This window comes from Bradyrhizobium sp. UBA2491 (assembly GCF_002341725.1).
Taxonomy (GTDB): Bacteria; Pseudomonadota; Alphaproteobacteria; order Rhizobiales; family Xanthobacteraceae; genus Bradyrhizobium.
Genome location: NZ_DDOP01000078.1, coordinates 157,456 through 214,739 on the forward strand (window position 1 = coordinate 157,456; position 57,284 = coordinate 214,739).

Genomic DNA, 57,284 nt, shown 5'->3' on the forward strand with positions numbered 1-57,284 from the left:
TTCGCTCGAAAACGCTCTAGCATCACCCGGTTGTGAATGTAAGCACCGATTACAACAATTGACTGCACGTCGTCGCAAAATGTAACTGGTGATTACATCAGGCAGCGGGAGGCGAGACATGGCGACGCGGCGCAACTGGTTCGAGGGCTGGCGGCTGTTCGGCCTGCTCACGCTGACCCTGGTGGGGCTCTCGATCTGGATCGCCGCGATGCGGCAGTTCGAGGTCGAGGGCGTGCGGATGGTGATCCGCTTCACGGCACGGACCTCGCTGCTGCTGTTCTGCCTCGCCTTCTCCGCCGCCGCGCTGGTGCGGCTCTGGCCGAACGCCTGGACGCACTGGCAGCGCCGCAACCGCCGCTATCTCGGCGTCACCTTCGCGGCCTCGCACGCCGTCCATGCGGTCGCAATCACCGCGTTCGCGATGCGCGATCCGGCCGGCTTCGCAGCCGCGACCTCGACCGTATCGTATATCTTCGGCGGGATCGGCTATCTCGTCATCGTCGCGCTGACCGCGACCTCGTTCGATCGCACCGCGGCGATGCTCGGTGCAAGCGCCTGGCGCAGACTGCATCTCGTGGGCGGCTACTATCTGCTGTTGCAGTTCATGGTGTCGTTCGGCAAGCGGATCCCCGACATGCCGCTCTATGCGCTGTTCCTGGTGCCGCTCGCCGCGGTGTTCGCGCTCAGGATGATCAGCATGGCCGCGCGGCCCGCGCCGCGTCAGGCGCAGGCGGGTTGAGATCACACGAGGTGAAACTTGCGGCCGAGCTGGCGATGAACCGACAGCACCGCGCGGTCGACGTCGCTGATCAGGCTGTCGCCGAGCACGACGTTCGGGATCTCCCAGTTGCGCCCGATCTGCACCTCGGGCAGCGCGACGACCGCCGGCACGCGCGCGGTTGCGCAGCCGGGCTGGGCGCGTAGCGCATCCTCGGCAAGCTGGGTCAATTCATCCTGGCTCTTTCCGTCGGTCATGACCTCCGTCCTGACGCCGGAAGATGGCTCACTGATGGCCACGATTCTCCAGTTCCCTGGCCCGGGTTTCCGTCACGCTGCGCATGCATTCGCCGGCGTCGAGCCGGGCGATGGTGCCCTCGCCGAGGTCGTAGTACAGGCAGTTGGCGTCGCGATACTGGATCCACAGCCGCTGCGCGGTGCGCAGCTGTTCGCGCTGCTTGTCGCCGGCGGCATCCTTCAGCGCCTGCTGATAGGCCGCGTTCATGCGCTTGTCCCATTGCGCGGTCCTGGCCTTGAGGCACTCGACCATCTGGTAGGTGCTGCCGTCGCAGGACGGTTCGCCATCGGCCTGATCACCGGCGTGGGCCGAGGAAGCGGCGATGATGAAGGCGGCCGCAACCAGAGCCCTCTGCCCGCGCGCGCCTGTCGTGAGAGCCGATGTCATGCCGTCTTCCCTTTCCGACCGGTCCAGCAGACGGACCATATATGAGTGCGCCCACGATGCATCCCGTTCACGTCAGGCCGCCCCCCGGCTGGCCTTCGCGATCCGCGCAGGATATTTCATGGGCGTGGAGGCACCATGCGGCGCAACCTGACGCCTGTGATCATTCTGGCCGTGGTCGGCCTGCTCGTCGGCGGGCTGTTTCGCTATGCCTTCGATCGGCCCGTCGAGGCGTCGATCGCGAACTATTTGCGCAGCGCCATTGAGGGCGCCGCAATCACCCTGATCGTCTGGGTCACGCACCTCTATCTGGCCGCGCGCGGGGGCTGGCTGCGGCAACGGCCGCTCATCGTCGAGTTGCTTGCCCGCTCCATTATCCTCGCCGTCACCGTCGCGGTTGCCGCGATCGTGCTGGAGGTCGTGCTCAACGAACACGGGATCGACGCGAAATTTTTTCGCGAAACCTTCCTGAAGATCATCGGCGTCTCCTTGCTGCTGTCGATCCCGATCACGACGATCTACGAACTGGTCCGGATGATCGGCGGACATACGCTGCTCAGCATCGTGCTCGGGCGCTATCGCCAGCCGGTGCGCGAGGAGCGCGTGCTGCTGTTTCTCGACCTGGTCGGCTCGACGACCCTGGCGGAGCAGATGGGCGAGCTCCGGGTGCAGGAGCTGCTGACGCGCTTCTTCTCTGACATCGACGCGCCGATCGTGTCGCATGGCGGCGAAGTCCACGCCTATGTCGGTGACGAGGTGATCGTGACCTGGCCGGCCAATACCGGCGAGACATCGCGGCGGTATCTCGATTGCGTGTTCGCGATCGAGGACCGCCTCGCCAAGCGGGCCGATCATTATCGCAGGGAGTTCGGCGTGGTGCCGGCGTTTCGCGCCGGGATGCATGCCGGTCCGGTCGTCATCGCCGAATGCGGTGACTCACGGCGCCAGATCGCCTATTTCGGCGACACCGTGAACGTCACGGCGCGGTTGCAGGCGTATTGCAAGGAGGCCGGACGGCCGTTGCTGATCTCGGGCGAATTGCGTCGCCTGCTGCCTCCGAGCCTAGACCTTGCCGTCGAGGCTCTTGGTTCGACGCAATTGCGCGGACGCGCCGCATCGATCGAGATCTTTTCCGTCGCGCGGCGCGCATCGTCCTAAACAATCTCTTAAGATGCATCGGCCATGGCTACCGCGTTCAATGCACGAATTGAATCGTGCCTGGTCGGATCCCGTTAAGGATGCGATGGACCCGTATTTGCACCGGGTTCCACCTTAACGCAGGTGTAAGATCGCCAGCGATATCGTGCAGGCCGTTGTCATCCAAGAAAAACAAGGTTGCCCATCGATGGCGCAACAGGCGTCACAATCGATTATTGCCGAACTCGAAGATGCGGTCCGGGACGGGACGTCCGCCAAGCGCGTGCAGACGCTGCGGCGGGTCACCGATCTGTTCCTGAACGACGGCGACCGCCTCAACGACGAACAGGTCAAGGTGTTCGATGACGTGCTCTGCCTGCTGGTCGCGCGGGTCGAGACGCGTGCACGCGCCGAACTGAGCAAGCGGCTCGCGCCGCTCGACTATGCGCCGTTCGAGGTGATTCAGCATCTCGCCTGGGACGACGATATCGGCGTCGCCGGCGACGTGCTGACCCACTCCAGCCGCCTCTCGACCGACGCATTGCGCGAGATCGCGAGCAGCAAGGGTCAGGACCATCTGTTCGCGATTTCGGCGCGCGAGAACCTGCCCGCCGCCGTCACCGACGTGATCATCGATCGCGGCGAGGACAAGGTGATCCGGCGCCTTGCCAGCAACGCCGGCGCGCAGTTCTCCGACAACGGCTACTCCTCGATCGTCGCCCGTGCCGAGAGCGACGACGAACTGGTCGAGATCCTCGGACTGCGCATCGACATTCCGGCCAAGCTGCTGCGCGACCTGCTGCAGCGTGCCAAGGATACCGTGCGCGCCCGCCTGCTCGCGCTCGCATCGCCCCGGGCACGCGAGGAGATCAGCCAGGTGCTGAACGACATCGCGCAGGACGAGGCCGCGCAGCCGCGCCGCAACTACGGCATCGCCGAGGAGCTGGTCAAGCTGATGAAACAGCTGAACGAGCTCGATGACGCGGCTGTCTACAAATTCGCCGAGAGCGGCAAGTTCGACGAGGTCACGGTCGCCCTCGCCGTGCTCAACGACATGCCGATCGCGATGATCGAGCGCCTGATGCTCGGGCTGCGCTCCGACCTGCTGCTGATCCCGTGCCGTTCGGCGCGGCTCAATTGGCCGACGGTCGAAACCATCCTGCGCAAGCGGCCGCTGCCGCATGCCATCGACCATGCCACGCTGGAGATCGCGCAACGCGACTACCGGCGGCTGTCACTGGAAACCGCCCAGCGCACCGTGCGGTTCTGGCAGTTGCACAAGCGGATCGAGAAGCAGCCGATGGCAGCGGGCTAGCGTTGTTCGCAGACAAAGAAAAAAGGGGTGGGCAATTTGATTGCCCACCCTTTTGATTCGATGCGGAGTGCGTAGGGTGGGTTAGCCGAAGGCGTAACCCACCAAGTTTTTCACCGCGGAGACAATGGTGGGTTACGCTTCGCTAACCCACCCTACAAGGCCGCGCTCAGTTCTTGGTCTTGTCGACCAGCGCGCCCTTCTTGATCCAGGGCATCATGTCGCGCAGCTTGGCGCCGACTTCCTCGATCGGGTGCTCGGCGAGCTTGGCGCGGGTCGCCTTGAACGAGGTCTGGTTGACCTTGTTCTCCAGCATCCAGTCGCGGGCGAACTTGCCGCCCTGGATGTCGGCGAGCACGCGCTTCATCTCCGCCTTGGTCTCGGCCGTGACGATGCGCGGACCGGTGACGTACTCGCCGTATTCGGCGGTGTTGGAGATCGAGTAGTTCATGTTGGCGATGCCGCCTTCATAGATCAGGTCGACGATCAGCTTCACTTCGTGCAGGCACTCGAAATAGGCCATCTCGGGCGCATAGCCGGCCTCGACCAGCGTCTCGTAGCCGCCCTTGATCAGTTCGACCAGGCCGCCGCAGAGCACCACCTGCTCGCCGAACAGGTCGGTCTCGCACTCTTCCTTGAAGGTGGTCTCGATGATGCCGGCGCGGCCGCCGCCGATCGCCGAGGCGTAGCTGAGGCCGAGGTCATGGGCATTGCCCGACGAATCCTTGGCGATCGCGATCAGGCAGGGCACGCCGCCGCCGCGCTGATATTCGGAGCGCACGGTGTGGCCGGGGCCCTTCGGCGCGATCATCAGCACGTCGAGGTCGGCGCGCGGATCGAGCAGGTTGAAGTGCACGTTGAGGCCGTGAGCAAACACCAGCGCCGCGCCCTTCTTCATGTTGTCGTGCAGGTGCTCGCGATAGATGTCGCCCTGCAGTTCGTCCGGGGTCAGCATCATGACGAGGTCGGCCCATTTGGCAGCCTCGGCGACTTCGAGCACCTTGAAGCCGGCGGCTTCGGCCTTCTTGGCCGAGGCCGAACCCTTGCGCAGCGCGATCGCCACGTCCTTGACGCCGGAATCCTTCAGGTTCAGCGCGTGGGCGTGGCCCTGGCTGCCATAGCCGACGATGGCGACCTTCTTGCCCTTGATCAGGTTCAGGTCGGCATCGCGATCGTAGTAAACTCGCATCGTGTTTTCCTCGTTTGAAGGGGGCCAAAATCGGCCGATGAATCAGGCTTTCGGAAGGTCAGAACCGCCGGGCGCCCGCGAATTTCCGGCGTTGTCTAAAGCATTTTTCCCCTCAGGGGAAACCCTCATCTCGCATGGCGCGGTGCGGCATCATGCGTCCATGAAGACCGGGTAGAGCGAGGCCAGCAGCAGGATGGCCATCAGCACGTTGAAGACGCGGATCGCCCGGGGCGAGGTCAGGATCGGCCGCAACGCGGTGCCGAACAGCGCCCAGACGATGCAGGAGACCGTCCCCAGGATCAGGCTCAGGCCGACCTGGATCGCGATGTTCCAGGGAAAGGCGGCGATCGCCGCATAGGCCGTGATGGTGCCGATCACCATCACCCAGCCCTTGGCATTGATCCACTGGAACATGGCCGCGCCCCAGAAGGTCATCGGGCCGCGGCCGGACGTGTCGTCCTTGTCCGCCGACGGCGGCTCGGCCATGGCGATGACGGCGGCGAGATAGACCAGATAGGCCACGCCGCCATATTTCAGGATCGTTTGCAGAACCGGATAGGCGATGAACACGGCGCCGAGCCCGACGCCGACCGCACCGACCATGAAAGCGTAGCCGACCGTGATCCCGGCGATGTGCGGCACCGTACGGCGGAAGCCATAGGTCAGCCCCGACGACAGCAGCATGATGTTGTTGGGACCGGGCGTGAAGAACATCACGACCGCAAACACGACAAAGGCAAACAGCAGCGAATTCGACATGGCGTCCTCACCCGGCCTTCGGCAGTGCTCTCGGCCGCGACAACAGCATCACCGCGATGCCGGCGATGACCGTGACCATGCCGCCCAGCCGCAGCGGCCCGAATCTTTCGCCGAACACGATGCTGGATGCGCCGGAGCCGACGAACGGCACCAGTAGCGCGAACGGCACCACCTGTGCGGCCGGGTAATCCCTGAGCAGCCGTCCCCACAGCCAATAGGCGATGCTGGTCGAGATGCCGCCGAGACAGAGCACGCAGACGAAGCCGGTCAGCGACATGTGGCTCAGTGCCTGCCAGGTCGGCTGCGGCCCGTTGCTGATCAGGGTCAGCACCGCGAGCGGCACCGCGGCAGACAGGCACAGCCAGGCGAACAGGTCGAACATCGGCGCGCCACGCGCCTGTCGCAGCAGCAGGTTGCCGATCGCGAAGCTGATCGGACAGATCATCACGATGCCGAACGCCGCGACGCTGAAATCGTAACCGACCGTGCCGCAGATCATCAGCAGGCCGAGCGTGGCGATCGTGATGCCGATGGTCTGGGTCCGGGTCGGCAGCTCGCCGAAGATCAGCGCGGCGAAGCCGATCGTGAACAAGGCCTGGCTCTGCACGATCACGCTGGAGAGCCCGACCGGAACGCCATGCGCGATCGCAAAGGCTTGCGCCAGGAACTGGCCGAGGAACAGCGTGGAGCTGATCGCGATCAGCAGCGGCCAGGAGACGCCGGGCTTGCGCACGAACAAGCATGGCAGCGCGGCAATGGCGAAGCGCAGCGTCGTCATGAGCTCCGGCGAGAACTCATTGAGCGCGATCCGGCTTGCGACGAACGCAAGCCCCCAGATCACCGCGACCATGACGGCGATGCCAACATCGGCCGGCTTCATTGTTGTTCTTCTTCTGCTTCCGTTTCGCTACGTCGGTCGAGATCTATATTTGCTCGTCCGGGGTCGGTTTGCGCAGCAGATAGGTGCCGTGCAGCGGCGCGTGATAGTCGGCGGCGACCAGGGTGAAGCCGGTTTCGGTCAGCATGCGCTCCATCACCCAGCCGAAGGTCGAGTATTCGTCGCGCATATGGGTCATCACGCTTTCACGCTCGAAATCGTGATTCTTGATCGAGAAATCGGCCCAGCCCTCGACATCGCGATCGACGCCGTCGGGCATGCTGACGAACACCATGTCGCGCAGATAGAAGTTCGCGCCGGGCTTCAGCGCGTTGAAGATCCGCGACAATGCCACCGCCTTCCAGAAGTCGGGCAGATGGTGCAGCGTGAATTCGCTGACGATCAGATCGTAGGAGTTCGGCTGATAGGCAAAGGACAAGAGGCCGGCCGGCTGGGTCCGGATCCGCGCCTTGCGGTCACGCGCATAGATCTCGGCGAGCCCGAGCATCGCCGGCGAGATGTCGATGGCGTCGACCTCGGCGCCCATCAGCGCCGCCTCGGTCGCCAGCACGCCGTTGCCGCAGCCGATATCGGCGATCCGCCAGCCCGGCTTGACGCCGAGCATGGTCAGCGCCTGACGCGCGCGGGCGTCGCTGTCTTCGCTGACGTCATAGATCGAGGCGACCGCGGTATCGAGACCGACCTGCCGCCGTTGCGTGTAGTACCAGTCGCGCGCCAACATGACTCACATCCCTTCCGGCCCACGCGTGATCGCGGCCACCCCGGTTCGTGACACCTCGACCAGGCCCAACGGGCGCATCAGGTCGATGAACTGACTGATCTTGGACGAATTGCCCGTGATCTCGAACACAAAGCTCTCGGTCGTGGCGTCGATCACCCGGGCGCGGAACGCATCCGCCAGCCGCAGCGCCTCGACGCGGTGATCGCCACCGCCGCGCACCTTGACCATCGCAAGCTCGCGCTCGATCGAGCTGCCGGTCAGCGTCATGTCGACGACGCGGTAGACCGGGATCATGCGGTCGAGCTGATGTTTGATCTGCTGGATCACCATCGGCGTGCCCGTGGTGACGATCGTGATCCGCGAGAGATGCTTCTGGTTCTCGGTCTCCGACACGGTGAGACTCTCGATGTTGTAGCCGCGGCCGGAGAACAGGCCGATCACGCGCGCCAACACGCCGGGCTCGTTCTGCACCAGGACGGACAGCGTATGCGTCTCGTTCGGATCGTGACGCTCTTCGAGGAAATAGGCCGATGCGGGCTGGTTCATTGTCGTCCCCTTACATTCTTTTCACGCCACCGCCCGTTGGGCGGCCGGCGCAGCACCCGTCCCGATCCAGGACCGGAACAGATCGAAATCGATATTGCCGCCGCTCAGGATCAGGCCGACCCGCTTGCCGGCGAGCTTGCTCTTTTCCTGGAGCGCGGCCGCGAGCGCCGCGGCACCCGCGCCCTCGGCGAGATTGTGGGTGTCGGTCCAGTACGCGCGGATCGCCTGGCCGACCTCGTCGTCGGTGACCTGCACGATGCGCGAGGCGCCCTTGCGGATCAGGGCGAACGCCTCGGCGTCCGGAATCCGCGTCGCCATGCCGTCGGCCAGCGTGTTGCTGGTCTCGGTGGTCACGATCTTTCCGGCGGCGAACGACAGCGCGTAGGACGGCGCTTCGGTCGACTGCACGCCGACGATCTCGGTCTTCAGGCCGAGCAGGTCCCGCGCCATGATGCAGCCGGAGATGCCTGAGCCCTGCCCGATCGGCACATAGAGGATGTCGAGATCAGGCGCCGAGCGGAACAGTTCGAGCGCATAGGTCGCGACGCCGAGCACCAGGTCGGCATGGAACGACGGCACCATGTGCAGACCGTCGAACTGCGCGCGGCGCTCGGCTTCCTCCCTCGCGGCCTGGAAATCCTCGCCATGCTCGACCAGTTCGGCGCCGAAGGTCCGCATCGCGCGGTTCTTCTCGACTGAGTTGCCGCGCGGCACATAGATCACCGCCCGCACGCCGTGACGGCTCGCGGCAAAGGCCAGGCTCTGGCCGTGATTGCCGCGCGTCGCCGAGATGATGCCGGGCACATCGGGCCGCTCACGCTTCAGCCGATCGAGATAGACCAGGCCGCCGCGGACCTTGAAGGCGCCGATCGGCGTGTGGTTCTCATGCTTGACCACGACCGCGGTGCCGAGCCGCTCGGCCAGCAACGGCCAGGCATGCGCCGGCGTCGCCGGCACCGCGGTGCCGACGATTTTGTGCGCGCGCTCGAGCTCGTTCAAGTCGAACATCTTGGTTCCCTGTCGCCTACTCTCTCTCGTCATCCCCGCGAAAGCGGGGATCCAGTATTCCAGAAACGCCCGAGAGCAATCGAGATGCCTCTGCGTACTGGATCGCCCGGTCAAGCCGGGCGACGACAGCGGAATTTCTGTCGCGCATCATCACACCAGCGCCTTGCCGCCGGAGAAGGCCTTGGCGGTGGCCTCATCGGTCGCCTCTTCCGGCAGCAGCATCTCGTTGTGCGCCTTGCCCGACGGGATCATCGGGAAGCAGTTCTCGAGTGCCGCGACGCGGCAGTCGAACAGCACCGGGCGCTTGACCGAGATCATCTCCTTGATCGCGCCGTCGAGATCGGAAGGCTTGTGCGCCCGGATGCCGACGCCGCCATAGGCCTCCGCGAGCTTGACGAAGTCCGGCAGCGCCTCGGAGTAGGAATGCGACAGCCGGTTGCCGTGCAGCAGCTGCTGCCACTGCCGCACCATGCCCATGTACTGGTTGTTCAGGATGAAGATCTTGATCGGCAGCTCGTACTGGACCGCCGTCGAGATCTCCTGGATCGTCATCTGCACCGAGGCATCGCCCGCGATGTCGATCACCAGGCTGTCCGGATGCGCCACCTGCACGCCGACCGCGGCCGGCAGGCCGTAGCCCATGGTGCCGAGGCCGCCCGAGGTCATCCAGCGATGCGGCTCCTCGAAGCCGAAGAACTGCGCCGCCCACATCTGGTGCTGACCGACTTCGGTCGTGATGTAGGTGTCCTTGCCGCGGGTCAGCTCGAACAGGCGCTGGATCGCGTATTGCGGCAGGATGATATCGCTGTTCTTCTTGTAGGACAGCGAGTTGCGCGCGCGCCACTGCGCGATCTGCTGCCACCACGCCTTGATGTCGGGCTTCTTCGCCTCCGCCTTGAACACCTGCAAGAGATCACCCAGCACGTTGGCACAGTCGCCGATGATCGGCACGTCGACGCGGATGTTCTTGTTGATCGAGGACGGATCGATGTCGATGTGGATCTTCTTCGAGCCCGGCGAGAACGCGTCGGTGCGGCCGGTGATGCGGTCGTCGAAGCGCGCGCCGACGCACAGCATGACGTCGCAATCATGCATCGTCATGTTGGCCTCGTAGGTGCCGTGCATGCCCAGCATGCCGAGCCAGTTCGGACCCGACGCCGGATAGGCGCCGAGACCCATCAGGGTCGAGGTGATCGGAAAGCCGGTCACCTCCACCAACTGGCGCAGCAGCTGCGAGGCCTCGGGACCGGAATTGATCACGCCGCCGCCGGAATAGATCACCGGACGCTTGGCGTTGGCGAGCAGCGCCACTGCCTTGCGGATCTGGGTCGCATCACCCTTGACGCGCGGCGTGTAGGAGATGTGCACGTCCGACTTGCGCGGCGGATGATAGGTGCCGGTCGCGAACTGCACGTCCTTCGGCACGTCGACCACGACCGGGCCGGGCCGGCCGGTGGTGGCGACATAGAAGGCCTCGTGCAGCACCCTGGCGAGGTCGTTGACGTCGCGCACCAGCCAGTTGTGCTTGGTGGCGGGCCGCGTGATGCCGACCGTGTCGCACTCCTGGAAGGCATCGTTGCCGATCAGATGGGTTGGCACCTGGCCGGTGATGCAGACCAGCGGGATCGAATCCATCAGCGCGTCGGTCAGCGGCGTCACCATGTTGGTGGCGCCGGGGCCCGACGTCACCAGCACCACGCCGGGCTTGCCGGTCGAGCGCGCATAGCCTTCGGCGGCATGGCCGGCGCCCTGCTCGTGGCGCACCAGGATGTGTTCGACCTCGCTCTGCTGGAAAATCTCGTCGTAGATCGGAAGCACCGCACCGCCGGGATAGCCGAAGACATGCTGCACGCCGTGATCGATGAGCGCGCGCACGATCATCGCGGCGCCGGTCATCTGATTGGGATCGTGGCTCTTGTCGGTCATGGTTCGCTCCGGATGCGCTTGTTTTTGCGCGGCTTTTGTCAGTTCTCGGTCAGTTCTGCTTCGGGCAATAAAAAGGGGCCCCTGAGGCCCCATGCACACCGCCCGTATTTGGATGGCAGCTAGCCATCCCCGGCGGTGTGCCTGGGTACGACGGCGATAAGGAGTTTGGTAATAATGTTGCGCACGAGACGACCCAGTCTTCCCAAAGGTTGCGCGAACATAGCCGCCAAAGCCCGAATGTCAAGGCAAGGCAAGCATTTTCGCGATATTTGAAGTGTAACGGGGTTCCAACCGTTCGGCGAGTGTTTTTGCGCGGCGCAACGCGCATGGCAGACGGGCGTGTTGCGCCCTGGAGCCGCTCCGTGGCCCGGAGGCGCGCCTCTCCGGAAGGAAATCCACCCGGATTGCGCGGTGCTCCGTCCGGGGCGCCAGGGCTACGGGATATGGCTCTCCAGCCACGCCTTCGCCGCCTCGGGCTCGACCCAGTCGAACTCCGGCAGCTGGTGGCGAAACCAGGTGAACTGGCGCTTGGCGTAGTGACGGGTGTCGGCGCGGCCGATCTCGGCGGCCTCTTCCCGGCTGATCTCCCCCTTCAGGTGAGCCATCAGGGCCGGCACGCCATGGGCCTTCATGGCCGGCAGCAGCGGGTCGAGCGCGCGCGCCGCCAGCGCCGTGACCTCGTCGAGCGCGCCGGCGTCAAGCATCGCGCCGAACCGCGCGTCGATCCGCGCATAGAGCCTCTCCCGGTCAGGCGCGAGAAACACCGCGTGGAATGCGCCCGGCGGCAGCAGCGGCGGCAGACCGTCGCGATGCCAGTCCGGCAGCGGGCGGCCGGTGGCCTCGACCACCTCGAGCGCACGCGCGATGCGGGTGCGGTCGCGCGGCTTCAGCCGTTCGGCCGACACCGGATCGCGCGCCGCAAGCTCGGCATGCAGGGCCTCGACGCCGTGCTGCTCCAGCCTTGCGCGGACGGCGTCGCGCACATCAGCGGCGATCGGCGGCACCGCCGACAGGCCGCGCGTCAGTGCCTTGAAATACAGGCCGGAGCCGCCGATGAAGATCGGCAACCTTCCCTGCGCACGGGCCTCGCCGAGCACTTCTGCCGCGTCCGCAACCCAGGCGCCGGCGGAGAAATTCACGCCGGCGTCGACATGGCCGTAGAGCCGGTGCGGAACCAGCGCCTCCTCGCCGGCGCTCGGCCGCGCGGTGATGATCCTGAGGTCGCGATAGACCTGCATGGAATCGGTGTTGATCACGACCCCGCCGGTGCGCTGCGCGAGTTCGAGCGCCAGCGCCGACTTGCCGCTGGCGGTCGGCCCTGCGATAAGCACTGCCTTGTCCAACAATCCCGAATGCGCCTGCATGTCCCTCGTTGCCACGCTGATCTGCAATCCTGCAAGCCCCGCGCTCGACTCCACCATCGTCGACGGGGCACGCGCCGTGCTGCCCTCACCCGGCGCGGCGCAGTGGCTGTTCAACGAGGTCGCCGTCGACATTCCCTTCGAGCGCGAGAACGCCAGCCGGGACGACATCAAGGCCATCGAGCTCCAGCTCCGCCAGGCCCGCGGCGACCTGCCGATCGACATTGTCGTGCAACCTCGGATCGGCCGGCGCAAGAAGCTTTTTCTGGCCGACATGGATTCCACCATGATCGGGCAGGAATGCATCGACGAACTCGCCGATTTCGCCGGGCTGAAGGCCCATGTCGCAGGCATCACCGAGCGCGCGATGCGCGGCGAAATCGCGTTCGAGCCGGCGCTGCGCGAGCGCGTGGCGCTGCTCAAGGGCCTGCCGGTCAGCGTCGTCGACGAGGTGCTGGGGAAGCGCATCACACTGACGCCGGGCGGCCGCGACCTGGTGATGACGATGCGCGCGCACGGCGCCTATGCCTGCCTGATCTCGGGCGGCTTCACCCTGTTTACCAACGTGGTCGCGGGGAAAGTCGGCTTCCAGGAGAACCGCGCCAACCAGTTGCAGGTCGCGAACGGCAAACTGACCGGCGAAGTGGTCGAGCCGATCCTCGGCGCCGCGACCAAGCTTGCCACCCTGATCGAGCTCACCGAATCCTTCGATCTCGACGATATCGACACACTGGCGGTGGGTGACGGAGCCAACGATCTCGGCATGATCCAGGCCGCCGGACTCGGGGTCGCCTATCACGCCAAGCCGGCGGTTGCGGCCGCCGCCGCGGTCCGGATCGACCACGGCGACCTCACCGCGCTGTTGTACGCGCAGGGCTACCGACGGGATGAGTTCGTCGACAAGTGAGGTTCACGTAACCTGTCGTCCCCCGCGAAAGCGGGGGACCCAGTCTTCCAGAGACGCCGGAGGATGATCGAGGGGCCGCGGCGTACTGCATCCCCCGCTTTCGCGGGGGATGACGGTTGTGGGTGAAACGTCAACGCGCCTCTACTGCACGCCGAGCGCCACAAACCGCAGTTCGCCGTCGCCGTTGGAGACCAGCAGCAGCACCGACTTCTTGCCGTCCTTCTTCAACTGGTCGATCCGCTTCTTGATGTCGCCGGCATTCGACACTGCTTCCTGCGCCACCTCGACGATGACGTCGCCGGCCGACAACCGCTTCTCGGCCGCATCCGAGTTGCTATCGACGCCGGTGACGACGACGCCCTTCACGCTGTCCTTGATCTTGTACTTGGTGCGCAGGTCCTTGCTCAGAGCTGCGAGGTCAAGACCGAGCGCCTTCTGGGTCACCGGCTTCTCGGCAGTGTCGTCCTTCGGCTTGGCGTTGGCCTGGACCTTGTCGTTGTCCTCGAGCCGGCCGAGCGTGACCTTGCGGGTCTCCTCATTGCCCTTGCGGATGATGACGACGTCGACTTCCTTGCCGACCGCGGTGTCGGCAACGATGCGCGACAGATCCTTGGGGTCCTTGACGTCCTTGCCGTCGAACTTGACGACGACGTCGCCGGGCTCGATGCCCGCCGGTTTCGCAGGCCCCTTGTCGTCGACGCCGGCGACCAGCGCACCGCGCGCCGGCTTGATGTTGAGGCTGTCGGCGATCTCGTCGGTGACCGCCTGGATGCGTACGCCGAGCCAGCCGCGACGCAACTCGCCATACTTCTGCAACTGGTCGACGACGCCGGCCACCGTCTTCGACGGCACGGCGAAGCCGAGGCCGATCGAACCGCCTGTCGGCGAGATGATCAGGGTGTTGACGCCGATCACCTCGCCATCGAGGTTGAACAGCGGACCGCCGGAATTGCCGCGATTGATCGCAGCGTCGGTCTGGATGTAGCTGTCATACGGGCCCTGGCTGATGTCGCGGTTCTTGGCCGAGACGATGCCTGCGGTCACCGTGCCGCCGAGGCTGAACGGATTGCCGATCGCGACCACCCAGTCGCCGAGACGGATCTTGTCGCTGTCGCCGAACTTCACCGCGGTGAGCGGCTTCGGCGGCTTGAACTTCAGCACCGCAAGGTCGGTCTTCTTGTCGACGCCGACCAGCTCGGCCTTGATCTTGGTGCCGTCGTTGAGGATGACGTTGATCTCGTCGGCGTCGGCGATGACGTGGTTGTTGGTGACCACGATGCCCGAGGTGTCGACGATGAAGCCCGAGCCGAGCGAGTTGGTCTTGCGCGGCTGGAACTCGCCGTTCTTGTCGCCGCCCTTGCCGCCCGGTCCGCGGCGGTTCTTGAAGAAATCGTCGAAGAATTCCTCGAACGGCGAGCCCGGCGGCAGTTGCGGCATGGCGCCGCCGCCCTTGTTGGCCTCGATCGTCTGCGACGTCGAGATGTTGACGACGGCATCGATCACCTTCTCGGCGATGTCGGCGATCCCCTCGGGACCGCGCGCGAACGCCGGCACGGAGCTCAGCATGCTCGCAGCACCGATCGAGATCGCGGCCCCCATCATGCGGAGGCGGCGGCCCAGGGCTGGTCTGGCAGCGGTCATGTCGGAAATTCTCCAGGCAACGGGTTCAAATGGGCTGGTCGCAAGTGTGCGCCCGTGGTCGCAGGTGTGCGCCCGTGGTCGCAGAGTGCGCCCGAACGGGCATATGGTGCAAGCATCTCAGCCCGGCATTTCGGCGAAAAACCGGCCGCGAATGGCTCACGATTATGTTCATTCCGGCGCGATCTCGCGCGCTTGGAACAAGCAATGCTCAGCGCCGCACCAGCCAGATCATGATCAGCCCGGCGACTGCCGAGCCGATCCCGACGACGCGCAGGATATTGTCGGGCGTCGCCAGCGCGCTCTTCATCGCCCGGCGCATCCAGGCGGGGCTTGCCGCGAACAGGATGCCTTCGAGCACGAACAGGATTCCCAACCCGATGAGGAAGTCGCCGAACGCTATTGACCTCATCGGATCGCAGCCTCCCGCTCGCTATTTGTTGTTATTGGGCGGCGGCGAAGCGATGTCGGCTTCGCCGCCGTATTGTGACGTTACTGTTTCGGCGCCGCGGCCGCTTCCGGCGGCTTGCCGTTGGCACTGCCGAAATACCTGAAGAATTCCGAGTCCGGCCGCAACAGGAAACGCGTGTCGCTGGACTTGAGGCCGTTCTCATAGGCCGTCATCGAGCGATAGAACGCGAAGAAGTCCTTGTCCTTGCCATAGGCCTCGGCGAACAGGCGGTTACGCTCGGCGTCGCCGGCGCCGCGGGTCTGGTCGGCGGCCGAGTTCGCCTCGGCGACGATCACGGTCGCTTCGCGGTCGGCCTTGGAGCGGATCTCCAGCGCCTTCTGGTCGCCCTGCGCGCGGAACTCGGCGGCTTCGCGCTGACGCTCGGTCTTCATCCGGTCGTAGACCGCCTGGCTGTTCTGCTCCGGCAGATCGGCACGGCGGATCCTGACGTCGACGACCTCGATGCCGTAGCCATCGGCTTCCTTGTCGAGCTGCTCGCGGATCCGCGACATCAGCTTCTCGCGTTCGTCGCGTACCACCGTGATGAAGGTGACCTCACCGAGCACGCGGCGCAGCGCCGCGTTCAACAGCGTGGTCAGTTGCAGATTGGCCGCCTGGATCGAGCCGACGCTGGTGTAGTAGCGCAACGCGTTCTTGATGCGATAGCGCGCGAAGGCGTCGACCACGAGCCGCTTCTGGTCGGAGGCGATCACTTCCTGCGACGGGTTCTCCAGATCGAGGATGCGCTTGTCGACATTGATCACGGAATTCCACGGCGCCTTGAAGTGCAATCCGGGATCGGTGACGACATCGACCGGTTCGCCGAACCGCAGGACGATGGTCTGCTCGGTCTGCTGCACGGTGAACATCGAGCTGTAGCCGACTGCAAGCAGGATGAAGAGAAGGATCAGGGACACAATGCCGGTGACAGGGGACCTCATCGGGTGGCTCCCTGCTGCTGGCCGGTCGTGGCCGGTGCCGCGGACGGACGCCGTGGCGACAGTTCACCCAACGGAAGGTAGGGCACGATGTTCTGGCCCGGTCCGCCGTCATAGACCAGCTTCTCGGAGCTTCCGAGCACCTTTTCCATGGTCTCCAGATAGATGCGCTCGCGCGTCACGTCGGGTGCCTTCTTGTACTCTTCATAGACCTTGAGGAAGCGCGCGCTCTGGCCCTTGGCCTCGGCGACCGCCTGTTCCTTGTAGCCTTCGGCGGCCTGCTGGATCTGCGCCGCACGACCACGCGCTTCCGGCACGATCCGGTTGGCGTAGGTCTGCGCCTCGTTCTGCTTGCGCTCGAGGTCGGCGCGCGCCGCCTGCACGTCGCGGAACGCGTCGATCACCTGCGCCGGCGGATCGACCTTCTGCATCTGCACCTGCGTGATCTGGATGCCCGCGTTGTAGGAATCCAGCGTCTTCTGCATCAGTTCCTGCACGCTCTGCTCGGTGACGTTGCGCGCCCCGGTCAGGATCGGCTGGATCTGCGAGCGGCCGATCACCTCGCGCATCGCGCTTTCGGCGACTGCCTTCACGGTGCCTTCGGGATTCTGGATGTTGAACAGGTAAGCGCCGGCGCCGCCCTGCTTGATGCGCCACAACACGGTGAAGTCGACGTCGACGATGTTTTCGTCGCCGGTCAGCATCAGGCTCTCTTCCGGCACGTCGCGCATGGTGCGGCCACGCCGGGCGGGATCGTCGATCAGGGTCATGCCGATCGAGATCGTGTTCACGCGCAGCGCCTTCGGCAGCAGCACGGTCTCGATCGGATACGGCAGGTGATAGCGCAGGCCGGGCTGCGCATCGCGATCATATTTGCCGAAGCGCATCACGACGCCGAGCTCTTCGGACTGGACCCGGAAGATTCCGGTCGCAAGCCAGATCGCCAGCGCGGCGACCACCACCAGCGCGATGCCCATGCCGCTGAAATGCCCGCCGGGCATCCACTGCTGCAGCCGGTCCTGGCCGCGCCGCAGCAGATCCTCAAGATCCGGCGGCCTCGGCCCGGCTGACTGCGGACCCGTGCCCCATGGCCCTTTCGGACCCGAGCCCCACGGCCCCCCGCCTTGATTTTTCCACGGCATCAAACATCTCCTCGGCAAGTCCGGACGGGACGCCCGGGCTCGAATGTCCGGCCCGGTTATAGGGGACCGCTAGGGCCCTTACAACGCAAGCTTCCTGCTCGGACGAGCTATGCGCCGGGGCATAATTGTCAATGCAAACATTGGTTAACCGCGGTCGCGCCGACGATATGTCACATAGGAGAAGTCGACGCTGTCGTCCGGACCTGCCGGATTTCGCACGCGCGCGACCTCTTCCCACTGCGCGGCATCGATCATTTCGAACCGTGTATCGCCGTCCGGCCGGGCATGGACCTCGGTGATCTCCAGGCGATCGGCCGTGCCCATCCACTGCGCATAGATTTCCGCGCCACCGATGATGGCAATTTCAGTGGCGAAACGCCGCAGCGCGTCACCAAGCGCAATTGCGCGGGCGTTCTCGAACGAGGTCGTGACGATGGCGCCGCGCGCGCGGTAGCTCGGATCGCGCGTCACCACGATGTTGGTGCGCCCCGGCAGCGGCCTGCGCAGCGACTCGAAGGTCTTGCGCCCCATCACGATGGGCTTGTTCAGCGTCATCGCCTTGAGGCGCTGCTGATCGGATTTCAGCCGCCACGGGATTGCGTTGCCGTTTCCGATCACGCCGTTCTCGGCGACAGCAACGAGGAGCACGATCTCCATCAACGCGTCCCTTCCGCGAGCGCCGACAGCGCAGGACCGGAGACGCGACAGATCGTCCATTCGTCCATCAGTTCGGCGCCGAGCGACTTGTAGAATGCGATCGACGGCGCGTTCCAGTCGAGCACCGCCCATTGCAGGCGCGCCCAGCCATTGGCGAGGCATTGCTTCGCCAGATGCACCAGCAGCGCCTTGCCGATGCCCTTGCCGCGCAGCGCCGGCCGCACGAAGAGATCCTCGAGGTAGATGCCGTGGCGGCCGGCGAAGGTGGAGAAATTGACGAACCAGACCGCGAAGCCGGCCGGTTCGCCGTTCCATTCCGCGATGTCGCAATAAAGCCGCGGGTTGGCGCCGAACAGCGCCTCGGCGATATCGGCTTCGCTGGCGTGAACCTCGTGCAGCAGCTTCTCATACTCGGCGAGCTCGCGGACCAGCGAGAACACCAGTCCAGCCTCATCGGGCCGCGCGCGGCGGATCAACAGCGACATCAGACCGCGACTTCGGCCTTGATGTGCGGATGCGGATCGTAGCCTTCGAGTTTGAAGTCCTCGTAGCGGAACGCGAAGATGTCCTTCACGTCGGGGTTGATCGCCATCGTCGGCAACGGCCGCGTCGGCCGCGTCAGTTGCAGGCGCGCCTGCTCGAGGTGGTTCGAATAGAGATGCGCATCGCCGAGCGAGTGGACGAAATCGCCGGGCTTCAGCCCGGTCACCTGCGCCACCATCATGGTCAGCAGCGCATAGGAGGCGATGTTGAACGGCACGCCGAGGAACACGTCGCCGGAGCGCTGATACAGCTGACACGACAGCTTGCCGTTGGCGACATAGAACTGGAACAGGCAGTGGCATGGCGGCAGCGCCATCTTGTCCACCTCGGCCGGATTCCAGGCACTGACGATCAGCCGCCGCGAATCCGGATTGCGCTTGATCATCTCGATGACGTTCGTGATCTGGTCGATGCTGCGGCCATCGGGCGCGGGCCACGAGCGCCATTGCGAGCCGTAGACCGGGCCGAGGTCGCCATTGGCGTCGGCCCATTCGTCCCAGATCGTGACGCCGTTGTCGTTGAGATATTTGATGTTGGTGTCGCCGGCGAGGAACCAGAGCAGCTCGTGCACGATCGCCTTCAGCGGCAGCCGCTTGGTGGTCAGCATCGGGAACCCGGCCGCTAGATTGAAGCGCATCTGGTGGCCGAAGATCGACAGCGTGCCGGTGCCGGTGCGGTCGTGCTTCTCGGCGCCGTCGGCGAGGATGCGTTCGAGCAAATCGTGATACTGGTTCATGACTGGTTCTTGGCGGTCTTTTCGAGGCTTCGATAGAACGGCGAATGTAGCGGCCAAGGCCGCCGGTCGACACGCTGATTCGGCTGAACGGGCCGATTATACCCCGAAAAATGACAACGCCTCCGACAAACGACAAGGGGCGGAACTCGCGTCCCGCCCCCGCTCTATCCGCTTGATCGTACTCGATTAAGTTGCCGGCTTCAGCACCGGCGTCCATTTCGCGATCTCGTTCTTGACGAGCGTCGCCAGCGCCTCCGGGGTGCGGTTGGCGGGCGCCGGGATCACGCTGCCGAGCTCGAGCAAGCGCTTGCGGACGTTGTCATCGTCGAGCGCCTTGATGGCCGCAGCATTCAGCGTGGCGATGATGGCGGGCGAAGTTCCCTTCGGCGCGAAGATCGCGTTCCAGGCCTGGGCCTGGAAGGCCGGCAGCCCGGCTTCGGTCGTGGTCGGGACGTTCGGCAGCGACGGATTGCGCTCGGGGGTCGCGACCGCATAGGCCTTGATGGTACCGGCGTTGATCTGCGGCACCGCGTTGACGATCTGGTCGCACATGTAATCGACCTGGCCGGCGACCAGCGCGTTCATCGCGGGTCCGGTGCCGTTGAATGGCACGCCCACCGGCTTGACCTCGAGGATCGAGTTGAGCAGCTCGCAGGAGGCATGCGAGACCGAGCCGATGCCGGCATGCGCGGCGTTGACCTTGTCGGCATTGGCCTTCACGTAGGCGATGAATTCCTTCAGATCCTTCGGCGGGAAATCTTTGCGGGCGAGGATCAGGATCGGCGTGCCCGCGAGCAGCGCGACCGGCTCGAAATCCTTCTCCGGGTGATAGGCAAGCTTCGGATAGAGCGGCACGGAGGCGGCGTGCGTGCCCATATGTCCGGTGACCAGCGTGTAGCCGTCATTGGCGGCGCGGGCCGCGCGCGTGGTCGCGGTGGTGCCGCCGGCGCCGACCACGTTCTCGATGACGATGCTCTGGCCGAGCGTCTGCGCCATGTGCGCGGTGACGATGCGCGAGATGACGTCGGTCGGACCGCCGGCTGCGAACGGCACGATCATGGTGATGGTGCGGGTCGGATAGTTTTGCGCGGACGCCGGCACGGCGAATGCACTCAACGCGGCAAATGCCGAAAGGCATGCGCCCGCAAGCGAGCGAATGGACATCATCTCAATTCCTCCCGGGAACGTTTGACCAATAAAAATGCCGGCCAAATCGGCCGGCATTTTCATTTCACGAGACCACATCGAGTGTCGATTCGACTTCCGCCTGCGGCGCGCGGACGCAGGCGGAGCAGGATGCTCAGCCCTCGGACTCCACGAACACCTCGTCGCGCTTCGCACGCAGGGCCGGCAGCACGGCAAGCACCAGGAGGCCCGCCGCGATCGCCAGCAGCACCGCCGACAGCGGCCGCGACAGGAATACGCTCCAGTCGCCGCGCGAGATCAACAGTGCACGGCGCAGGTTCTCTTCCATCAGCGGACCGAGCACCATGCCAAGCAGCAGCGGCGCCGGCTCGAAATCGTGCTTGATCAGCCAGTAGCCGACCAGACCGAACGCGCCTGCGAGGATGACATCGACCGGCGCGTTGTTCACCGAATAGATGCCGATCGCGCAGAACACCACGATCGAGGGGAACATCAGCCGGTACGGCACGCGCAGCAATCGGACCCAGATGCCGACCAGCGGCAGGTTGATGATGATCAGCATCAGATTGCCGATCCACATCGAGGCGATCATGCCCCAGACCAGGTCGGGCTGCTTCTGCATCACCTGCGGGCCCGGCACGATGCCATGAATGGTCATCGCGCCGACCATCAGCGCCATCACCGCGTTCGGCGGAATGCCGAGCGTGAGCAGCGGGATGAACGAGGTCTGCGCCGCGGCGTTGTTGGCGCTTTCCGGCGATGCCACGCCCTCGATCGCGCCGCGGCCGAACCGCGACGGATCCTTGGCGAGCTTCTTCTCCAGCGTATAGGCCGCGAACGATGCGATCACCGCGCCGCCGCCCGGCAGGATGCCGAGGATCGAGCCGAGCACGGTGCCGCGCAGGATCGCCGGCGTGGAGTCGACCAGGTCCTTCCTGGTCGGCATCAAGCCGGTGATCTTCTGCTGCACCAGATTGCGGTTCATCTCGGCGCCGGCGTCGAGGTTGCGGATGATTTCCGCGAAGCCGAACACGCCCATCGCCACGGTGGCGAAGCCGAGGCCGTCCGCGAGTTCGGGGATGTTGAACGCCATGCGCGAAGCGCCGGTCTCGATGTCGGAGCCGACCATCGACAGCAACAGGCCGAACACGATCATCGCGATCGCCTTCAGCACCGAGCCCTTGGCGAGCACCACCGCGAAGATCAGGCCGAGCACCATCAGCGAGAAATACTCGGCCGGGCCGAACGCCAGCGCGAGCTTGGTCAGCGGCGCGCCGAGCACGGCGATCAGCACGGTCGCGACGCAGCCGGCGAAGAACGAGCCGATCGCGGCGATCGCCAGTGCCGGACCGGCACGGCCCTGCTTGGCCATCTGGTGACCGTCGAGCGCGGTGACCACGGAGGTTGCCTCACCGGGAATATTGACCAGGATCGAGGTGGTCGAACCACCATATTGCGCACCGTAATAGATGCCGGCGAGCATGATCAGCGCGCCGACCGGCGGCAAGCCGAAGGTGATCGGCAGCAGCATCGCGACGGTGGCAATGGTGCCGATGCCCGGCAGCACGCCGACCAGGGTGCCGACCAGCGCACCGATCAGACACATCAAGAGGTTGATCGGCGAGAAGGCGACGGCGAAACCGTGCGCGAGATTGGCAAACAGTTCCATCACGCCCTCACTGGATCAGGAAACGCGGGAACATCGGCATCGGAAGTCCCAGCACATAGGGGAAAAGCAACGCGCAGCCGAGCGTCAGACAGCCGCCGACAATGATGGCTTCGATCCATCTGGTCTCGTGCGAGCCCATCGCCGCGATCAGGAAGGCGGCGAAGGCGGAGACCACGAGCCCGAGCGGGCGGATCGCCAGCGCGAAGAACACGATCGCCGCGGACACGAACAACGGGCCGCGCCAGGAATAGGCCCCGATCTGCGGGCCGTCATTCAGGATTCCGATCAGCGCAACGGCGCCGCCGAGCAACAGCAACAACACGGCGAACATGCGCGGCGCCGTTCCGGCGCCGAACGAGAATCCGTGCATGCCCTGCAAATCGCTTGAGGCCCACAAGGCAAACAGCGCGACCGCCACCATGGCGAGCCCGCCGACGAAATCCTGCGGACCGCGCACCCATTTCGGCAAGATCGTTTTGACCGGCGCCTCGCTCGGCGTATCGCTCATGACTTCGCTTCCCCCCGTCAGGGCTGTGTCGCCCGTATTGATTGAATGGCTTGGCTTGTGGTGCGTTGACCGAGACCTTGCTAGCGATTTTCGTCAGACAACGCCAGCAAAACCCAAGAGACCTCCGGCAAGCAACATCCATAAAGGGTTGATCCGCGTCGCAAAGGCAAGCGCGGCTGCGGCAATGGTGATCAGGATCGCGATCCAACTTTGGTCTGATGTCTGCGCCGCGATGAGGCCGCTTGCGGCGATCAGGCCGATCAACGGAGGAGCCAGTGCCGCCTGCATGATCGCGGGCCGGCACGCGTCGCGCCAGCGATCAAGGAAACGGCTCACATAATAGGCAAGCAGCGCGTCGGTCCGCACATCGCAACCGCCGCTGCCAGCGCCGCGGCGACGCCTGCGACAGAATAGCCTATCAGCGTCACGATCAGCACGTTCGGTCCCGGCGAGAGCTGCGACATCGCGAACACGTCGGTGAACTGCTTGTCGATCAGCGATGCACGTCGACGGCGGCGCGCTGCATTTCGGGGATCGCTGAATTGGCCCCGCCGATCGCAACCAAGACCGCCGCCAGGATGACGAGGGCTGTGACATCGCGCCGCTTCAACGACGGCATCATCGTCTTGAGGACGACGGCGAACAGCAGGCCGACCGCGGCACAGGCCACGCCCGGCGAGCGTGCGGCGCAGCGCGTCGATCTCGCCGTCATGGGAATAGAGCGCGGCCAGAGTGGTCGCGATCAGCATTGGCGGCCCGGCCGGCCCGGCGAAGGCCGCGAGCCCACCCGCGATGCCGCGAAAGCGCGAGCCGAACACGGCCGACCGGTCGACGATGTTCGGACCTGGCAGGAAATGGCACAGCGCGCAGGTCTCGTTGAAAGCCACCGGCGTCATCCAGTGGCGCTGTTCGATGATCGACCGCCGGGCCCAGACCAGCCCCCCGCCAAAGCCGGCCAGGGACATCTTGGCAAGGCCAGGAACAGTTCGAGCAGGCCGGGGCTGGTGGAGCGGAAACGCCCACGGGGGCGTCCGGCGCCGGAGCGGCAACCGGCGGGAGTTCCGGGGGCATCAATGGAACCTGGACAGCGCCGGATAGCGCCAAGGATCCTGGCCGAGACCTGTGCCAAGGCGCCGGTCAACCCAAATCGGTGGGTTTTCCCAATTGAATCGGCCTGAATCCGCTCTGTTTTTCTATGGCTTTGCCGCTATATTGGGGGTGCCGGTTCGCCGGCTATGGAAATAAATGACCGTCGCAATAAACCATTCGGACCCGGGGGCGGTACCCGGCGCCTCCACCAAAACCCATCTCGAACCCATCCTCGGGTGGCTTTTGGCGGGGGCGAAATAGGATCGACGAGGGCGTAAAGGGCGCGTTTTTTCTCGGTATGGTTCCGCCGACATCGGGCCATTGCAATAGTTGCCAACGACAACTTTGCTCCGGTTGCTCAGGCTGCGTAACGCAGTTTGAAAGACCATCTTAAAGTCCTAGCGGGTTAAGCTCCGCTAGGCGGGGTCCGGAGGCACCTGGCAACAGAAGCCTCCACTTTATTTTTCGATCGGGCGTCCGCCCGCATTTCAACTGCCGGCCCTGCTGATTTCCGGCTTTCGGCGGGGTAGCATGGCAAGAGGGGCGAGTCGGACGATCCGGCGCTGCCTCGCCGGCCATTTTCGAAGCGACAGGATCACCATGGCGACCGATCACATCCGATATGACGTGCTGGCGCGCGACGCGCTGCGCGGGGTGCTGCGCCGGGTGCTGTCCGACGCCGCCGAGCATGGCCTGCCGGGAGAGCACCATTTCTACATCACCTTCCTGTCGCACGGCGACGGCGTGAAGCTTTCGGCGCGGCTGCTTGCGCAGTATCCCGAAGAGATGACCATCATCCTCCAGCACCAGTTCTGGGACCTGGTGGTGACGGAGGATCGCTTCGAGGTCGGCCTGTCGTTCGGCGGAATTCCCGAGCGGCTGACCGTGCCGTTTGCCGCGGTGACGCGCTTCCTCGATCCCTCCGCACCGTTCGATCTGCGCTTCGACGTCTCCGAGGCGCTGTCTGAAGACGCTGCTCCCGCCGCCGCGCCGGCCGCTCCCCTTCCCACGCCGGCCGCTCGCGCAACAGTCGAGACCGAGACGGCCGATACCGAGCAGGAGCCGGCCAAGCCCAGCGAGGGCGCCGAGGTGGTGCGGCTGGACCGCTTCCGCAAGAAATAATCTAAACCCGGATCGATCCTCGACCTTGTAGGATGCTTGCCAGGATCGGGATGACAGGTCGTCATCCCGGACTATCCTGCGCATGAACGCGCCTTCGCGCGGACCGCGTCGCATCGCCGCGCCGGCCCACGCCTGACGACGCAATCGCAAGCATTCACGGCAAGCATCTACGGAAAGCATCCATGGCTCGATCGACCACTCCATCCAAGGCCAAGACCCGCAGCGAGACCGACAGCTTCGGTCCGATCGACGTACCGGCCGATCGCTATTGGGGCGCGCAGACCGAACGCTCGCGACAGAACTTCAAGATCGGCCACGACCGGATGCCGATCGCGATCGTGCATGCGCTCGGCATCGTGAAGCTCGCAGCCGCCGAGACCAATCGCGAGCTCGGCCAGCTCGATGCGCGCCGCGCCGGCGCGATCATCCGCGCCGCCAAGGAAGTGATCGAAGGCAAGCTCGACGACAATTTTCCGCTGGTGGTCTGGCAGACCGGCTCGGGCACGCAGTCCAACATGAACGTCAACGAGGTGATCGCCAACCGCGCCAACCAGATGCTCGGCGGCGAGCTCGGTGCCAAGAAGCCGATCCATCCGAACGATCACGTCAACATGAGCCAGTCGTCGAACGACTCGTTCCCGACCGCGATGCATATCGCGGCCGCAAGCCGCATCATCGCCGATCTGATTCCGGCGCTCACCGAGCTGCATCGCGAGCTGCGCAAGAAGGAGAAGGCGTTCGCGAAGATCGTCAAGATCGGACGCACCCACACCCAGGACGCGACGCCGCTGACGCTCGGCCAGGAATTCTCCGGCTACGCCGCGCAGGTCGAGAGCGGCATCGCGCGACTGCGCGTCGCGGTGAAGGATCTGTTTCCGCTGGCGCAGGGCGGCACCGCCGTCGGCACCGGCCTCAACTCCAAGCCGAGATTTGCGAGGGCCTTCGCGCGCCACGTCGCTGAGATCACCAGGCTGCCGTTCACCAGCGCCGCAAACAAGTTCGAAGCGCTGGCTTCCAACGATGCCTATGTGCTGGTGCACGGCGCGATCAATTCGGTGGCGACCGGCCTGTTCAAGATCGCCAACGACATCCGCTTCCTCGGATCCGGCCCGCGCTCGGGCCTCGGCGAGCTGATCCTGCCCGAGAACGAGCCGGGCTCCTCGATCATGCCGGGCAAGGTCAATCCGACCCAGTGCGAAGCCATGACCATGGTCTGCTGCCAGGTGTTCGGCAATCAGACCGCCATCACCGTGGCCGGCAGCCAGGGCCATTTCGAGCTGAACGTGTACAAGCCGGTTATGGCATATTGTATGATAAATTCCATTCAGCTGCTGTCGGACGTCGTTCGTTCATTCACCGAGCATTGCGTTGTCGGAATACGCGCCGACGAAAAGCGCATCAACGATCTGATGCAGCGCTCGCTGATGCTGGTGACCGCGCTCGCACCGAAGATCGGTTACGACAATGCAGCCAAGGTCGCCAAGTCGGCGCATGCACGCGGAACGACGTTGAAGGAAGAAGCGCTGCGGCTCGGACTGGTGTCCGCGGATGAATTTGATCGCCTCGTGCAGCCGGACAAAATGACACACCCCGGCTAGGGCGCGACGCAATGTCCGGACAATGCGCGTGATATAATTATGGACCATAACGCCTAAAGACTAAGGCGGGTTAGCTATCAGCTCTGCGCTGGCGCGTGGTACAGACGTCTAGTTTTCGCAGAGCGAAACGGATTCTTTGATGCTATCAAAAGCATCAGATGGGGATTCGGGATGGATATCGAGCCGGGCGCGCAGCGCGATCGCTCTTGCTTTCGTCACGATGCATCACCAATTCCGCTCTGGGGACGATGAGGACGACGAGCATGGGCGACGTGGTCAACCTGAAACGATTCAAGAAGCGCAGTGAGCGCGAACAAGCAGCAAAGCAGGCCGAAGCCAATCGTGCGCTATTCGGTCGCACCAAATTGGAACGAGCGCGTGACGAATTCCTCGGCGAGCGCAACACTCGTCAACTCGATCAGCACCGCATCGAAACTGGAGACGCATCATGAAGTCTCCTGTCGTTAAGCGTTCGATCGTGGTCGCCGGACACAAGACCAGTGTCAGTCTCGAAGAAGCCTTCTGGAACGGCATGAAAGAGATTTCCGGCCTGCGGAACATGACGCTGTCCGAGCTGGTCGGTGAGATCGACAACAATCGCCAGCAGGGCAACCTGTCCTCCGCGATCCGGCTATTCGTGCTCGACTACTTCCGTTCGCGCGCCACGCCGGCTGTGCCCACGGATGTGCGGCCGCAGCAGGTCGACACGCGCCAGCAGGCCTGACCGCCTCTGCGACCGCCGCGAGCAGGCGGTCGTTCGCCGCGGACTTCGGCATGAAGGCCACTTCAGCATGAAGGCCACTTCGGCATGAAGGCCACTTCGGCATGAAGGTCACTTCGGCATGAAGGTCAGTCGCATCGTCGCGAACGTTGCCGCTTCGGATATCGCGGTGGCGAAAGCCTTCTATCAGGATATCCTCGGCCTCACGTCGCTGATGGATTTCGGTTGGGTTGCGACTTACGGCTCATCCGAAACGATGCAGGTTCAAATCAGCTTCGCTTCCGAAGGTGGATCGGGCACGCCAGTGCCTGATCTGTCGATCGAGGTCGACGACCTCGACGAGGCGCTGCGTCGGTTCGCGGCCGCCCGGATTGCGATCGAATACGGACCGCTCGACGAACCGTGGGGCGTGCGGCGCTTCTTCGTCCGCGATCCGTTCGGCAGGCTGATCAATATTCTCCAACACCAATCGTGAGCCGATCTCCGATCCAGTCTGACGCGCTTCTTGCGCGAACCGATATCCGCTTCGCTTGCAGCAACGTCAGTTCTGCATGGCAGGCCGCGGCGACGGATTGGCGACCTGCGGCGTCAGCGATAGCGGGGGCCGCAGCGGCTTCGTCCTGACGGCACCGGGCAACGGCTTAACCTCGATCGGCGGCGGCAGCGGCGCGAGCTGCGGCTGGCCGCCAACCGGCGCAGGCACCACAACGGCGGGCGCGGTCGCGACCGGCGGGACGATCGGCGGATGCGGCGCCACGACCTTCGGTTTCGCCGGCACACGGCGCGGATCGCGGCCGGGCACCGGAACATCGGCGAGCGGCGCCGCCGGCGAATTCGACGTCGGCACATCCGGCGCCGGCACGCCGGGTGGCGGAACGGCGGCCGGAACCGGCGGCGGCGGTTCGCCGCGCTCGATCGCGTCGAGCCGCTTGGTCTCCCGGTCGATCGCCCGCACTGCAAGCCACGACGACAGCGCCGCAATGTCGACGCTGCGCGTCAGCCCGTCGGGCGTCCCGACTGCAAGCAGCTGGATCTCCGGTCGGCTGTTGGCGGTGCCGACCTGCGTCGACGCCAGCGCGGCGCGGATGTCGGCCTGATCGGCCGGAATATCGTAACCGCCGGACACGATGGCGTTGGCGCCATTGGCCGCAAGCGTGGTGGCGCCGACCCGGATGCGGCCGTCGCGGATGTTGAAGGGAATCTGCGCCGACGCGATCGACAATGTGCCGGCTGCGAGCACCGGCTCGACGATCTGCTTCAACTTGATGTCGTCGGTCGCCTGCCCGGAATCGCTGGCGCGGATCGCGACATCGAATGCGCGCGGATCGAGACCCGGGAGGTTCAGCGCCTCCAGCGTCACGGTGCCGCTGCCGGACAGCGCGCCGGTCAACGCCGAGGCGCTGCGGCCCTGCGTCAGCAGCGTCATCTGCATCGACGCGCGTCCCTTGGGCATCGCCAGATTGCGGTAGCGCAACGCTGAACCGTCGACCCCCGAGAGCTGCACATTCGCATTCAAGGCGAGCCCATTGACGCCCTGTCGCGCGTCGATCGAGGCCACCGCCTCGCCGCCGCCGATCTTGCCCTTGATGGCGTCGAAGGTCAGCGACTGCCCGTCTGCCCGGATCGTGCCGCTGACCGGCTGCAGCTCGGCGCCGCCCGGCAACAGGCCGTGCAGCGCTTCGAACGTCACCTTGCCGCGCCAGGCCCCGGTCAGTCCCGGGCCGAGCGGCTCGGTCGCGTCATGTCCGGCGGCACCAATCGCAGCCGCGAAGATCGGCGCCAGCGTGATCTGATCGAGACCGACTTCACCTTCGACGCTCTTCTGATCGCCGAGCGTCAAGGCCAGACGGCCGCGCAGCCGCGAACCTGCGACGATGCTGTCGAGATCGTCGAAGGTCAGCCTGTCGCCCGCGAGCGTCACGCGCGACGACAGCCGGATCGTGGCGGCCGGATCGGATGATTTCAGGTTGAGCAGCGGACTGATGTCGGCACTGCGGACGCGGAGGCTGACGCTCGATTTGGTCTCGCCAGCTCCGTCCTTGGCCCAAGGCTCCGCGGTCCCGTCGGCATCGGCGTCGAGCCCCGCCCCCCACAGCCTGGCCTTCACCCGCAACGGCGCGCGCCACGCACCGCTTACGGTGCCCTCGAATTGCGTCGCGCCCGTGCCCGCCGCGACCGCGCGGTCGAGCCCGAGCACCGCGAGCATGGCACTGCCCTCACCGGCCGAGAACTTGGCCTCGGCCGCGACGTCGCTGCGGCGGAGCGCATCGACATCCAGCGCCCGGATCGCAGCCAATTGCGGCGCCGCGGAGATCACCATGTTGCCCTTGACCTGGGGCGTCTCGACATCGAGCGTCGCGCGCGCGGCGGCACGATCGGCCACCTTGCCTTTGGCGAGGTCGAACCCAAGCTTGGCGCGGACCGGGCCGGCATCGGCGCGGAGCACGCCAAGCCGCGCTGCGAGCGCCGGCGCGAACGGCTGAACCACGGCGGTCAGCCGGCCAAGCGAGGCGGCGGTCGCGTCGACCGCGAGCTTGCCGGTCGCATTGACGCGGTCGAAACTGCCGCTGCCGTCCAGCGTGACATTGTCGGGCTGGCCGATCTTCACGCGCTCGATCACGACGCTTTTCGGGCCATAGGCGAGCTTCGCCTGCAACGGCCGCAATTCCTGCCCCGAGGAGATCGCACGCCCGATGTCGAGCGACAGCTGCGCCTCGTCGGGCCATTCGGCTTGCGGGCCGGCGAGCGAACGGATGAAAGCCGCGGTCGCATCGAGATCGAGCCGCTCCGCCTTCAGCTGCGCCTCGACCTTCGATCCGCTGGTCGCCTCGCGATGCGCAACCGCGACGCGGCCCTCGACCGAACCGCCCTCGATCTCGGCCTTCATGGCGTCGATCGCAAAGCCGGCCGGCGACACCGTGACGTCGCCGCGCAACCGCAGCGGCTTCTGGCTGCGATAAGCGACCTCGCCCCGTCCCTGTAGCCAGGTCATCAACGCATCGGGATCGGACGATTCGATGTTGAGCGCGGTCTTGAAGCTGTTCGCGGCTCCAGCCTGCGCGCTGGCGCCGCTCATCGAGACCCGCGTGGATCCCGGCGCCCGAAACTCGAGCCGCCGCACCGTCCAGGATTTGGCGTCGGATTGCAGTTCCGCGGAGATGTCCTGTAGGGGCCGGCCACCGAGCATGATCTGCTCGGATGCCAGCTCTATCTGTGCCGGGATCAGGCTTGGCGGCAAGCCCGACAGGACCGCGCGCATCGCGGGCAGCACGCGCACCGGCTCGACATTGCCGTCGTTGCCATCCTTGCCGCTATCTTTGGCAGCGAACTTGTCGCCATCGAGCTGCCGCGCCGTCAGCGATGCGCGCAGCAGCGGCGACGCGCCGAAACGAACATCGCCGTTGCCGGCGAACTTGAGCGCGCGGTCCTCGGCGCCATAGCTCACCTCGATCTGGTCGAGACGTGCGGCCGAATAGTCCGATTTCATCTTGGCCACAATCCGCCACGGCGGGGCGTCGCCGCCACCGCGCTGGCCTGGCATCCCCGCCAGCGTCACCGTGCCTTCGAACCGCGGCGCCCGCGCCTCGAAGCTCAGGATGCCGTCGAGATCGGCCGACACCGGCCGCTGCCCGGGATCGATGTTGACGTGCAGCCTTGTGCCGTTGCCGTCGGCACTTTGCCCCGACGAGATCCGGAACGGGTAGCGGTTGCCGTCGAACATGAAATTGCCGTCGCCGCGGATCGCGCCGGCGAGCGAGCGGACATCGCCGCTGAAGGCGATGTCGTTCAGCTCCAGCTTGCTATGGCTCGCGGCATCGTGCAGCGCGACGCGACCGGTCAGATTGAGGCGATCGATCGCCAGCGAGGCGAAATTGAAGGTGCCGCTCGACGCCGGCCAGTCGACCCGCCCCTTGGGGTCGAGCCCGATATCCACCGACACGCCGTTGATCGTGAGCTCGGTCGCGCGCCATTCGCCGCGCATCAGCGAGCTGAGGCTGAACTCGACGTCGAGATCGGCGGCGCGGACCTTGCCCATCTCGCTGGCGCCGCCGACGGTGACGGTTTTCAACCGCAGCGAGGGCGCAGGCAACAGGCGCGCGTCAAGATTGCCGGCGACGCGGACCGGCGCCCCGATGATCTTGGTCGCCTCGGCCTCGAACTGCGGCCTGAACTGGTTCCAGTCAACGAAATACGGACCGACCAGCGCGGCGACCAGCGCAAGAATGAAGGCGATTGCCAGCCCGAGCAGCGTCGTCTGCACGGTGTCTCCCTTTGAGCCCGCTCCGCGGCAGCCTGTCGATGCCGAACCCCTTTGGCTGAAACCAGGCCGGAGCAGCCCAAATATAGAGACAAGTATGGCGAAGTCACAGCGGCTTTACCGCCGCGGCGTCACGTAAGACCGATTTTCCGTCCAAGCGTGCGTGCACGCCGGCCGTCGCGGCAGGATCACCGCCCTGCCGCGAGTTTCAGCAGTCACCAGCTTGCCGGGAGCCGCTTCAGGCCGCGCAGCACGAAGGTCGGCCGCCACTCCGGATTTTCCGCGTCATCGAGCCGCAGGTCGGGGATCCGGCGCAGCAGCGTCGAGATCGCGATTTCGGCCTCGATCCGTGCCAACTGGGCACCCAGGCAGAAGTGGATGCCGCCGCCGAACGACAGTGGCCTGACGTTCGGCCGCTGGATGTCGAGCCGCTCGGGATGATCGGGATAGACCGCCTCGTCGTGATTGGCCGAGCCCAGCAGACACAGCACGCTCTCGCCCTTCGGGATGCGCTTGCCGCCGAGGTCCTCGATATCCTCCAGCGCGACGCGGCCGGTCAGCTGCACCGAGGAATCGTAGCGCAGGAACTCCTCGATCGCATTGGTGATGAGGCCGGGATTGGCCTGCAACAGCGCAAGCTGATCGGGATTGCGATGGAGCGCGAGCAGACCGTTGCCGATCAGGTTGACGGTCGTCTCGTGACCGGCACCGAACAACAGGATGATGTTGGCGGTGAGTTCCTCGTTGGTGAGCTTCTGACCGTCCTCCTCGGCCTGCACCAATTGCGTGGTCAGGTCGTCGCCGGGCTGCTTGCGGCGCAACTCGAACAGCTGGTGGAAATACATCGCCGCCATCGCGTTGCCGGCGTTGCCCTGCTTGATCTCCTCCGGCGTCATCGGCACCGGCTCGAGCAGGCGGCCGCCGTCGCGCGAGCCGTTGTAGAACGCCTCACGATGCTCCTCGGGGATGCCGAGCATATCGCAGATGATCGTCACCGGCAGGCGGAACGCGAAATCCTCGATCAGGTCCATCTTGCCTTGCGGAATGATGCGGTCGAGCGTCTCGTCGACGACGTGCTGGATGCGCGGGCGCATGTCCTCGACCCGGCGCGCGGTGAACGCCTTGACGACGAGGCCGCGCAGGCGGGTATGATCCGGCGGGTCCTGCTGCAACATCCAGTGGCCCATGCTGCGCATCACCGGCTCGTCCATGATCTTGGGACCGTAGCGGCGGATCGAGCGTTCGACATAGTCCTTGCCGAACCGCTTGTCGCGCAGCACGAGGCTCGCCTCGGCGTGCCGGCTCGCGACGAAAGCGCCGTGCGCATTGACATGCATCGGGTCAAGGCGCCGCATCCGCTCGTAATACGGATAGGGATTGCGGATGAATTCGGGGGCCAGTGGATTGAAAAGCGGCTCGCTGCTCGCCGGCTGAACTTGCTCGTTCATGGTGACCTCGTTCGCTCGCTGCGCCCGGTGCCTGCACCCTGGCGCGCCTTGGTGTCATCCTCAAGACCGCACCGACACGGGTACGGCCGTTCTGGTTTTCTCAATGCAACTCGATACACTCTTGTATCGAGTTGCATTCTGCCCTAAAATGCGCCGATGTCAAGGGTTCGAACCAGACCGACACGCGACGACACCTGCGAGAAGCTGTTCGAGGCGGCGGCGCGGGTGTTCGAGGAACAGGGCATCGGCGGCGCCAGCATCGAGACGATCGCGGCGGCGGCGGGCTTCACCCGCGGCGCGTTCTATTCGAACTTCAAGAGCAAGGACGAGCTGATCATCGCGATGCTCGAGGATCACGTCGAGCAATCGATCCGGCGCAATCTCGATCTGCTCGCCAGGCACAGCAACCTGCCCGACTTCCTGGAAGCATTGCGCACCGCCGATCGCAGCCGGCAGGATCCGCTCGGCCGCTCCCCGCTGCTGCACATGGAGATGATCCTGTTCGTGGCGCGCGCCGAGAAGCGTCGCCCGGAACTCGCCAAGCGCCTGCGCGCGCGGCGCAAGCTGATCGCCGACATCGTCGAGACCGCGCAACGGAGCAGCGGACGGAACGCCAGACTCAATCCGGAGTGGACCGGCGCGATCGTGCTGGCACTGGAAGACGGCTTCCGCCTGCACCGGCTGATCGACCCGGAGACCACGCCCGCCGACAGCTGCCTGCGCGCGATCACCGACCTGCAACGCGCGATCGGCGTGTCATCCGCCTGATCTCTCGAAGCGCGATGCGATTGGATTGAATCACCATCGCGCTTAGCTTGTTGTCATGATCATGCTTTAGGCGGCGCTCGCGACCTTGTGCATCTGACCGGCGACGGCGCGGACCTTGCGCGGCGACGCCTGCCAGATCGCGAATGCCGACAGCAGGCTGACGACAATGCCGAGCAGGAACGCACTGGTATAGCTGCCCGACAGGTCATAGAGCTGGCCGGTGATCCAGGGGCCGGCGGCACCGCCGGCGAGCGCGGCCAGCATCACGGTGCCGAAAATGCTGCCGTAATGCTTGCCCTGGAAGATCTCGAGCACCACCGGTCCCATCACCGATGTCAGGCCATAGCCGAGCGCGCCCTGGGTGAACACCATCAGATAGATCAGCGCCATGCTCGGCCAGTACTTCAGCGCCGCCAGCGCGGCGAAGCAGATCACGAAGCCGAAGCACGAGATCGCCCACACCCATTCTCGGCCGATGCGATCGGAGAGATGCCCGAGCCAGATCTGGCCGGGAATCCCGAGCAGGCTGACGACGCCAAGCGCCCAGACGCCGACATTGGAGCTGAAGCCGATGTCGAGCAGGAATTTGGTCTGGTGCACCTGCACCGCGTACCAGATGTACAGGCCGCAGAAATAGCCGGTCGCGATCCACCAGAACCGCGCGGTGCGCAGCGCGCGCGGCAGCGTCCAGTCGGTGCCGGCCCACGCGGGATCGACGATGTTCGATGCCGGTTTCGCCGACGTGGCGGTCGGCGCCGCATCGCCGTCCGGCTGTAGGCCGATGTCCTCCGGCCGCTTGTGCAGCAGCAGGTTGATCGGCGCGAGCACGACGAGCACCATGATCCCCATCGCGGTGCAGGCGGTGCGCCAGCCGGTGTGCTCGATCATGTGCTGGACCCAAGGCAGCAGCGTCACCGAGCCGATGCCGACGCCGGCGAAGGCGAGCCCGATCGCAAGGCCACGGCGGCGGATGAACCAGTTCGGCACGAACAGCGACTGGCCGGAATAGCCGAGGCAGACGCTGCCGGAGCCGACCAGCACGCCGATGGTGAGATAGAGGTGCCAGGGTTGCGTGGTCAGCGGCGCCAGCAGCAGGCCCGATCCCATCAGCAGGACGCCCAGCTCCATCACCGCGCGCGGCCCGCGGCGATCCATCAGCCGGCCGATCAGCGGGCTGGCGATCGCCGAGGCGACGAAGCCGAACGAGAATGCGCCGGCCGTGATACCGCGCTCCCAGCCGAACTCGGAGATGATCGGCGGATAGAACAGCGAGAACGCAGTTCGTGCGTTGACCCCGATCGCCATGGTGACGAACGTCACCGCGACGATGACCCAGCCGTAGAAGAATGGAAGCCGCATGATCACCTTGTGTCAGACCTGAATTGAACTGTCGATGCCTGCGCTTGCCATCAGCCGCCCAGCGCGTGGCTCTCATGGCCGAAATAGGCGCGCTCGAGCCGGTGTGCGAGATCGCCCTCTCCGGTCGGCGCTTCCAGCGCGATCGCGCCCTGCACCAGCGCGTAGACCCGGTCGGCACATGCCAGCGCCTTCTCCAGCAATTGCTCGACCAGCAGCACGGACGTGCCTTGCGCGCGCAGGCGGCCGATCACATTGAGGACCCGGTCCACCAGCACCGGCGACAATCCCGCCGAGGGCTCGTCGAGCATCAACAGCCGCGGCCGGCGGACCAGCCCTTGCGCCACCGTCAACATCTGCTGCTGTCCGCCCGACAGCGCGCCGCCGCGCTCATGTCGCTTCTCGGCGATCTCGGGGAAGAACGACAAGGCTTCCTCGATGCGCGCGGCGCGTTCGCCACGCGGCAGGTCGTAGCCGGCGAGCAGCAGATTGTCGGTGACCGAGATCTGCGTGAACACCCGATGGCCCTCGATCACATGCACGAGCCCGGCACGCGCGGTATCGCGCGGCGTGGTGTTGGTCATGTCATGGCCGCCGAACCGGACCCGCCCGGCGGTGACGGGCAACAGTCCCGACATCGCGCGCAGCAGCGTGGTCTTGCCGGCCCCGTTGGGACCGAGCAGCGCCACCACCTCGCCGGCGGCGATCGTCATGTCGATGCCGTGCAGCACCCGGATCTTGCCGTAGCCGGACTCCAGCGCGCTCACGTTGAGCAGAGGTTCAGCCACCGAGGTAGGCACTCACCACCTCCTTGTGCACACGGATCTCGGCCGGCGTTCCCGCCGCCAGCGTACGGCCGAGATTGAGCACGGTGACCTGGTGGCAGATGTCGAAAATCAGGTCGGCATGATGCTCGACCAGCAGCACGCCCGTGCCGCGGCCGCACACCGCCTTGATCAAGGTGGCGAGCCGCCCGATCTCGTCATTGGAGAGGCCCGCGGCGGGTTCATCCAGCAGCAGGAAGTCCGGATCGAGCATCAATGCCCGTGCGATCTCGATGAAACGCAGCTCGCTGTGCTGCAAACGATCGGCGCGCACATCGGCGAGTGCTTCGAGGCCAACGACACCGAGCAGCGCCCGCGCCTTGGCGGCGAGCAGCCGTTCGTCGACGCCGTTGCGCGGCAGCGCGAGCATCGCCTCGACGAAATTCGCCCTGCCCTCGATCGAGCCGCCGATCATGACGTTCTCCAGCACCGAGGCCTCGCCGATCACGCGCGGGGTCTGGAAGGTGCGCGCGATGCCGCACGCTGCCCGCTTGACGGGCTGGCCCGCGGCCAACACTTGGTCGCCGAGCGTCATGGTGCCGGCCTTGGCGGCGTAATAGCCCGAGATCACGTTCAGCGTGGTGGTCTTGCCGCTGCCGTTCGGGCCGATCAGACCGTGGATCTGGCCCGGCGCGACGTCGAGGTCGAGGCCGTCGATCGCCTTCACATTGCCGAAGCTCAGCGCAATGCCACGCAGTTGCAGCGCCTTGCCGCCATCGCGCCGGCGCACGATCTCGGCGAGCGCGGCCGGGCGCGGCACGATGGCCCGATTGCTGGCGAGCGGACGGCGGTTGCGGAAGTCGAGCAGCGCCGCGATGCCGCCCGGCATCACCAGCACGATCACAAGCAGCAGCACCGCGTAGAGGAAGGTCGACCAGGCCGCGAGCGGCGCCGCGATCTCGGGCAGGATGGTCAGGATGATGGTGCCGAGCATCGGCCCCAGGATCGAGCCGCGACCGCCGATCAGGACCGCGATGAAGAACAACACCGACAGATCGAAGGTGAAGGCGTCTGGCGTGATGTAGGTCTGCAAGGTGGCGAACAGGCCGCCGGCGATCGCCGCCAACGCACCCGCGAACAGGAAGATCGCGATCAGCATGTTCGGCTTGGAGATGCCGCTGGCCTCGGCCGCGACCTCGGCGTCACGCACCGCGATCAGGGCGCGGCCGAACCGGCTGCGCGCGACGTTGGCGCTCATCCAGGTGGTGACGACCGCGAAGCCGATACAGAGAGCGTAGAATCCCCACGGCGTGTTGAACGGCGCCGGGAATTCGGGACCGGCGATGCCGATGCCGCCGCCGGTCACGCTTTGCCAGGCCAGCGCGATCTGGGTCACGATGGTCGCAAAGCCGAGCGTCGACATCGCAAAATAGAAGGTGCGCAGGCGCAAGGCCGGCAGGCCGACGATCACGCCGAACACCGCGCCGATCAGGCCGGCGATCGGCAGCGCCGCAAACACCGGAATTGCCGGCATCACATTGCCGGCGACCAGCACGCTGGTCGCGTAGGCGCCGAGCGTCAATAGCGCGACATAGCCGATCGCAAGATGGCCGGCAAAACCGACCACCAGATTCAGCCCCGACACCAGCACCCAGTAGATCGCCATCCGGGTGCCGATCAGCACCCAGTAATCGTTGCTGACGAAGGGCAGCAGCACGGCAGCCAGCAAGATGCCGACGAATGGCAGGATGTGCGGCAGCGTCGCGCGCCATGCGCCGCTTGCGGTCTGTGGCTGAGTGGTGGCGACCGCCGTCATCACACTCTCCGCGCGGTCGAGCTGCCGAACAGCCCTTGCGGCGCGGCGAGCAGCACCACGATGAACAGCGTAAACACCGCGACCGAGGAGAAAATGCCGCCGACCAGGAAGTTCGCCGCCTGCTGGAACAGGCCGAGCGCCAAACCGCCGATGATCGCGCCCCTGTTGTTGCCGAGCCCGCCGAGCGCCACCGGCACGAAGCCGTAGAAATTGAGCAGCGCGCCGTTGGCGAAGAAAGCGAGCAGCAGCTGCCCGCCGGAAAATCCGGCGATGCCGCCGACCACACCGGCGAGCGCGTAGCTCGCGACGCGCAGATTGCGCTCCGGCAGGCCGAGTGCCCGCGCCGCGAAATTGTCCTCCGCGATGGCCAGGAAGGCGCGGCCGACCAGGGTACGGCGGTAGAGGTATTCGAGGCCAATGATGGTGATCGCGCAGGCCACCACCGGCAGCCAGAATTTCTCGTCCAGCACGCCCTCGCCGAATCCAACGATGCGCGGGAACGGCTGCGGCTCGGTGCCCCATTTGATCGCGGTGACCTGCTGGATCATCAGCGCGACCGCCAGGGTGGAGAGCACGTAGAGGTGCTGGTCGAGGCTCTTGAGCACCGGCCGCACCGCGACGAATTCGGTGATGATCCCGATCATGGCGCAGCAGAGCAGCGTCAGCACGAAGCCGATGGCGATCGGGAGGCCGAGCTTCAGCGTGAACATCGAGCCGAACACCCCGCCCAGCATCGCAAGCTGGCCGGCGGTGAAGCTCATCACCCGCGAGGTCGAGAACATCGTGTTGTAGGTGACGCCGACCAGCGCGTAGATCGCGCCCGCCGCGAGACCGGATGCAAGAATCGAGGTGAGCATCGAGGCCAGCATCGGCTGCGCCCCGCTCTTCTACGTGTACCCCGGCGCCAGCGCGAAGGTGCCGTTCTTCGCCGTGCTCGATTCCGACATCACGATTTCTTCGGTCAGGTAGCCGTTATGCTCGGTCGGCGAGAAGCGGTAATTGCCGAAATAGCCGGGATAGGTCGAGAGCGAGTTCCAGTACTTGATGATCCCGGCGCTGTCGGTCGAGCCACTCTCCGCGACCGCCTTGGCGATCAGCTCGATGCAGTCGATGCCGCCGGCGACCCACCACAGCAGCGTATCGTTCAGCGCGACATTGGCCTTGGTCAGGCGCGCAACCAGGTCCTCGCTCTTCGGCGGCAGCTTGCCGGCGCTGTCGTAGCTGCAACTCTTGTAGCCGATCGCATAGACCTTCTTCCAGTTCTCCGGCTTGGCGACCAGGCTCGCGAGTTCGCCCGACGCCATCGAGGGATGGCCGACGAAGGGCACGTCCCAGTTCATCGCGGCGCGGGTGTTGAACATGCGCGCCTCCATGCCGGTCGAGACGCTCCACACCACGATCGCCTCGGCACCGGCGTTCTTGGCGCGCAGCATGTCCGGCGTCATGTCGGGCTGGGTGGCGTCGATATTGGCCTGATAGGCCACCTCGGCGCCGTCCTTCTTGAACGCCGCGACGGAGGCGCCGACCGCGGTGACGCCATAGCCCGTGGTGTCGCCGATCACCGCGACCTTCTTCACCTTGAGGATCTTGAGGCAATAATTGCGCACGGCATCGTCCCACTGACTGTTCGACGGCGCGATGCGGAACGCGTTGGGGTACTTCACCGGATCGATCAGGGTCTCGACCACGCAGGGGTGCAGATCCGGCATCTTGGCGCGCGCCATGATCGGCGTCGTCGCCAGCGCCTCGCCCGAATTCAGCGGTCCCCAGATCGCATGGACCTTGGCCTGGCTGATCAGCTCCTGGGTGGCGTTGACGGCCTTGGTCGGGTCGCCCTGGGTGTCGCGCATCACGAGCTCGATCTTGCGGCCCTTGACGCCGCCGGCGCCGTTGATGGCGTCGACGGCGAAGTTGACGCCGCGGTTGAAACCGACGGTCGGCGCCGAGCTCGGCCCGGTGATTGCCGCGAGACAGCCGATCTTGATCGGTTCCGACTGGGCAATCGCTGGAGCTGGAAGGGAGAATGATGCGGCGCCCAATGCGCCTGCGCTGCCCAACAAGACGTCACGGCGTGAAACGGCCATGTGATGCACACTCCCTCTTTGCGGCGTCCGTCGTTCGGATGCGGAACGTCCGTTCGTTCATTGTCCGCGCGCTCAGCGGCCGCGGTTTCGTAAATGCAAGTTTGAGCCGGATGCGAAGGGCTTGTCCAGCCCTTATGGCGCGCATCCCGCAGACGTGCGAAAGGCCCCCGGACGGCTCATCGCCGGAGGCCTCATGCCTGCTCGCGCTGATTGAGGACGTGCCTGTGTCGCGATCACCAGGAGTAGCGAACGACGCCCTTGCCGGCGTAGCTCGTCGTGATGTCGGAGAATTCGCCCTCGAAGGTCGCCGCAACCGAGAAGCCGTTGCGCCATTTCATCTCGGCCGAGCCGGTGACAAGCGCAAGGTCCGAGGCCGGCTTCGCACCGTTGACGACGAAGGAGGCGCCGGGGAGCGTTTGGAACGCGGCGGCGACGGTGCGATCGGTGTTGAAATCATGCGCCCAGGCGGCACGGCCGCGCAGGGTCAGGATGCCATCCTGCACCAGGAAGGACTTGTCGGTGCGCAGACCGAGCTCGCTGCGGGTCGCCGTCACGGTCTTCGCGTTGTAGGCCTGCGCGAAAGCGTTCGTTCCCGTAATCACCTGCTCGGCATAGGCCGGCAGATCGAAGGTGGTGAACTGGCCCGCGGCATAGGGCGTGACCCCCATCCACGGCGTTGCGTAGCGATAACCGCCCTCGAGACGGCCCGACCAGGCATTGGCGTTGAAATTGGCGCGCAACTGGTCGAGGCCCGCGATCGTGACCGTGCGGTTGGTGGTGATGTCCTGCCAGCCATAGGCGAGAGCCGCGGTGATGTAGGCGGGGCCCTCGAAATGACGGATGAAGGCGCCGGCCTGGAACAGGTCGGAACGGCCGTTGCCCAGCGCGTTCGCGACCGAGAAGGTGGTGCCGCCGCCGGCCAGCGCGAAGCCCGCGAGGGTGTTCGGCGAGATGCGATAGTCGGCGCCGACGGCTGTGCCGTAGATGCTGCTGGTCGTGGAGTTGCTGCCGAGCGTGGCGCTGCCGTCGGTGCTCTGCGAGCCGCCGAAGCCGGCCGCCCAGACGCTCCAGCGCGGTTCGTAGACGGCGAGCGGCGGCGCCTTGCGATAGATCGCGGCATAGGCGTCGCGCTCCCCCTGCGACCGCCGCTTGCCGCCCGACGCATAGGCCAGCGCATCGCCGTCGTCGGCAGCATATTGCGAAGCCCCGACCGGAACTGCCGGCGCGCCGCGGCCGTCGAGATTCGGATCGGTCATCACGCTCATGAACTGGCTCATCGCGTTGAACGTGGTCTGCTGCGCGCCGGTTGCGCTCTCGCCTGCCGCCTGCTGGAGGTTCTGGGCAACGTTGCCGTTGAAGATGGCGCTCAGCGTGCCGGTGGCGGCGCCGCCATTGAAGGCGCTGTCGAGCGCATTCGCGACTGACTTCTGGTTGACGTTGAGGCCGTTGATCTGGCCCAGGCTCGAATTCATTGTCAGCGTCACGGCGTTGGCGGTGTAGCCGAGCGAGCCGACGATGCCGGCCGGCAGCGTCAGCGACGAGAAGGTGGTGCCGTTCAGCCCGGCGGCGGTCAGGATGGTCTGCACCTGGTTGAACTTGAAGCTGTTGGTCGGAGAGGCAACCTGCACGCCGGCGCCGGTCAGGGTCGCGGTGCCGGTGACGCTGGTGGAACCGATCGATGTCGCCGTCGCCTGCACGAGGTAGAGCGCGCCGGACTGGAACGCGAGGCTGCCGTTGATCTTCAGCGTACCCTGCCCGTTGCTGCCGCCTTGCAGCGCGCCGCCGCTCTGCACCGTGGTCGCCGCCACGGTACCGGTGCCGCCCAACGTACCACCATTGGCGACCGTGACATTGGTGGTGACGACGTCGCTCGAAGCCAGGCTGAGCGTGCCGGTGACACCCTGGAAATAGGTTGCGGCCGAGACCAGGTCGAGACGCGCCCAGTAGCTCAGCGCGGTGCCGTAGAAGGGCGCGATCGCATTGGTCTCGGTGTTCACCAGGATCTGGTTGATGGTGTTGGTGGAGAGGCTGCCGAGCATGCCGCCGGAAGGCGTGATCGCCTTGGCCGCCGCGGAGTCGCCGCCATAGACGGTCGCGAGCAGGATCGAGGCGTCGGGCCCGCCGGCCGGCGCGGCTTCCCGCGGCGCCTGGGTGAACGACAGCGTCGGCAGGCCGTAGGTCAGCCGCGCGGTGTAGTCGGCCTTGTCCTGGGCCAGATTGCTGAAGCGGTCCGGCGCTCCGCTGGCGACGCAGGTCGCGATGTCGGTGCCGCAGCCGGCTTGCAGCAGGTTGCGCACATCGGTCCGCGCCGCGTTGAACACGGTCTGGAAGTTGCTCGTCGTGGTGACGTTGCCGATGCCGAACACGCCGTTGACCGTGGCGTTGACATAGGCCGGGTTGTTATTGAGCATCTGCGCCACGTCGTAGCTTGCGAGCACACGCCCGGCGATGATGTCGAGCGGATAGTGCACGCCGAGGACGATGCGGCTGTTGCCGTATTCCGACGCCCGCGTCAGCATCTGCCCGTATCGCTCTGGCACCAGCATCGCCATCAGCAGCGACGTCGTGTAGGCAAAGGTGGTGTGGCCGCTCGGGAACGACGCGTTGGCAAACAGGCCCGAACCGCTGTTGGCGGTGTTGGTACCCATGATCGCCGTGTTCGAGGTCGGATTGCCGAAGTAGTCCACACCGCTGAAAGCAGCGATGGTGGCCGGATTGACCTGGAACGGGCGGGCATCGCCGGTCCGGTTCGGCTGGACGATCGGCGCATAGGCCTTGTCGTAGACGTCGAAGACGCCGTTCGAGGGCAACGAGATTCCGACGATCGGGGTGTTCGAGGTCGCCGTCTTGCCGAGCGCTAGATTGGCGTTGCTGACGAACACCGTGCCGTTCGCCGAGCCGTCCGCGAAGAAGTTCTTCGCCTTGCCGGAGTCGTCCTGCGAGATCGCGTTCATCTGGCGAAGCAGGGTCAGCAGATTGGGCGAGAACGTGGTCGTGGTGCCGTTCGCCGCCTGGCTGTTGTTGGCCCGCCAGATCGCATTCAACTTGGTGCCGAGGCCGTCGGACAGCACGACGCCGTTGTCGGTCGTGATCGTGTTGTCGATCAGCGCCTGCGCCCGCTGCGCGGCGGTCGCATTGTTGTTGATCGAGATCGCCGTGGTCAGGTTCTGCGAGATCGTGGTGGTGCCAAGCAGCGTGCTGAACGGCATCAGCAGGTTGATCGCATTGGCATTCAGCGGCGTCGCGACGGTCTGCGTCTGCGCGTTGGCCGAGTGCGACGACGATGTCGCCGCCAGAACGGCAACCACAGACGATAATTTTGCGACACGCATGGCCCTGCCCCCTCAGAAACAATTTCCGCCCCCGGAAACATCGAGAAACAATCATCTGGGCATGACAGCGCAGTGACGAAGCGTCGCATCGTCGGTGCTCGTGACCTTTCGGCAACAGAGTGGAGCTGGCGCGCCGGTCGACGCGATCAGGATGGCGGCGTGGATGACTTACGGCCGCCGGGTCCAGCGAGCAGCATTGACGGCACCGACGGGAAGCTTGCCGGCGACGATCGTGGCGACCTGCCGCACGGTCTCCGACGATTGATGCTCGATCGCCTGCGGCGTCAGGCCACCGACATGCGGCGTCGCAATCACGTTATCGAGCTTCGCAAGCTCCGGCGTCGGCATCTGGTCAAGCGCACGGCCGACATCCATCGCCGCACCAGCGATGCGATTGTCGCGCAGCGCCGCGGCCAGCGCGGCCTCATCGACGAGATTGCCGCGCGACAGGTTGATGAAGAACGCGTGTCGCTGCATCCGCGCCAGCGCCGCCTGCCCGATCAGGTTCTCGGTCACCTCGGTGGCGATCGCAAGGCAGACGACGTAGTCCGCCCGCGCCAGCAGATCATCGAGCGGCAGATGCTCGATCGCCGCGTCGTCGATGGTGACGAAGGGATCGGCGACCAGCACGTCCATGCCGAGCGCTTTGGCGATGCGCGCGAGCTCGCGGCCGATGCTGCCGTAGCCGATGATGCCGATGCTGCTGCCAGCAAGTTGCCGGCCCATCACGACCCCGGGCCTGCGGCCCGCATGGTAGTCGGCAGCCGCGCGCGAGACGCCGCGCGACAGGTCGACCATGAAGCCGAGCGCGAGTTCGGCGACCGACTGGATGAAGCCGGCACTCGCCTGCGTCACCAGCACGCCGGCGGCGGATGCCGCTGCGACATCGATGTTGCGGATGTCAACGGCGCAGCGCACGAAGGCACGGAGCTTCGGCAAGCGCGGGAAGATTTCACCGGGACCCGCGGTCATGCGATCGGCGAGGATGATGTCGACGTCTTCCGCCGCCGTCACCAGGGCGGCAGCGTCGAGAGCAATGTCGCCCTCATGCAGCCTGACGTCGGCAACCGCGCGCAGGCCGTTCAGGCTGCGCTCGCCGTAATAGTCGCGGCGCATCTGCGGGGTATGGGCGAGCAGGACCTTCACGATCGTCTCCCTAATAGCCCAGCGCATGCGGCAGCGCGGTGCTGATGGCGGGCACGAAGGCGATCACCAGGAGGCACAGCAACAGCAGGCCCAGATAGCCTGCGATCGGCTTGATGGTCTGCTCGATCGGCACCTTGCCGATCAGGCAAGCGCCATAGAGCCCAAGTCCGAGCGGCGGCGCGAACAGCCCGAGCCCCATCGCGATGACCAGCACGACGCCGAAATGCAGCGGATCGATGCCGAGCTTGACGGCGACCGGCAGCAGCAGCGGCCCGAAGATGATCAGCGCCGCGGCGCCTTCCAGCACCGAGCCCATCACCACCAGCACCAGGATCGACAGCAGCATGAACAGCCAGACGCCGTGGCTGCCAGAGATCGCCAGCATGAGCTCGCCGACCGCGTGCGGCACCTGTTGCAGGGTCAGGATGAAGGCGAGCGACTGCGCCGCGGCCACGATGAACAGCACCAGCCCGGATCGCACGGCCGATTGCACGAAGCAATGCGCGAGACTTTTCACGCCGAGTTCGCGGAACAGCAGGCTGCCGACGGCAATGGCGTAGACCGCGGCGAAGGCCGAGATCTCGGTCGCGGTGGCAAAGCCGCTCTTGAAGCCGAAGAAGATCATGAAGATCAGTCCGACCGAGGCGATCGCGCCAGTCCACAAACCCGATACCGCCGCCCGTGGCTCGGCTTCGCCGGTCGGCTCGGGACGCTTGCCGAAGATGATCGACACCGCGATCAGCGCCAGCGCCATCAGCGCGGCCGGCAGCATGCCGGCGACGAACAGGCCGCCGATCGAGAGGTTGGCGACGAAGCCGAGGATGATCAGGTTGATGCAGGGCGGAATGGTCTCCGCCATGACCGCGGAGGCCGCGAGCAGCGCCACCGCCCCGCCGGGATTCTGTCGCGAGCGGCGTGCGGCCGGGATCAGCACCGAACCGACGGCGGCGACGTCGGCCATCTTGGAGCCCGAGATGCCGGAGAACAGCACCATCGACATCACCATCACGACGTTGAGCCCGCCGCGCATCCGCCCGACCGCACGTTGCAGCAGTTCGATCAGCCGCACCGACATGCCGTTGGCTTCCATCAGGTAGCCGACCAGGATGAAGAACGGGATCGCCAGCAGCACGAAATTGTCGATGCCGCGCGCCATCTGCTGGGCGAAGATCACGCCGGGCAGCGTGCCCTCCACCCAGATGAAGATCAGCGCCGCCAGCGCCAGCGCGAAGCCGATCGGCAATCCACCGAACAGCGTCAGGAAGAAGCCGACCAGCATCAGCGCCTGCGACGACGGCACCGACGAGGGCGCAAGCGCGTCCCAGGCCAGATAGAGCGCGACGATCACGGCGGTGGCAACGATGCCGGCCAGCATGTCGCGCAACGGACGGCCGCAGAACGTCTCGACGGCGAAGATCGTCATGAACGCGGCGCCGACGCCCATCGGATAGAACGTCCACTCCAGCGGCAGCCCGGAGCCGGAGGTCTGGCCGGTGGTCAGCCAGCCCATCTTGATGGCATTGAATGCGACGTAGGCGGCGATGATGGCGACGAGCAGCGCACCGACCGCGTCGACGATCCGCCGCACGCCCGGCGGCAGCATGTCGACGAAGAAGGCGACGCCGAGATTCTCGCTGCGGGCCAGCGCGCTGGCCGCGCCGAAGAAGCTCGACCCGACCATCAGGCCGCGGGCGACGTCATCGGACCATTCGACCGGCGCGTTGAACAGGAAGCGGGCCAGCACCGAGACACAGACCACCACGAGATCGGCGGCGAGCAGGATCGCGGCGATCGCGTCACTGACCACGAGCAGCGGCGCCGTGATCCGATCACCGCTGCGGTCTGTCGCGATTGCGGTGACTGACATATGCCGGCCTCAGGCCTGGGTGGCGCGGATCAGGTCGACCACGGCCTTGGCCTCGGGCCGCGCCTTGATGAAATTGTCGGTCTGCGGCAACACGCGCTTGCGAAACGCCTCCTTGTCGCATTCGACGACCGTGACGCCCTTTTCGACCAAGGTCGCCAGCGCCTCCTTCTCCACCGCCAGGCCGTGCGCGCGGGTCTCGATCGCCGCCTTGTTCGCCGCGTCGAGGAAGCCTTCGCGCAGCTTCGGGTCCATGCGGTTGAAGGTGGTATCGCTGAAATAGACCGCGAGCGGCGAGAAGATGTGCTGGGTCAGCGCGTAATGCTTCGCGGTCTCGTAGAACTTGCTGGCGAGGATGGTCGGCGGATCGTGCTCGAGACCGTCGAGCACTCCCGCCTGTAGCGCGGTGTAGATCTCGCCGAACGCCAGCGGCGTCGCCGCGGCGCCCATCAGGCGCAGGCATTCGGTGATGATCGGATTGGGCAGCGTGCGGATCTTTAGCCCCGCGAGATCTTCCGGCGTCTTCACCGGCTTCTTCGCCAGCACGCTGCGCGCGCCGAAATTATAGGCCCAGCCGATGATGTGGATGTTGGCGCCCTTCAGCAGCGCGGCTTCGATCGGCTTCGCCGCGCCGGCGTCGAACGCCTTGGTCTGCTGCTGATAGCTGGTGAAGAGGTAGCCGAGGTCGAAGGTGCCGACCAGCGGCACCAGATTGGCCGAGATCGACGAGCCCGAGACCATCAGGTCGATCACCCCGAGCTTCACCGAGTTGATGACGTCGATCTCCTGGCCGAGCTGGTTGTCGGGAAAAAAGGTGACGTCGATCTGCTCGCCAAGCCCGTTCGCCTTCAGGCTCTTGACGAGGTTGTCGTAGTAGACGCGGCCGTTGGCGTATTTCGGATCGTTGGGCAGCGACGACGAGCACCGCATCTTCATGGCCGCGGCCTCGGCGCGGCCGATGATGGCGGGTGCGGCGGCGAACCACGCCGCCGATAGGACCGAAGACCGCAACACAAGGCGGCGGCTGACGCGCGTCGAGGTCATGATGGTGCTCCTCCCCAGGAACAGATCGTTGTTGTGGCCGCGACACTGGCTGGGCGCGAGCTTGGCAGACCTTTTGTCATAATGTATGACAAATCGAATGCGGTTGTGCAAGAGCGCGGCTCCGCGGCGCAGCTGCAACCCCAGCGAGGCCTCCGATGTTCCAGACGTCCAACGCGTTGCGCCGCAGCGTGCACAGCCAGGTCACCGACCGCGTCGGCGGCAGCATCGTGCGCGGCGAGATCGGCATCGGCGAGACGCTGCCGCCGGAAATGCAGATCTGCGAGATGATGGCTGTCAGCCGCACCGTGGTGCGCGAGGCGATGCGCACCCTGACCGGCAAGGGCCTGATCGAGTCGCGGCCCAAGAGCGGCACGCGGGTGCGGCCGCCCGAACAGTGGAATCAGCTCGATCCCGACGTGCTGCGCTGGCATCTCGAGACCGCCGAGATCGATCGCTATCTGGCCAAGCTGTTCCAGTTGCGCGCCGCGGTCGAACCGGCGGCAGCGGCGCTGGCGGCGATCCATGCCGGGCCCGACGACATCGCCCGCATCCGCGCCGGATGCGACGGCATGGACGCCGCCGCGAGCAACGAGGATTTCGTCGCGGCCGACATCGCGTTCCATCAGTCGATCTATTTCGCGACCCGCAATGAGTTCTTCTGGCCGATCGCGCAGATGTTCGAGATCACGCTACGCCAGAGCTTCACCATCGCAGCACCCGGCTCGCACCGGCCGCGGGCCCTGATCGAGCACCGCGCAGTGCTGGACGCGATCGTGGCCGGCGATGCCGACGCGGCGCGTCAGGCGACGGTGGTGCTGTTGACGCATTCGGCTGATGATCTGGTGCGGATTCGCGGCCGGGAGTTTGAGACACCGCCGAGCAGACCTGCGCGCAAGCGGTGACGCGTGCACGCGTCGTCCCCACAACGTCCTCCCGGCGAAAGCCGGGATCCATACGCCGCGGTGGATGTTGTGAGCGGGACTCGTTGCTCCGCCATCGCGCAACAAGCAGCATCGGTGGTTATGGGTCCCGGCGTGCGCCCGGACGACGACGAGGATGGCTCTCGATCCAACCTGTCAAACAGCTTGTTCGGAGGCATTGTCCGGCTCGACAGGCGGGAGCGAGGATTCTGAAAATCAGCAACGAGCTGCGATCCAGACTCCGCTATTTCGACCGCGCCACCGTGGTACCGTCCCAATCCTCGTCGGTCGGATTGTCGAGCTGATGCCGGCATCGCGCGATCATCAGCGCAGACGCCGCATCGGTGCCGCGCATTTGCTGCGCCGTATCGAAGCCAGCCGTCGCCGCGGCGAAATCGCCGGCGCGCCAGGCCGCAAGCCCGGCCTGGTAAGACGCGATCCAGTCCCGCGCGACCGCGACTTCGCCAGCCATCGCGATCAGCTCGTAGATCTCGAGCCCGCCGGCGCGGCCATAGACGGCGAGCCGGTCGAGCTCGCGGACGACGATGCGATCACCCGCCAAGCGCCGGGTCTCAGGACCGATGATGATGGTCGATCCATAGACCTTGTTGGTGCCTTCGAGGCGGCTTGCGATGTTCACGGCATCGCCGATCACGGTGTAGTTGAGCCGCACCTCCGAGCCGATATTGCCGACCAGCATGTCCCCGGAATTGATGCCGATGCGGATCGTGATCGGATCGCCTCTGTCGTCGGCGAGGCCGGCCTGCGCGACCGCGCGTTGACAGGCCAGCGCGGCGCGGCAGCAGTCCACGGCGTGGTCGGGATTGGCCGCCGGCGCACCCCAGAATGCCATGACGGCATCGCCGATGAACTTGTCGATGGTGCCGCCGTCCTGCTGGATCGCCGCCGAGACGACGTCGAAATAGCGCGACAGCAACGGGATGATGCGGTCGCCCAGCCGTTCCGACATGCCGGTGAACCCGGCGAGGTCGATGAACATCACGCTCATCGGCCGCACCGCGCCGCCAAGCCGCGCACCGTCGCCGTCGCTGACCAGCCGGCGCACCAGATCGGCGGGGATGTATTTGCGGAACGCGGCAAGCCCCTGCGCCATGTCGCCGATCGCACCCGAGAGGTTCTCGATCTCGGCGAGGCGCGACGGATGCCGTGCGACCTTGTCGAGGTCGAAGCGCTCGACATGCCTGATCTCGCCGACCACCTTGATCAGCGGCGCCGCGATCAGGCGCTGCGCCAGCCAGGCCGACAACAGCCCGGCGGCAACGATCAGCGCCGCGAGCCCGATCAGGAGATTGCGGATCGTCATCTGCACCGGGCCGAGGAATTCGGCTTCCGGCACCACCGTCACCAGCGACCAGCCGGGAAACGAGATCGGCGTCAGCACGGCCTGGTAGGCGAGCCCGTCGCGCGTCACCTGCGAGCGATACACCTCGCCCTCGCCAGGATTGTAGGCGCTGCCGGCCTGCCGGATCGCATCGACCGCGACCGGCAGCAGCGGATGGTCGGTCTTCAGCGCGTTGAGCTCGTCGGCATTCGGATCCGGCGCGGCGATCACCCCGCCGTCGCGATCGAGCAGGAAGGCGCCGGCGGATTTGCCGACCGTGAGCTGCGACAGGAAATTCGACACCCGCGTCAGCTCGATGATGATCGCGAGCACGCCGCTGCGCTTGCCGTCGACGTCGATCGGCGTCGCCAGCATCGCGGCCAGCCGTTCGCCGCGGGGAAGCGTGGTCAGCGTCGACCAGTGCTCGTCACTGGCCGCGATCGCCTCGCGAAACCAGGGCTGATCGGTGACGCGAAATTTGCTGTCCTCGACGGTGCTGTTCCTGAGCTTGATGTCGTTGCCGGCGTAATCGTACTGATCGGCGCGCAATTTGCGGTCGGGCGTGATGGTCAGCATCTCGACGCCGGATTCACCGAGCTTGTGCCCGGCGAAGAACGAGCCGTCCGGCCAGCCGAACGCAACCCATGAGATGGTCGGCTGCGCCTGCAATTGCGACAGGAACACGAACTCGCGCTTGCGGGCGTCGTGGCCGTCGAGCACCTGCTCGGTCAGCAGCGTCCGTACCGCGGTCATCGACGACCGCGCCTCGGTCGTGATCGATTGCAGCTCGTCGCCGACCGCGGAGACGATCTGGTCGTTGATGGTGTTGGCGAGCGTCTGGCTGACCCGTTGTGCGGTGCGCCACCACAACAGATGCACGCCGACGGCGCTGACTACGATCGAGGCCAGCACGAGGGCGGAGATGGCGCTGCGGATGCCGATGCGCATCGTTGGGGTCCCAATCAGCGGTTTCACGAGCATTACGGAACATATCCGCGATTGTTTCACCAGGCGAAGCGCCGCGTGCGGCCCGGACACGGGCCTGTGACCATAGTTGAAGGCCGGGCCGACGAAACTTCTGGATTGTTGGCCGCGTACACGCCAAGACAGGACAGTTACCTCGAAGGTTCATTGATGCACGACGTCTCGATCCCGGCGGCCCTGATCGCCGGCCTAGTCAGCTTCCTGTCGCCCTGCGTGCTGCCGCTGGTGCCGCCCTATCTGATCTATTTGACCGGCGCGACCATCGAGCAGGTCAATCAGGACGGCGCCACCGCGTCCTCCAAGCGCGCGGTGATGACGGCGGCGCTGATGTTCGTGCTCGGCTTCTCCACCGTGTTCATCGCGCTCGGCGCCAGCGCGTCCTTTGTCGGCGGACTGGTTCGGGCCTGGTCGGCCGAACTCTCGATCCTGGCCGGCATCGTCATCATCATCATGGGCCTGCACTTCCTCGGCATCACCCGGATCGGCCTGTTGATGCGCGAAGGCCGGCTGACCGCGCCGAAGCCGATCGGGCTATGGGGCGCCTACATCATGGGCCTGGCGTTCGCGTTCGGCTGGACGCCGTGCATCGGCCCGATCCTCGCCGCGATCCTCTCGATCGCCGCCGCGGAGGCCACGGTCACCAAGGGCGCCGGCCTGCTCGCGGTCTATTCCGCCGGGCTCGGCATCCCGTTCCTGCTCGCGGCCGTCATGGTCAAGCAGTTCTCCTCGCTGTTCGCGCGGATGAAGCGCCATCTCGACAGCGTCGAGCGCGTGATGGGCGTGCTGATGGTGATCACCGGCATCGGCTTCCTGACCGGCGCGGTGTCCGGCGTCAGCGTCTGGCTGCTGGAGACTTTCCCGGCATTGCAAAATATCGGCTAGCTGCCCGTAACAAGCGGACTGCCGCAGCGAAACTCCTGCCATGAGACGGCCGTAGCTGTTGACCGGCGCCGGTTGACGCAAATGCGCGTCAATGCCGGCTCCGGCCGCGGGACGACGTATTCGGGAGGGGTATCCGATGAATTCCATCGTCAACCTGCTGATTCTGCTGCCGGCGCGGATCGCCGCGCATTTTTCCTGGGCCGGACCGCTGATCATGCGGATCGTCGTCGGCTACACCTTCATGCTGGCCGGCTGGGGCAAGCTCACCAATCTCGCCCAGGTCACCGAGAATTTCGTCGGCTGGGGCATTCCATTCCCGAACATCCTCACGCCCTTTGTTTCCGGCGTCGAATGCTTCGGCGGCGCCATGCTGATCCTCGGCCTGTTCACCCGGATTCCCGCCGCGATGCTCGCGGTGGTGATGGTGGTCGCGATCAAGTCGGCCAAATGGGGCGACGTCGATTCGCTGGAGACGCTGCTCGGCTTCGAGGAGGCGACTTATTTCGCCGCCTTCATGTGGCTTGCGATCGCCGGTCCCGGCGCCGCCTCGCTGGATCGCATGCTGGTCAACCTGACGGCCGGCCAGAAGGCGCCGACCTGAGCGTTCGGCTCACAATTCCGTGACAGCGCGAGCCGCGGGCTCCCGCCGGCGCGTAGCTCGGATGACCTCGCGCTTGCCGGAGCCGCCATGAAACTGGTTCGTCTTGCCATCCTCCTTGCCGTTCTGACTTCATCACCGGTGCTTGCGGCGGAGGCGCCCGCATGGAGCGGCTGGAGCCACGATTTGTTCGCACGGGCCACGGCCGAGAAGCGCTTCGTCATCCTCGATCTCGAAGCGGTGTGGTGCCATTGGTGCCATGTGATGGAGAAGACCACTTACGCCGATCCGAAAGTGCAGGAGTTGCTGTCGGAAAAATATCTCCCGGTTCGCGTCGACCAGGATGCCAATCCGGACCTCTCCAGCCGCTATGGCGACTGGGGCTGGCCGGCGACCATCGTGTTCGCGCCTGACGGCACCGAGATCGCGAAGATCAGGGGCTATATCGAGCCGGAGCGGATGCAGGCGCTGCTCAAGGCCGTGATCGACGATCCGTCGCCGGGTCCGTCGGTCGGCGAGGCTTTTGCGGTCAAGCCGGCGACCTCGGCGTATCTCAGCAAGGCCCAGCGCGCCGAACTGACCAAGACTTTCGACGATTCCTACGATGACAAGCTCGGCGGCTGGGGCGAGAACCAGAAATATATCGACGCCGACAGCCTCGACCTGGCAATCAGCCGCGCCGAAACCGGCGATGCCGTGGCCACCAGGCGGGCGAAGCAGACCCTCGACGCCGCCATCGCGCTGATCGATCCGGTGTGGGGCGGCGTGTACCAGTACTCGGAAGCCGGCTCCTGGACCCATCCGCATTTCGAGAAGATCATCTCGTTCCAGTCGCAATATCTGCGGCAGTACAGCCAGGCCTATGCGCAGTGGAAGGACCCGAAATATCTCGCGGCGGCGCGCGACATCGCGCGCTATCTGACCGGCGTCCTGCTGAGCCCGGACGGCGCCTTCTATGTCAGCCAGGACGCCGATCTCAATCACGACACCGATGGCCACACATACTATGCGCTGCCTGACGCGGAGCGCCGCAAGCTCGGCCTGCCCCGCATCGACACCAATCTCTATGCCCGTGAGAATGGCTGGGCCATCTCGGGTCTCGCGGCCTTCTATGACGTCACGAAAGATCCGAAGACGCTCGCTGTCGCCGAGCGAGCAGCCAGATGGGTGCTCGCCAACCGGGCGCTGCCGGACGGCGGCTTCCGCCACGGCGACAAGGATCGCGGCGGACCGTTCCTCGGCGACAGCGTCGCGATGGGCCAGGCCTTTCTCGATCTCTACGCCGCGACCGGCGATCGCGACTGGCTGACCTCGGCGGCGAAGGCCGGCGACTTCGTCGCGAGCTTCCGTGACGAAGCCGGCGGCTTCTTCACCTCGAAGACGTCGGAAGGCAACACCGGTGTGTTCGCAAAGCCGGCCAAGCTGATCGACGACCAGATCCAGGTGGCACGCTTCCTGAACCTGCTCAATCGCTACTATGGCGATGACCGCATGCGCGAGCAGGCCTCGCACGCGATGCGTTATCTCAGCGGCGCGTCGACCGAGATGCCGCGCCCGCTGCCCGGCGTGCTGCTCGCCGACGACGAACTCGCGCTCGAGCCGACGCACATCACGATCGTCGGACACAAGGATGACGGCCGCGCGCAGGCGCTGCATGCCATCGCGCGCGCGCTGCCCGCCCGTTACAAGCGGCTGGAATGGCTCGATCTGCGTGAGGGCAAGCTGCCCAACCCGGACGTCGAATATCCGGATCTCGGCGAGCCCGCGGCGTTTGCCTGTAGCAACCGCATCTGCTCGTTCCCGGCCTTCGATGCCGAAGAACTGAAGGCGAACGTCGCGCAAATGGCCCGGCTGAAGCCGGCGCGCGCGGCGCAAAACTGACTAAAATCCGAACTGTGCAATGCAGCGAAGCGATCGGCAGCGCGCAACGAAATGCTCCGCCCGCCGCGGCTTTTGATATGGATCGGGTCCCGGACCACCTCAGAACAAAATTTTCTTTTGAACCGCTGTAACCAAATCGCCTGACGCCTCGTAGCTGGATTCGGACGAGCACTCATGTCCCAGGCCCTTCCGGTCCCGGCACGATCTGATGGCTCTCCGACCATTCGTTGTGCGGTCTGGGGTCGAACGATCATCGGATGCTCACGGCGTCACATTAGTCGTCGTTCAAACAACCATTGAGGAGATCGTCATGAAGCTGAATTCCAAGTCCGGTGCGACGCTCGCAGCCGCTGCCGCCACCCTGTTCATCGCCGGCGCCGTGGTCACGACCGGCTCGACGACCGCGAACGCCGCCATGGGCAAGTGCATGGCCGGCAACGCCTGCAAGGGCCAGAGCGCCTGCAAGGGCGGCGGCAATTCCTGCAAGGGCCAGAATGCCTGCAAGGGCACCGGCTTCTCGATGACCTCGGAGAAGCAGTGCAACGCGACCGGCGGCAAGTTCGTCAAGGGCTGATCGCATCGACGACCGCCGAGGAAGGCCCGGCTCACGCACCGGGCTTTCTTCATCGAACAGCAGGGTCCGTCTGTCGCATAGCGAGGGCGGATCGTGCAGTTCTCTTCGGTGCAGCCCTGCCGAACGCATCTGGCGGACGACGCACCTTTCAACGATTCTTCAACCAACGTGCACAAGGAAACGCTCATGAAGATGACCAAGTCCGGAACCGCACTTGCCGCTGCCGCAGCCACGCTGTTCCTCGCCGGCGCCGTCGTGTCGACGCCGTCCCACGCCGCGGGCGAAGGCAAGTGCATCGGCGCCAATGCCTGCAAGGGCCAGAGCGCCTGCAAGGGCGGCAACCACGCCTGCAAGGGCCAGAATGCCTGCAAGGGTCAGGGCTTCTCGTCCATGACCAAGGACCAATGCTCCGCCGCCAAGGGCAAGTTCGAGCCGGCCTGATTGCATCGATCGAGGCGGGGCCCGGCGTAGGCCGGGCCTCGTTTCCATGATAGTTTTGCACGCGAGGCGCCGCAGTCACGGCGTCAGCAGCGCGGGGACGCCATGAACGTCGCAAGCCGATTGCCGGACACGCCGACGCCGCAACGGGAACGGCCGATGCAATCGGTCAAGCCGTCCTTCCTCGGTTTCGGCCTCGGCCTGCGCGCGCAGCATTACGACGAGATACTGAACGGCAACCCGCCGATCGACTGGTTCGAGGTGATCAGCGAGAACTACATGCTGCCGGGCGGCCAGCCGCTGCGCATCCTCGACCGGATCTGCGAGCGCTATCCCGTGGTGATGCACGGCGTGTCGCTGTCGATCGCCTCCACCGCGCCGCCGAACTTCGCTTATCTGCAAGGCCTCAAGGACCTTGCGACACGGGTGCAGCCGAAATGGCTGTCGGACCATCTGTGCTGGACCGGCGTCCACGGCAAGAACCTGCACGATCTGTTGCCGATCCCCTACACGAAGGAGGCGCTCGATCACGTCGTCAGCCGCGTGCAGTTGGTGCAGGATTTCCTCGGCCGTGCCATCGTGCTCGAGAACGTCTCGACCTATGTGCAGTTCAGCAATTCCGAGATGACGGAGTGGGAATTCCTCTCGGAACTGTCGCGCCGTTCCGGCTGCTGGCTGTTGTTCGACATCAACAATGTCTATGTCAGCGCCTTCAACCACGGCTACGATCCGATGGCCTTCCTGAACGGCATTCCGGCCGATCGCGTGGTGCAATTCCACATGGCCGGCCACAGCCACATGGGGACGCATATCATCGACACCCACGACCATCCGGTATGCGAGGATGTCTGGGACCTCTATGTCGCCGCGCTGAAGCGGTTCGGCCGCGTCTCGACCATGATCGAGCGCGACGACAATATCCCGCCGCTCGACGAGCTGCTGCGCGAGGTCGAGCGGACCCGCGCCATCGCGGAGCAGGTTCTGCCAGCGGGCGCATCTGCGGCATGAGCGACTTCGCCCGCCAGCAGAGCGCCTTCCAGAACGCGATCCTGAGCGGCGACGACGATATCCTGGGCGAGATCCTCGACAGCCCGCGGGAGCGGCGCGAGACGCTGTTCGGCGTCTACCGCTATGCCTATGGATCGCGGCTGGTCGAGGCTCTCCGCAACGACCATGAGCTGCTGCATCGCTATCTCGGTGACGAGACGTTCGACGACATGGGCTACGCCTATGTCAAGGCGCGGCCGTCCGAGGATCCGAACCTGCGCTGGTTCTCGCAAGGATTGCCGGATTTCCTGACGTCCACCGAACCTTACCGCCAGCATCCGGTGCTGGCCGATCTGGCGGCGCTGGAGAAGGCGTTGAATGACGCCTTCGACGCCCGCGAAGGCAGCGTGCTTGCGCTGGAGGCGATGGCGGGATTTGCGCCCGAGCTGTGGAACGGGTTGGTGTTCCAGCCGCATCCGAGCGCGGCCCGGCTCGATCAGTCGACCAATGCAGCCGCGATCTGGATGACGCTGAAGAACGACGAGACGCCTCCTGAAGCGGAGACGCTTGCCGAGCCGTCGCGCCTCCTGGTCTGGCGCCAGGACACCACGCCGATGTTCCGCGAGCTGCCCGCCGAGGAAGCGATGATGTGGGACGAAGCCAGCACTGGCATTCCGTTCGGCGTGCTCTGCGAGATGCTCGCGACCTATGACGATCCCGACAATGCGGCGGTGCGTGGCGCGACCTATCTGCACGGGTGGATCACGGCAGGACTTCTGGCGGCAGCGTCCGTCCACGGATAGAGGGTCGCCAGCGGCGGCGAAGCGCGGTGAGGAGCATCCCGACATATCGCCTGATCGCCGCGGCGATGCTCGTCGCGATCATCATCATCGGCATCGCGTCGTGTCATGTCGCGGCGCAGTCGGAGTTCATGCGCGGCGACCGCATGCCGTATGACGCGTTCGACAAATTGCCGAAGACCGACCTCGAGGTCGGCGGCGCGACCATCCATGTCGGCTTCGCGCCCGGCGAAATGGCGCTGCCGAAAGAGAAGATTCTCGATTGGGTGAAGACGTCGGCGAGGGCCGTCTCCACCTATTATGGACATTTCCCGGTGCAGTCGCTGCGCCTGTTGCTGGTCCCGGTCGACGGCCCGCGGGTGCGCGGCGGCACCACCTGGGGCTATCGGGGTGCTGCGATCCGGGTGCTGATCGGCCGCGAGGCGAGCGAAGACGACCTGAAGCGGGACTGGGTGATGGTGCACGAGATGGTGCACACTGCCCTGCCCGATCTCGACGATCGCTACGCCTGGCTGTCCGAAGGGCTCGCGGTCTACATCGAACCGGTGGCCCGCGTGCAGGCCGGCGACCTCACCGCGCAGGAGATCTGGCGGGCGATGATGCGCGACATGCCGAAAGGGCTGCCGCAAGCCGGCGACCAGGGCCTCGACAACACCGACACCTGGGGCCGCAAGTATTGGGGCGGCGCGCTGTTCTGCCTGCTCGCCGATATCGAGATCCGCAAGCGTAGCGGCAACCGGCTCGGATTGCAGGATGCGATGCGCGGCGTGCTGGCCGCCGGCGGCAACCACGAAAAGGACTGGACGCTCGCCCGCGTGCTGTCGACCGCCGACCAGGCAGTCGGCGGCGAGGTGTTGACGCACCTGCACGACGAGAT

The 57,284-nt window shown here is 65.6% G+C and carries 51 protein-coding genes, 1 other RNA gene and 2 pseudogenes (1 of these 54 running past the window's edge); 20 read left to right on the forward strand and 34 right to left on the reverse strand.

Features of this window, described 5'->3' with window-relative positions; genetic code table 11:
* Positions 1-118: 118 nt before the first annotated feature.
* Positions 119-739, forward strand: coding sequence for a hypothetical protein (locus tag B2W55_RS26150; protein ID WP_024580143.1), 621 nt, complete (start codon positions 119-121; stop codon positions 737-739).
* Between the two features lie 2 nt (positions 740-741).
* On the opposite strand, the gene B2W55_RS26155 is transcribed toward B2W55_RS26150, so the two are convergent.
* Both B2W55_RS26155 and B2W55_RS26160 read right to left on the reverse strand, forming a co-directional pair.
* A complete protein-coding gene (locus B2W55_RS26155; RefSeq protein ID WP_024580142.1) occupies positions 742-975 on the reverse strand; it encodes a hypothetical protein in 234 nt (77 codons plus the stop codon).
* Between the two features lie 28 nt (positions 976-1,003).
* Complete coding sequence (locus tag B2W55_RS26160) at positions 1,004-1,402, reverse strand: lysozyme inhibitor LprI family protein (RefSeq protein ID WP_244442162.1); 399 nt, start codon at positions 1,400-1,402, stop codon at positions 1,004-1,006.
* Between the two features lie 135 nt (positions 1,403-1,537).
* Here B2W55_RS26160 and B2W55_RS26165 point away from each other — a divergent pair, with 135 nt between their 5' ends.
* Both B2W55_RS26165 and B2W55_RS26170 read left to right on the forward strand, forming a co-directional pair.
* A complete protein-coding gene (locus B2W55_RS26165; protein WP_024580140.1) occupies positions 1,538-2,557 on the forward strand; it encodes an adenylate/guanylate cyclase domain-containing protein in 1,020 nt (339 codons plus the stop codon).
* Between the two features lie 187 nt (positions 2,558-2,744).
* Positions 2,745-3,851: a DUF2336 domain-containing protein gene (locus tag B2W55_RS26170; RefSeq protein ID WP_024580139.1), complete on the forward strand. Its 1,107-nt coding sequence runs from the start codon at positions 2,745-2,747 to the stop codon at positions 3,849-3,851.
* Between the two features lie 166 nt (positions 3,852-4,017).
* On the opposite strand, the gene ilvC is transcribed toward B2W55_RS26170, so the two are convergent.
* The 8 genes from ilvC to miaA form a co-directional block, all read right to left on the reverse strand.
* Entirely contained in the window at positions 4,018-5,037 is a 1,020-nt protein-coding gene (gene ilvC, locus B2W55_RS26175; RefSeq protein WP_024580138.1) for a ketol-acid reductoisomerase, read from the reverse strand.
* Positions 5,038-5,187: 150 nt separating this feature from the next.
* The gene (locus B2W55_RS26180; protein WP_024580137.1) at positions 5,188-5,796 is read right to left on the reverse strand and encodes a LysE family translocator; all 609 of its coding nucleotides are present in this window, start codon (positions 5,794-5,796) and stop codon (positions 5,188-5,190) included.
* A 7-nt stretch (positions 5,797-5,803) separates the two neighbouring features.
* Positions 5,804-6,676 (reverse strand): EamA family transporter, encoded by an 873-nt coding sequence (locus tag B2W55_RS26185; protein ID WP_024580136.1) that lies wholly within the window; start codon positions 6,674-6,676, stop codon positions 5,804-5,806.
* 43 nt (positions 6,677-6,719) lie between these two features.
* On the reverse strand, positions 6,720-7,415 hold the full coding sequence (locus B2W55_RS26190; protein WP_024580135.1) for a class I SAM-dependent methyltransferase: 696 nt from the start codon (positions 7,413-7,415) through the stop codon (positions 6,720-6,722).
* Between the two features lie 3 nt (positions 7,416-7,418).
* Positions 7,419-7,961 carry an acetolactate synthase small subunit gene (gene ilvN, locus B2W55_RS26195; RefSeq protein WP_024580134.1) on the reverse strand — a complete coding sequence of 181 codons (543 nt, stop codon included), beginning with the start codon at positions 7,959-7,961 and terminating at the stop codon, positions 7,419-7,421.
* Between the two features lie 21 nt (positions 7,962-7,982).
* Entirely contained in the window at positions 7,983-8,969 is a 987-nt protein-coding gene (locus tag B2W55_RS26200; RefSeq protein WP_024580133.1) for a threonine dehydratase, read from the reverse strand.
* A gap of 150 nt (positions 8,970-9,119) precedes the next feature.
* Complete coding sequence (locus B2W55_RS26205; protein ID WP_024580132.1) at positions 9,120-10,895, reverse strand: acetolactate synthase 3 large subunit; 1,776 nt, start codon at positions 10,893-10,895, stop codon at positions 9,120-9,122.
* A gap of 434 nt (positions 10,896-11,329) precedes the next feature.
* Entirely contained in the window at positions 11,330-12,259 is a 930-nt protein-coding gene (gene miaA / locus B2W55_RS26210; RefSeq protein ID WP_024580131.1) for a tRNA (adenosine(37)-N6)-dimethylallyltransferase MiaA, read from the reverse strand.
* Here miaA and serB point away from each other — a divergent pair.
* Entirely contained in the window at positions 12,258-13,163 is a 906-nt protein-coding gene (serB, locus tag B2W55_RS26215) for a phosphoserine phosphatase SerB (RefSeq protein ID WP_024580130.1), read from the forward strand. The genes miaA and serB overlap by 2 nt on opposite strands.
* Positions 13,164-13,304: 141 nt before the next feature.
* Here serB and B2W55_RS26220 read toward each other — a convergent pair whose 3' ends face one another.
* The 12 genes and pseudogenes from B2W55_RS26220 to B2W55_RS26275 form a co-directional block, all read right to left on the reverse strand.
* Positions 13,305-14,804 (reverse strand): Do family serine endopeptidase, encoded by a 1,500-nt coding sequence (locus B2W55_RS26220; RefSeq protein WP_024580129.1) that lies wholly within the window; start codon positions 14,802-14,804, stop codon positions 13,305-13,307.
* A gap of 208 nt (positions 14,805-15,012) precedes the next feature.
* Entirely contained in the window at positions 15,013-15,213 is a 201-nt protein-coding gene (locus B2W55_RS26225) for a DUF2065 domain-containing protein (protein WP_024580128.1), read from the reverse strand.
* A gap of 80 nt (positions 15,214-15,293) precedes the next feature.
* Positions 15,294-16,193, reverse strand: a complete 900-nt coding sequence (hflC, locus tag B2W55_RS26230) for a protease modulator HflC (RefSeq protein ID WP_024580127.1) — start codon at positions 16,191-16,193, stop codon at positions 15,294-15,296.
* Positions 16,190-17,332 (reverse strand): FtsH protease activity modulator HflK, encoded by a 1,143-nt coding sequence (hflK, locus tag B2W55_RS26235; RefSeq protein ID WP_024580126.1) that lies wholly within the window; start codon positions 17,330-17,332, stop codon positions 16,190-16,192. Before hflK ends, hflC begins: the two co-directional genes overlap by 4 nt.
* Before the next feature lie 144 nt (positions 17,333-17,476).
* The gene (locus B2W55_RS26240; RefSeq protein ID WP_024580125.1) at positions 17,477-17,989 is read right to left on the reverse strand and encodes a dihydrofolate reductase; all 513 of its coding nucleotides are present in this window, start codon (positions 17,987-17,989) and stop codon (positions 17,477-17,479) included.
* Positions 17,989-18,474, reverse strand: coding sequence for a GNAT family N-acetyltransferase (locus B2W55_RS26245; RefSeq protein WP_024580124.1), 486 nt, complete (start codon positions 18,472-18,474; stop codon positions 17,989-17,991). Before B2W55_RS26245 ends, B2W55_RS26240 begins: the two co-directional genes overlap by 1 nt.
* Positions 18,474-19,268 (reverse strand): thymidylate synthase, encoded by a 795-nt coding sequence (locus B2W55_RS26250; RefSeq protein WP_024580123.1) that lies wholly within the window; start codon positions 19,266-19,268, stop codon positions 18,474-18,476. The genes B2W55_RS26245 and B2W55_RS26250 overlap by 1 nt, the downstream gene beginning before the upstream one ends.
* A gap of 186 nt (positions 19,269-19,454) precedes the next feature.
* Entirely contained in the window at positions 19,455-20,435 is a 981-nt protein-coding gene (locus tag B2W55_RS26255; RefSeq protein ID WP_024580122.1) for a tripartite tricarboxylate transporter substrate binding protein BugD, read from the reverse strand.
* A 133-nt stretch (positions 20,436-20,568) separates the two neighbouring features.
* Complete coding sequence (locus B2W55_RS26260; protein WP_024580121.1) at positions 20,569-22,083, reverse strand: tripartite tricarboxylate transporter permease; 1,515 nt, start codon at positions 22,081-22,083, stop codon at positions 20,569-20,571.
* Positions 22,084-22,090: 7 nt separating this feature from the next.
* Positions 22,091-22,591 (reverse strand): tripartite tricarboxylate transporter TctB family protein, encoded by a 501-nt coding sequence (locus B2W55_RS26265; RefSeq protein ID WP_024580120.1) that lies wholly within the window; start codon positions 22,589-22,591, stop codon positions 22,091-22,093.
* Between the two features lie 93 nt (positions 22,592-22,684).
* Positions 22,685-23,156 (reverse strand): annotated as a pseudogene (locus B2W55_RS26270) (chromate transporter).
* A pseudogene (locus tag B2W55_RS26275) lies at positions 23,142-23,585 on the reverse strand (chromate transporter); the annotation flags it as partial. The pseudogenes B2W55_RS26275 and B2W55_RS26270, both read right to left, overlap by 15 nt.
* A gap of 188 nt (positions 23,586-23,773) precedes the next feature.
* On the opposite strand from B2W55_RS26275, the gene ssrA reads away from it, so the two are divergent.
* The 6 genes from ssrA (at position 23,774) to B2W55_RS26305 (ending at position 27,596) form a co-directional block, all read left to right on the forward strand.
* Positions 23,774-24,138, forward strand: a transfer-messenger RNA (tmRNA) gene (gene ssrA, locus B2W55_RS26280).
* Between the two features lie 142 nt (positions 24,139-24,280).
* Positions 24,281-24,802 carry an SspB family protein gene (locus tag B2W55_RS26285; protein ID WP_024580119.1) on the forward strand — a complete coding sequence of 174 codons (522 nt, stop codon included), beginning with the start codon at positions 24,281-24,283 and terminating at the stop codon, positions 24,800-24,802.
* A gap of 182 nt (positions 24,803-24,984) precedes the next feature.
* Positions 24,985-26,400: a class II fumarate hydratase gene (gene fumC, locus B2W55_RS26290; RefSeq protein WP_024580118.1), complete on the forward strand. Its 1,416-nt coding sequence runs from the start codon at positions 24,985-24,987 to the stop codon at positions 26,398-26,400.
* Between the two features lie 263 nt (positions 26,401-26,663).
* Positions 26,664-26,852 (forward strand): DUF4169 family protein, encoded by a 189-nt coding sequence (locus B2W55_RS26295; protein WP_024580117.1) that lies wholly within the window; start codon positions 26,664-26,666, stop codon positions 26,850-26,852.
* Positions 26,849-27,124, forward strand: a complete 276-nt coding sequence (locus B2W55_RS26300) for a ribbon-helix-helix domain-containing protein (protein ID WP_024580116.1) — start codon at positions 26,849-26,851, stop codon at positions 27,122-27,124. The genes B2W55_RS26295 and B2W55_RS26300 overlap by 4 nt, the downstream gene beginning before the upstream one ends.
* A gap of 118 nt (positions 27,125-27,242) precedes the next feature.
* Entirely contained in the window at positions 27,243-27,596 is a 354-nt protein-coding gene (locus B2W55_RS26305) for a VOC family protein (RefSeq protein ID WP_024580115.1), read from the forward strand.
* Between the two features lie 66 nt (positions 27,597-27,662).
* Here the strand turns inward: B2W55_RS26305 and B2W55_RS26310 are convergent, their stop codons facing one another.
* A complete protein-coding gene (locus B2W55_RS26310) occupies positions 27,663-31,382 on the reverse strand; it encodes an AsmA-like C-terminal region-containing protein (RefSeq protein WP_024580114.1) in 3,720 nt (1,239 codons plus the stop codon).
* Between the two features lie 212 nt (positions 31,383-31,594).
* Positions 31,595-32,827, reverse strand: coding sequence for a cytochrome P450 (locus tag B2W55_RS26315; RefSeq protein ID WP_024580113.1), 1,233 nt, complete (start codon positions 32,825-32,827; stop codon positions 31,595-31,597).
* Positions 32,828-32,983: 156 nt separating this feature from the next.
* Between B2W55_RS26315 and B2W55_RS26320 the strand changes: the two genes are divergently transcribed.
* Positions 32,984-33,595, forward strand: coding sequence for a TetR/AcrR family transcriptional regulator (locus B2W55_RS26320; protein WP_024580112.1), 612 nt, complete (start codon positions 32,984-32,986; stop codon positions 33,593-33,595).
* Between the two features lie 66 nt (positions 33,596-33,661).
* On the opposite strand, the gene B2W55_RS26325 is transcribed toward B2W55_RS26320, so the two are convergent.
* The 9 genes from B2W55_RS26325 to B2W55_RS26365 all read right to left on the reverse strand — a co-directional run bounded on the left by B2W55_RS26325 (position 33,662) and on the right by B2W55_RS26365 (position 47,001).
* Complete coding sequence (locus B2W55_RS26325; RefSeq protein WP_024580111.1) at positions 33,662-34,954, reverse strand: MFS transporter; 1,293 nt, start codon at positions 34,952-34,954, stop codon at positions 33,662-33,664.
* Positions 34,955-35,004: 50 nt separating this feature from the next.
* Entirely contained in the window at positions 35,005-35,739 is a 735-nt protein-coding gene (locus B2W55_RS26330) for an ABC transporter ATP-binding protein (protein WP_029878927.1), read from the reverse strand.
* A complete protein-coding gene (locus B2W55_RS26335) occupies positions 35,732-37,531 on the reverse strand; it encodes an ABC transporter permease subunit (RefSeq protein WP_024580109.1) in 1,800 nt (599 codons plus the stop codon). Before B2W55_RS26335 ends, B2W55_RS26330 begins: the two co-directional genes overlap by 8 nt.
* Positions 37,531-38,400 (reverse strand): branched-chain amino acid ABC transporter permease, encoded by an 870-nt coding sequence (locus B2W55_RS26340; protein WP_051404263.1) that lies wholly within the window; start codon positions 38,398-38,400, stop codon positions 37,531-37,533. The genes B2W55_RS26335 and B2W55_RS26340 overlap by 1 nt, the downstream gene beginning before the upstream one ends.
* Positions 38,401-38,418: 18 nt before the next feature.
* Positions 38,419-39,615: an ABC transporter substrate-binding protein gene (locus tag B2W55_RS26345; RefSeq protein WP_244442161.1), complete on the reverse strand. Its 1,197-nt coding sequence runs from the start codon at positions 39,613-39,615 to the stop codon at positions 38,419-38,421.
* 233 nt (positions 39,616-39,848) lie between these two features.
* A complete protein-coding gene (locus B2W55_RS26350; RefSeq protein WP_081725942.1) occupies positions 39,849-42,947 on the reverse strand; it encodes an autotransporter domain-containing protein in 3,099 nt (1,032 codons plus the stop codon).
* Between the two features lie 168 nt (positions 42,948-43,115).
* Positions 43,116-44,093, reverse strand: coding sequence for an NAD(P)-dependent oxidoreductase (locus B2W55_RS26355; RefSeq protein WP_024580105.1), 978 nt, complete (start codon positions 44,091-44,093; stop codon positions 43,116-43,118).
* A gap of 10 nt (positions 44,094-44,103) precedes the next feature.
* Positions 44,104-45,960, reverse strand: coding sequence for a TRAP transporter large permease subunit (locus tag B2W55_RS26360; RefSeq protein WP_024580104.1), 1,857 nt, complete (start codon positions 45,958-45,960; stop codon positions 44,104-44,106).
* 9 nt (positions 45,961-45,969) lie between these two features.
* The gene (locus tag B2W55_RS26365; protein WP_024580103.1) at positions 45,970-47,001 is read right to left on the reverse strand and encodes a TRAP transporter substrate-binding protein; all 1,032 of its coding nucleotides are present in this window, start codon (positions 46,999-47,001) and stop codon (positions 45,970-45,972) included.
* A gap of 155 nt (positions 47,002-47,156) precedes the next feature.
* On the opposite strand from B2W55_RS26365, the gene B2W55_RS26370 reads away from it, so the two are divergent.
* Positions 47,157-47,903 carry a FadR/GntR family transcriptional regulator gene (locus tag B2W55_RS26370; RefSeq protein ID WP_024580102.1) on the forward strand — a complete coding sequence of 249 codons (747 nt, stop codon included), beginning with the start codon at positions 47,157-47,159 and terminating at the stop codon, positions 47,901-47,903.
* 262 nt (positions 47,904-48,165) lie between these two features.
* Here B2W55_RS26370 and B2W55_RS26375 read toward each other — a convergent pair whose 3' ends face one another.
* Complete coding sequence (locus tag B2W55_RS26375) at positions 48,166-50,211, reverse strand: adenylate/guanylate cyclase domain-containing protein (RefSeq protein ID WP_244442160.1); 2,046 nt, start codon at positions 50,209-50,211, stop codon at positions 48,166-48,168.
* Positions 50,212-50,397: 186 nt separating this feature from the next.
* On the opposite strand from B2W55_RS26375, the gene B2W55_RS26380 reads away from it, so the two are divergent.
* The 8 genes from B2W55_RS26380 to B2W55_RS26415 form a co-directional block, all read left to right on the forward strand.
* The gene (locus B2W55_RS26380) at positions 50,398-51,129 is read left to right on the forward strand and encodes a cytochrome c biogenesis CcdA family protein (RefSeq protein WP_029878923.1); all 732 of its coding nucleotides are present in this window, start codon (positions 50,398-50,400) and stop codon (positions 51,127-51,129) included.
* Between the two features lie 136 nt (positions 51,130-51,265).
* On the forward strand, positions 51,266-51,730 hold the full coding sequence (locus B2W55_RS26385) for a DoxX family protein (RefSeq protein ID WP_024580099.1): 465 nt from the start codon (positions 51,266-51,268) through the stop codon (positions 51,728-51,730).
* Positions 51,731-51,817: 87 nt separating this feature from the next.
* A complete protein-coding gene (locus B2W55_RS26390; protein WP_080891115.1) occupies positions 51,818-53,608 on the forward strand; it encodes a thioredoxin domain-containing protein in 1,791 nt (596 codons plus the stop codon).
* A 310-nt stretch (positions 53,609-53,918) separates the two neighbouring features.
* Positions 53,919-54,182: a hypothetical protein gene (locus tag B2W55_RS26395; protein ID WP_029878922.1), complete on the forward strand. Its 264-nt coding sequence runs from the start codon at positions 53,919-53,921 to the stop codon at positions 54,180-54,182.
* Positions 54,183-54,368: 186 nt separating this feature from the next.
* Complete coding sequence (locus tag B2W55_RS26400) at positions 54,369-54,623, forward strand: hypothetical protein (protein ID WP_024580096.1); 255 nt, start codon at positions 54,369-54,371, stop codon at positions 54,621-54,623.
* Positions 54,624-54,779: 156 nt separating this feature from the next.
* Positions 54,780-55,628: a DUF692 domain-containing protein gene (locus tag B2W55_RS26405; RefSeq protein WP_024580095.1), complete on the forward strand. Its 849-nt coding sequence runs from the start codon at positions 54,780-54,782 to the stop codon at positions 55,626-55,628.
* Positions 55,625-56,410, forward strand: a complete 786-nt coding sequence (locus B2W55_RS26410; RefSeq protein WP_024580094.1) for a DNA-binding domain-containing protein — start codon at positions 55,625-55,627, stop codon at positions 56,408-56,410. The genes B2W55_RS26405 and B2W55_RS26410 overlap by 4 nt, the downstream gene beginning before the upstream one ends.
* A 26-nt stretch (positions 56,411-56,436) precedes the next feature.
* On the forward strand, positions 56,437-57,284 hold the 5' portion of the coding sequence (locus tag B2W55_RS26415) for a hypothetical protein (protein ID WP_244442159.1). The gene runs 142 nt beyond the window's last position; 848 of the gene's 990 nt are visible here — the first part of the coding sequence; the start codon lies at positions 56,437-56,439; the stop codon falls past the right edge of the window.

Bases quoted from the DNA above. Each gene is read 5' to 3' on its own strand.
- hflK (WP_024580126.1), bottom strand. From the start codon at position 17,332: ATGCCGTGGAAAAATCAAGGCGGGGGGCCGTGGGGCTCGGGTCCGAAA.
- B2W55_RS26405 (WP_024580095.1), top strand. From the start codon at position 54,780: ATGCAATCGGTCAAGCCGTCCTTCCTCGGTTTCGGCCTCGGCCTGCGC.
- B2W55_RS26320 (WP_024580112.1), top strand. From the start codon at position 32,984: ATGTCAAGGGTTCGAACCAGACCGACACGCGACGACACCTGCGAGAAG.
- B2W55_RS26160 (WP_244442162.1), bottom strand. From the start codon at position 1,402: ATGACATCGGCTCTCACGACAGGCGCGCGCGGGCAGAGGGCTCTGGTT.
- B2W55_RS26180 (WP_024580137.1), bottom strand. From the start codon at position 5,796: ATGTCGAATTCGCTGCTGTTTGCCTTTGTCGTGTTTGCGGTCGTGATG.
- B2W55_RS26400 (WP_024580096.1), top strand. From the start codon at position 54,369: ATGAAGATGACCAAGTCCGGAACCGCACTTGCCGCTGCCGCAGCCACG.
- B2W55_RS26325 (WP_024580111.1), bottom strand. From the start codon at position 34,954: ATGCGGCTTCCATTCTTCTACGGCTGGGTCATCGTCGCGGTGACGTTC.
- B2W55_RS26200 (WP_024580133.1), bottom strand. From the start codon at position 8,969: ATGTTCGACTTGAACGAGCTCGAGCGCGCGCACAAAATCGTCGGCACC.
- B2W55_RS26225 (WP_024580128.1), bottom strand. From the start codon at position 15,213: ATGAGGTCAATAGCGTTCGGCGACTTCCTCATCGGGTTGGGAATCCTG.
- B2W55_RS26185 (WP_024580136.1), bottom strand. From the start codon at position 6,676: ATGAAGCCGGCCGATGTTGGCATCGCCGTCATGGTCGCGGTGATCTGG.
- B2W55_RS26250 (WP_024580123.1), bottom strand. From the start codon at position 19,268: ATGAACCAGTATCACGATTTGCTCGAACGCATCCTCGCCGACGGCGCC.
- B2W55_RS26260 (WP_024580121.1), bottom strand. From the start codon at position 22,083: ATGGAACTGTTTGCCAATCTCGCGCACGGTTTCGCCGTCGCCTTCTCG.
- B2W55_RS26375 (WP_244442160.1), bottom strand. From the start codon at position 50,211: ATGCGCATCGGCATCCGCAGCGCCATCTCCGCCCTCGTGCTGGCCTCG.
- B2W55_RS26395 (WP_029878922.1), top strand. From the start codon at position 53,919: ATGAAGCTGAATTCCAAGTCCGGTGCGACGCTCGCAGCCGCTGCCGCC.
- B2W55_RS26220 (WP_024580129.1), bottom strand. From the start codon at position 14,804: ATGACCGCTGCCAGACCAGCCCTGGGCCGCCGCCTCCGCATGATGGGG.
- B2W55_RS26385 (WP_024580099.1), top strand. From the start codon at position 51,266: ATGAATTCCATCGTCAACCTGCTGATTCTGCTGCCGGCGCGGATCGCC.
- B2W55_RS26265 (WP_024580120.1), bottom strand. From the start codon at position 22,591: ATGAGCGATACGCCGAGCGAGGCGCCGGTCAAAACGATCTTGCCGAAA.
- ilvC (WP_024580138.1), bottom strand. From the start codon at position 5,037: ATGCGAGTTTACTACGATCGCGATGCCGACCTGAACCTGATCAAGGGC.
- B2W55_RS26155 (WP_024580142.1), bottom strand. From the start codon at position 975: ATGACCGACGGAAAGAGCCAGGATGAATTGACCCAGCTTGCCGAGGAT.
- B2W55_RS26350 (WP_081725942.1), bottom strand. From the start codon at position 42,947: ATGCGTGTCGCAAAATTATCGTCTGTGGTTGCCGTTCTGGCGGCGACA.
- B2W55_RS26240 (WP_024580125.1), bottom strand. From the start codon at position 17,989: ATGGAGATCGTGCTCCTCGTTGCTGTCGCCGAGAACGGCGTGATCGGA.
- B2W55_RS26305 (WP_024580115.1), top strand. From the start codon at position 27,243: ATGAAGGTCAGTCGCATCGTCGCGAACGTTGCCGCTTCGGATATCGCG.
- miaA (WP_024580131.1), bottom strand. From the start codon at position 12,259: ATGCAGGCGCATTCGGGATTGTTGGACAAGGCAGTGCTTATCGCAGGG.
- B2W55_RS26150 (WP_024580143.1), top strand. From the start codon at position 119: ATGGCGACGCGGCGCAACTGGTTCGAGGGCTGGCGGCTGTTCGGCCTG.
- B2W55_RS26190 (WP_024580135.1), bottom strand. From the start codon at position 7,415: ATGTTGGCGCGCGACTGGTACTACACGCAACGGCGGCAGGTCGGTCTC.
- B2W55_RS26170 (WP_024580139.1), top strand. From the start codon at position 2,745: ATGGCGCAACAGGCGTCACAATCGATTATTGCCGAACTCGAAGATGCG.
- B2W55_RS26245 (WP_024580124.1), bottom strand. From the start codon at position 18,474: ATGTCGCTGTTGATCCGCCGCGCGCGGCCCGATGAGGCTGGACTGGTG.
- B2W55_RS26295 (WP_024580117.1), top strand. From the start codon at position 26,664: ATGGGCGACGTGGTCAACCTGAAACGATTCAAGAAGCGCAGTGAGCGC.
- serB (WP_024580130.1), top strand. From the start codon at position 12,258: ATGTCCCTCGTTGCCACGCTGATCTGCAATCCTGCAAGCCCCGCGCTC.
- B2W55_RS26315 (WP_024580113.1), bottom strand. From the start codon at position 32,827: ATGAACGAGCAAGTTCAGCCGGCGAGCAGCGAGCCGCTTTTCAATCCA.
- B2W55_RS26285 (WP_024580119.1), top strand. From the start codon at position 24,281: ATGGCGACCGATCACATCCGATATGACGTGCTGGCGCGCGACGCGCTG.
- B2W55_RS26165 (WP_024580140.1), top strand. From the start codon at position 1,538: ATGCGGCGCAACCTGACGCCTGTGATCATTCTGGCCGTGGTCGGCCTG.
- ilvN (WP_024580134.1), bottom strand. From the start codon at position 7,961: ATGAACCAGCCCGCATCGGCCTATTTCCTCGAAGAGCGTCACGATCCG.
- B2W55_RS26340 (WP_051404263.1), bottom strand. From the start codon at position 38,400: ATGCTGGCCTCGATGCTCACCTCGATTCTTGCATCCGGTCTCGCGGCG.
- B2W55_RS26255 (WP_024580122.1), bottom strand. From the start codon at position 20,435: ATGATGTCCATTCGCTCGCTTGCGGGCGCATGCCTTTCGGCATTTGCC.
- B2W55_RS26360 (WP_024580104.1), bottom strand. From the start codon at position 45,960: ATGTCAGTCACCGCAATCGCGACAGACCGCAGCGGTGATCGGATCACG.
- B2W55_RS26345 (WP_244442161.1), bottom strand. From the start codon at position 39,615: ATGGCCGTTTCACGCCGTGACGTCTTGTTGGGCAGCGCAGGCGCATTG.
- B2W55_RS26410 (WP_024580094.1), top strand. From the start codon at position 55,625: ATGAGCGACTTCGCCCGCCAGCAGAGCGCCTTCCAGAACGCGATCCTG.
- B2W55_RS26365 (WP_024580103.1), bottom strand. From the start codon at position 47,001: ATGACCTCGACGCGCGTCAGCCGCCGCCTTGTGTTGCGGTCTTCGGTC.
- fumC (WP_024580118.1), top strand. From the start codon at position 24,985: ATGGCTCGATCGACCACTCCATCCAAGGCCAAGACCCGCAGCGAGACC.
- B2W55_RS26390 (WP_080891115.1), top strand. From the start codon at position 51,818: ATGAAACTGGTTCGTCTTGCCATCCTCCTTGCCGTTCTGACTTCATCA.
- hflC (WP_024580127.1), bottom strand. From the start codon at position 16,193: ATGAGGTCCCCTGTCACCGGCATTGTGTCCCTGATCCTTCTCTTCATC.
- B2W55_RS26205 (WP_024580132.1), bottom strand. From the start codon at position 10,895: ATGACCGACAAGAGCCACGATCCCAATCAGATGACCGGCGCCGCGATG.
- B2W55_RS26380 (WP_029878923.1), top strand. From the start codon at position 50,398: ATGCACGACGTCTCGATCCCGGCGGCCCTGATCGCCGGCCTAGTCAGC.
- B2W55_RS26370 (WP_024580102.1), top strand. From the start codon at position 47,157: ATGTTCCAGACGTCCAACGCGTTGCGCCGCAGCGTGCACAGCCAGGTC.
- B2W55_RS26335 (WP_024580109.1), bottom strand. From the start codon at position 37,531: ATGACGGCGGTCGCCACCACTCAGCCACAGACCGCAAGCGGCGCATGG.
- B2W55_RS26300 (WP_024580116.1), top strand. From the start codon at position 26,849: ATGAAGTCTCCTGTCGTTAAGCGTTCGATCGTGGTCGCCGGACACAAG.